Raw genomic sequence first — 57,671 nt, 5'->3', positions numbered from 1 at the left:
GCTCGAAGGATTCGAAGAAAAATACGGAATGGAATACACGCGGGCTTACAAAGACGAAACTCCAGACCAATACCTTATGGAACGCCACAGACGCGAAATCTTCCCGCTCCTGCACAAACGCTATCTCTTTGCGGGCGTAGAAGACTTCCTTTTCTACGACGTCTGGGACAACGGAACCGTAAACGAGAACATCTTCGCATATTCAAACCGCTCAGGCTCGGAATACAGCGTAGTTTTCTACAACAACAAATACGAACGCGCCCACGGATGGATAAAAGAATCCTGCCCGTATGCCGTAAAAACAGGAAGCGGCGACAACGACAAAAAACTCGTCACGCGGACAATCGCACAAGGCCTGGGACTTTCGCCAGAAAATGACTGGTACGTGATTTTTAAAGAACAACGCTCAAACCTCTGGTTCATCAGAAAAACGTCAGAAATCCACGAAAAAGGAATGTTCATCGGTCTGAACGGCTTTGAAACACAAATTCTCATGGAATTCAGACAGGAAAAAGACACTGACGGAAAATTAAAAACTCTCTGCGACTTTTTGGACGGACGAGGAATCCCTGATTTGGAGATTGCATGGCAGGAACTCAACTACAAAGAGCTTTACGCCGCATTCGCAAAAATCTTTACCGAAGAATTTGAGTCGGCTGTCCATTCGCTCACCCTGTCTACAAAGGAACTTCGCAAGCAAAAAATCAAGCGGGCCTCTGCAAAAACTATTTTTGAAGCCGTGGCGGAGCCATTGCTCGCATTCTACAAACTGGCTGAAAGCTTCGCGTTAGACGAATTGCAAAAAGAAAAATCAAAACGCAAGCCAAAAAAATTGCCGCCAGCGGAAAAACAGCTTGCCGCATTCAAGCGAAAACTCAGCGCAATCGTAAAACTTTCAAAATCTGTGCGGGTTTTAGCCGAAAAAAAAGAGCGAGTGAACAAAATCGAAGTTGTTTCTGCGGACAGATTCCTTGCAAGCGCGCTTGAGACACAGCAGGAAGGCGTTCTCTTTGCAATCATCTTCGCAATGCTCGCAACACAGGCGGAACGTGGATTTGCACGAAAATGGAGTCTTTTCCGAAAGATTTCGGAATTCCTCAAAACTGCGTCAACCGGTAGCGGAGCCACATACAACTTCTTTGAGAGAATGTTCATTCTTGCTTCCGGCGCGCAGCCTAAGTTCGTCGCAAAACCGACTACGAAGCACGCAGAAAAGGACGAATACATCATTCTCAAAAAACTTCTTGAATCCACTGACGCATGGCTTCTTGCAGGCGTAAACGAATTTAACAAAATTCGTTGGTTCAACAAGGAGGTTACGGAATCAACACTGATTATTGAGTTTGAAATTCAGTTATTCAACAATTCTTCAAAAGCAAAGCGAAAACAAATCCTTGAAGTTTACAAAAGGATTGTCTGTGCAAAAGAAGACGCTGAATACAAGTGCGAAAACTTTATAAAGCCATTCGAGCCAGAAAAAAAGAACGACAGCAAGTTAACTAGGCTACGCTAAAAATTGGTTTCGTCGTTCTTATCAGTTTTGCAGGCAAAACTGAGTAGGTCGCTTCAGGGCACTTGCGGTGGTTGAGCAGAATCGAAACTATCGCAAGTCTAGAAAGAGAAAGACTAAATAACTGGTCATTCTGAGTTCGTCTCAGAATCCCAAAACAAAGATTCCAAACGAGTTCGGAATGACGGTTGATTGTTATTAGTTGTACCAAGTTCGCGAAAATTTGTTTCGCCGTTCCGCTCACTTTTGCAGAGCAAAACTGAGCAATGGATTTCTGAAGGTTCGCAAGCGAGTACAGTCGGATTCCTGTTACCTTCGGCTTGGCGCGACAGATGCGCTTTTCTGGTAGCGGATGCATTTTGTTACATTGACTTAAAAAACTCGACATTCGACCTAACAATATTGGCAATTTATTGAAAAATTTGGAGAAAAATAATAGATGAAAAAAAATAAAAGCTTTTTCCTGAACATTTTTTTTATCATTCTTGCAGTTGCAGGACTTTTCTTTGGATTTTTCACGCTCATGAATAATTACCGGCAGAACAAAAAAAAGGCAAATACTCAGGTAATTTTTCCGGTAAACGAATACGTTACTTTTTCAGAAAAAAAAGTGCTTTTCATAAGTTCCTTCGATTCGGTTTTTCCTCCATTAATTCACGAAATCGCCGGACTTAAAAAGATTCTCTCAAAAAACAAAATTCAGCTGGACGTGCTTTTTATGGACATGCAGAACTACAAAAGCACCGAAAACCAGATGCATTTTTACACAAGCCTAAAATACAAACTCTCCAACCATAAAAAATACGACACCGTTATTTTGGGCGGCGACTCGGCATTTTTGTTCGCAGAAAAACACCGGGAGGAATTTTTTAAGGACGTTCCGCTGATTTTTATGGGGCTGAACGACATTTCGTTTGCAGAACAAGTCGAAAAAAATCCCAGAAACATGGGCATTGTAGAAAAACTTTTCATAAAAGAAACACTTGAAGTTGCCCTAAAACACAATCCTTCGGCAAAGCAAGTCGTGGCACTTTTTGACGACAGCCCAACAGGACTCGGAGAGGGAAAACAGTTTCTTGAGCAGCAAAAAAACTTTCCGAACATAAATCTGATTCCAATGTGCACTTCAAACTGCGCAAAATCTGAACTGGGAAATTTTTTGGAAACGCTCGACGAAAACACGATTCTTTTGTTCCTGAGCTTTTCCAACGACGGAGATGACAATATTTACAGTCTGTACGACGCAATAAATTTTATCGTAAAGCACACAAACAAACTTCCGATTTACAGAACTTCAATCGGCGGAATCGGAAGCGGCGTTTTTGGCGGAAAAATATTCAACCATCAAAAATTAGGCGAATTGGCCGCGCAAATGGCGGTGGACATAATTCTCCACGAAAGAATGCCTGAGCAGCGCGTAATTTACGATGTGGACGGAAAGTTCTTTTTTGATTACAAAATCCTAAAAAAACTTCATCTTTCAAAAAGAAAACTCCCAAAAGATTCGGAATTCGTAAATTGCAATTCATATTGGCAGAAAAATTCAAATGTCATTCTTACATTATTTTTCTTCCTTTCGGCACTCCTGATTCTCTTGATTCTGACAATAAAGAATTACATGAATCTCAGACGCACGCAAATGCTCATAAACATTCGGAACAGAGTTATTGAACGCAAAAACATACAGTTAAAAACGTCCGAAGAAAAAATGCGGAAGCTCAGCGAAAATGACTACCTTACGATGCTTCCGAACAGAATGTCGGCTGTTGAAGAAATCAACAAACTTATAAACAAAAAAACTAAATTCAGCGTGTACATGATTGACATTGATAATTTTAAGAACATCAACGATTTTTACAATCATGAATGCGGAGATTTTATTCTTAAGGAATTTTCAAACAGACTCAATTTTCTTGCTGAAAAAATGGACTGCTTCGTTGCCCGATACGGCGGAGACGAATTCGTGCTTCTTTACAAGAATTCTTATCTTACAGAAGGCGGAACTGCGCTCGAAACAATACAAAGAACATTGGCGCAGCCAGTCGAATACAAAAACATAAAGCTGAACATTAAGTTTACCGGCGGAATCGCGCAATACATCGAAGGAATCCAGCTTTCAGAAATGCTCGGAAATTCGGACATGGCACTGAACGAGGCCAAAAAACAGGGAAAAAACAAAACGCTTTTCTTTCATCCAGACATGAAAAAAGCCATAACCGCCAAAAACGAAATCGCAAAGATTCTAGAAAGTGCACTCAAAAACGACGGATTTTTGATTAAATATCAGCCGCAAATCGATGCAGAAACTGGCGAAATTCACAGCTACGAAGCCCTCGTGCGACTGGAAGGCAATCCGCTTTCGCCGAACGAATTTATTCCCGTTGCAGAAGAAAGCGGCTACATTATGACAATCGGGCGAATCGTAACCGAAAAAGTCATCGCCCAAATGGCGGAGTGGAGAAAACAAGGAATTGAGCTAAAAAAAGTCTCGATAAACTATTCGAGCGGACAGCTCATCGACACCGAATACGTGGGATTTTTAAAATCACTTCTCGAAAAATACGAAATTTCTTCGGCTTTGGTAGAACTCGAAGTGACGGAAAATCTTTTTATGGGAAATTCTTCGCTTGCCCGAAAACTTTTTAATGAACTTTCAAAAATCGGGGTTGCACTTGCATTGGATGATTTTGGAACAGGCTATTCAAGTTTGAGTTATCTTACTTATCTGCCAGTGAGCAAAGTCAAAATCGACAAATCGCTTGTAGACAATTATCTGATTGAAGGAAAAGACAGTTTTATAAAAAACATCGTAAAACTCGTTCACGATTTGGGAATGGAACTTACAGTCGAGGGTGTAGAGCAGCAGTGGCAATGCGAAAAACTCAAAAAAATCCGCTGCGACTACATCCAAGGCTATTATTACTCGGCACCAATCACGGGAGAAGAAATTACCGAGCTAAAAAAGAATCAAAATCAGGCGAACTGAACAAAAAAGCTTGCAAGAACTACAGTCAAAAGCCCCGCAACAGCGATTGAAAGTCCGCTCATCGCGCCCTCAACGTCGCCAATCTGAATAGCTTTTGTAGTTCCGAGCGCGTGGCTCGAAGTTCCGATTGCAACGCCCTTTGCCACAGGTTCGGTAATCTTAAAAATCCGAAGAATCACTTCACAGAAGACGTTGCCCGTAACTCCCGCAATGCAAATCATCACGACCGTAAGGCCAACAATTCCTGCGTACTGGTTCGCCACGGCAATTCCGATTGCGGTCGTAATCGATTTTGGGAGCATTGAAACGTATTCGGTGTGCGAAAACTTAAAAATCAGCACGGAAACAAAAATCAGCGCAAGGCTCGTTAAGGTTCCCGCGATGATTCCCCCAAGAATCGCCTTCCAGTTGTTCTTTAGCTTCTCAAACTGCTCGTAAAGCGGTATTGCAAGACAAACCGTTGAAGGAGTCAGAAAGTACGTAAAGATTTCGGTGCTTTCGTTGTATTTTTTTACGTCGATTTTAAAAATCGCCACGAACAGAACCGAAAGTATTATAGAAATCAAAAGCGGATTAAAAATCGCAAGTTTTAAATGCTTTTTGCAAAGCAGACCGATTCCGTAAGTTACGAGCGTAAGAATCGTTCCGAAAAACATTGTTGATTCAAAAAATTCTTTCATTTTTTTACAGAATCTCCATGACGTTCTCCGCCATTTTTTATTTTATTTTCCAAACGGATAATCCACTGAGTTACAAGCCCAGTCACGACCATAACAAGAACAGTGGAAATCACACCAACCACGAGGAATTTCCACCAGTTTGCCTTTAAAACTTCAAGGTTGTCCAAAATTGCGATTACAGGCGGAACAAACATGAGCGGCATTACGTCAAGCAAAAATCCTCCCGCATCTTTTACGGAACTAACCTTAAAAATCTTGAACTTTAACGCCAGGAACATGAGCACAAGTCCGTAAATGCTTGCAGGCACCGGCAGCGGAATAAAATAGTTCAAGATTTCGCCAATAAAAGAAATCGCCATGATAATAGCGAATTGCTTTATAAAACGCATTTTTTTGCCTCAATTGATTCATAGGTCAAATGTCGAGATTTGAAACTAGAATCGGAATCTATAATTTTCTGACACAGACGCACACGAATTTTTTGTTTCATCTGTGTTAATCTGTGTCAAAGCTTATGCATCAAACTTAACTTTTAACAGGTTAATAGAATTAGTCCTGATATTTTTTGATGATAAGACAGCCGTTGTGTCCGCCAAAACCAAGTGAAGCTGATGCGGCAGCGTCGATTTGTGTTTTTACGCCTACATTTGGAGTGTAGTTAAGGTCGCATCCACCTTCGATGTCCTGATTCTCAAGATTGATTGTTGGAGGAACAAAACCTTCGTTGATTGCTTTTACGCAGAACATCGCTTCGATTGCGCCGGCAGCACCTACAAGGTGGCCTGTCATTGATTTTGTTGAAGAGATGTGCAGATTTTTTGCATGTTCGCCGAATGCGATTTTGAGCATTGCAGTCTCGCCAGAATCATTCGCATGTGTTGAAGTTCCGTGAGCGTTGTAATACTGAATTTCTTCTGGCTTCATGCCCGCGTCCAAGAGAGCTTCTTTTACAGCAAGAGCAGCACCGCTTCCGTCTTTGAGCGGAGCAGTAATGTGATAAGCGTCGCAGCTAGAGCCGTAACCCGCGATTTCGGCATAAATTTTTGCGCCACGTTTTTTAGCGTGCTCCAATTCCTCAAGCATGAACATTGAAGAGCCTTCCGCAAGAATAAATCCGTCGCGGTCACGGTCGAACGGACGGCTGGCTTTTTGAGGAGTGTCGTTGTACTTTGAAGCAAGTGCATGAAGTTTTACGAACGAAGCGACCGCGAATTCTGTAACGGCAGCCTCAGCACCGCCAGAAAGACAAAGGTCACAGCGGCCGGAACGAATCATTTCGGCTGCAAGACCGATTGCGTCACTTCCAGAAGCACAAGCCGTGTTCAAAGCCCAGCTGATTCCCTGCAAACCAAAATAAATGCTTACGTTTGCGGCAGCCTCGTTTGTAATCATCATTGGCGTTGTGAGAGGCGGCATTCTGTCCGGGCCTGCAGACGGGTCGTCAACTTTGCCGAAAGCCTCGCCCATAACGTCCATTCCGCCCAAGCAGCATCCGACCAACACACCAGCTTTTTCACCGGCAAGAGTTTCTTTTGTGTAGCCCGCGTCGCTAACAGCCTGTGCAGAAGCCGCGAGACAGAACTGCGTAAAGCGAGCCTTCTGGCGGGCAGCTTTTTTTTCTACTCCTGATTTTTCAATATCAAAATCTTTTACTTCACCTGCAATTTTTACAGGAAGTCTTGATGTGTCAAACAAAGTGATTTTATCAATTCCGCACTTTCCGTTCTTAACGCTTTCCCAAGCATCGTTCACATTGTTTCCGACTGGAGAAATAACTCCCATTCCAGTAATTACTACGCGTCTTCGTGACATAATCTTCCTCTTAAAAAAAATCTTACGATAGGAAACTTCAAAACAATTCAGTTTTAGAAGCAACTTTGAATATTATTGCAAATTGTTGCAATTTATTGAAGAGTTTGCAAGGGACAATCATGGATTCAGCATTATAAACTTGCAAGCATAAAAATCTATGGGTCGTCCGCTGCGACATTTCAAAAAAAAGGAAGTTAGTAGAGAATGTTCTCGTACAGTTTTTCTAAAAGATTCAGGAGAGTGTTTTTTTCTGCGTCGGAAAAGTTTTTGTACGAAGTTTCCAGCAATTCACGGGAAAGTTTTTCCGTAACACAATTGTATTCTTCGCCTTTTTCGGTAAGTGAAACGAATTTTCTTCTATTATCTTTCTCGCATTTTTTGATTTCCACCAGCCCGGACTTTTCAAGTTTTTTTACCAGAACCGTAGTTGTGGATTTGTCGCGGTTGATTTTTTCGGAAATCTCGCCAAAAGTCATGCATTTGTATTTTGAAAGCACGAACAAAATAAATCCGTGGGAAGTGTCAAAATCTGGAAGTCCGCGTTCGTTCATGCGGGTGCGCAAAAAATCAGCAGAGGCAGAGTGGATTTTTGAAATCAACGAAAGAACAGAAGAAACTGAATAGGACATAGAGCGAGTATATCAAAAATGAATCGTTTTTCGAAGTCTTGACGGCAGATTCACCAGGGATTCCGCATTATAAACTTACAGGTGTAAAAAAATTGTCTGCACTACCATCGTTCCGACAATTTTTTTAGTCAGTTTGCTCCTAATGCGGTATACCTGACATATTCTCAAGTTTTTGACGCAGATGAACGCTATAGAATTTTCTGACATTCCCTAGAACTCAGTTAAAAAATCAATTAAAATCAACAGTGAAAAAACTTTTAGGGGGCTAGAATGCTTTCTGACATTGAAATCGCACAAAAAAACGTAATGATTCCTATTAAGGAAGTCGCTTCAAAAATCGGAATTACCGAGGATTCTTTGGATTCCTACGGAAAGTACAAGGCAAAAATCACGTTCGCGGAGCTTCGCGCGCTGCAAAAAAAAGCCTCCAATCCTTCCACACGCGGCAAGCTGATTCTTACCACGGCCGTAACCCCTACTCCTGCCGGCGAAGGCAAATCTACCGTCTCAATCGGATTGGGAGACGGACTCAACAAAATCGGAAAAAAAGCCGTTATCGCGCTCAGAGAGCCGTCGCTGGGGCCTTGCTTTGGCGTAAAAGGCGGTGCTTGTGGCGGCGGATACGCACAAATCGTACCGATGGAAGAAATCAACTTGCATTTTACCGGTGACATTCACGCAATCTCAATCGCGAACAATTTGATTTCGGCATTAATAGACAATCACATTCAGCAGGCAAACTTGCTCGGAATAGACCCGCGCACAATCACATGGAAACGTGTCGTGGATTTGAACGACCGCGCGCTCAGAAACATTACGATTGGTCTGGGCGGCAAAACGAACGGAGTTCCGCGAGAAGACCACTTCTGCATTTCGGTTGCTTCGGAACTCATGGCAATCGTCTGTCTTTCAACATCAATTTCTGACTTAAAAAAACGACTCGACAGCATAACGATTGCACAGACCTTCGACAAACGCCCCGTAAAATTCGGCGAGTTAAAATGCACCGGCGCAATCGCAGCTCTTTTAAAAGATGCAATCCGCCCGAACCTCGTTCAGACTCTGGAAAAAAATCCAGTTTTCGTGCACGGAGGCCCGTTCGCAAACATTGCACAGGGAACTAACTCTATCAATGCAACGATGTGCGCACTCGCAACGGCAGATTATGTTGTTACCGAAGCCGGTTTTGCAGCAGATTTGGGTGCCGAAAAATTCATGGACATAAAATGCCGGGTGGCAGGAATCTCTCCGAGTGTCGTCGTAATCGTTGCAACGGTGCGCGCACTAAAAATGCACGGAGGAATGGCAAAAGCAGACTTATCCAGCCCAAGCATCAGCGCGCTACAGGCAGGATTCGAAAATCTTTCGGTTCATCTTGAGAATATCGCCAAATTCGGCGTTCCGGCTGTCGTTGCAATCAACAAGTTCATAACAGACACGCCTGAAGAAATCAATTTGCTCATAAAACTCTGCGAAAAGAAAGGTGCCAGGGCCGTTCTGTGCGAAGGCTGGGAAAAAGGCGGAGAAGGCGTTGTGGAACTTGCAAAAGTCGTTGCGGAGGAAGCTGATTCAGGAAAGGCGAATTTTCATTACCTTTATGAGTCTAACATTTCCCTTGCCGACAAAATCAAAACCATTGCAAGGCAGATTTATCGAGCAAAGGACGTTGACATTCCGCCGGCTATTCTTAAAAAACTCCGTGATTTTGAGGAAATGGGCTACAAGGAATTTCCGGTCTGCATTGCAAAAACGCAGAATTCGATTAGCCACGACCCAAAACTCATGGGCGCGCCAAAAGATTATATTTTCCCGGTTCGGGACGTTCAGCTTTACAGCGGGGCTGGATTCGTAGTAGTTCTTGCAGGCGACATTATGACAATGCCAGGCCTTCCAAAAATGCCTGCCGCCCTGAATATTGATGTTGACGACGACGGAAATATAAGCGGACTTTTCTAATCAACTGCACGCTGATTAGCCAAACAGAAATTGGACGCGAGGCGCGGACAATAAATCTGACCTCCCGAAACGCGACTTTCCTTGCCGTCACGTTTCGGGAACACCCGCAAGTTCCCCCACCAGAGCGCGAGTTTTGCCTTGGAAAAACTCGCGGGAAACGCCAAAAACTAATCTTTAGATTAAAAACAAAACTCAGAGCGTTTATAATTTTCCCACACACAAACGGCTTAACCAAACAGAAATTGGACGCGAGGCGCGGACAATAAATCTAGCTTCCCGAAACGCGGCTTTCCTTGCCGCCGCGTTTCGGGAACACCCGCAAGTTCCCCCACCAGAGCGCGAGTTTTACCTTGGAAAAACTCGCGGGAAACGCCAAAAACTAACTTTTAGATTAAAAACAAAACTCAGGGCGTTTTCTTAGACCTTAAATTGGTCTATCTGCGCGCCGATTTTCGCGATGGAGTTTTTTACTCGTTCGGAAAGTTCGCCAAGACTCGCGCCAGTTTCGTTGATTTTTCTCGCTCCGATTCCCATCTCATTCATACTTTCTTTCATCATAGTTGTGGCATTCTGCAAGTGCTTAATTTCTTCAAGAATCGCCCTGTTGCCTTCCGTCATCTCAGCACTTGCATTTCGAACCTCAACGGTGCCGTCATTCATGGAATGAAGGGCTTCCGTAATCTGCATGGAACCTTCATTTTGCTCCTGCATAGCACTCTTAATCTGAATAACAAGTTCGTCTGTTTCTTTTACGAGCCGACCGACAGTTTCAAAAGCAGCGTTCGAGCTTGTAGAAGCCGTAACGACTTCGGCAATCGAAGCCTTGATGTTTGAAAGCTGGTCTCCAATCGTTTTTGACTGGTACGACGACGTTTCTGAAAGCTTACGGATTTCGTCAGCGACAACAGAAAATCCCTTGCCCGCCTCGCCCGCATGAGCAGCCTCAATCGCCGCATTCATCGCGAGAAGGTTCGTCTGCTCGGCAATAGCCTGAATCGCCGTGTTCGCGTCCTGCAGCATTACAGACTGAGCCTCAATCTGCTGGATTCGTTCGTTAACCGCCTGCTGCTGAATAATTCCGTTCTGCGTGTTAGAACGCAAAGTCTCAAACGAACTTGCCATTTTTTCTACGGACTGATTGACGCTCGAAATATTTCCAATCATCTCCTCAACGGCAGCACTTGCCTGAGTAACACCCGCCGCCTGATGGTCAATCATGCGCTCAAGGCTCTCGATGTTCGAAGCAATCTGATTAACGGCACCGGCAGTTTCCTCAACGGAAGAACTCTGCCCCAAAATGTGATTCTTCATGCTGTCAATATTCGCAATAATCTGAGTGATAGCAGAGGCAGTGTCATCCGTGCTGGCAGCCAAATCCTCACCCACGATTCCAAGCTCTTCTTTTGATGATTTTACGTCGCTTATAATCAAATGAAGTTTTTCAACAAACTCATTGAATCCTTTTACCACAAAACCAATCTCATTGTCTGATTTTAATTCAATTCGCTTGGTAAGGTCCGCGTCCCCACTCGCAATTCCGCTAATTGCCGACACGACAAGTTTTAGCGGCTTTAGCGAGCGAAGCAAAAGAATGCTGCTGATTAACAAAGTCGGAATCATCACAAGGAAAGAAAAAAGAATCAGATAGAATTTTAGCGTAGAAACAAGGGATTCAACCTGCTCGCCAGGAATCGAGAGTGCAAGCCCCCACGAAGTTCCGCTGATTCCGTGGTAAACAATCAAATCCTTTAAGGTGTAAAGACCGTTGACCCATGCAGCCCCGCTCTCCCCGGCCGCAATTTTAGCCGCCACAGGCCCCATGTCCTCATGCCCTGCCGAAGGATTCGTCACAAAGTTTTTCTGCATAACATAGTCAGTGACGGGATGTGCAAAAACAAGACCGTCGCTTGCAAGAAGCCATGCATAGCCGCTTTTACCGATTTTTATAGAATTTAGCACGGCAGTTACAAGCCTTACGTTAAGAATTCCAGTTACAAGCCCAAAAGTTCGCCCGTCACTCGTTCGTAATGCTCTCGTAACATGAACGACAGGCTCGCCAGTAGTCTTAGATACAACAGGATCATCTATAAAGCGGGACAGACCTTTTTTTATAATCGCATCATGGTAACTGCGCCCTGTAATGTCAGTACTTGTTCCAATATCCGTAAAAGCCTTGCCGTCAGGGCCTGCAAGCAGAATATAGTCAAAATCCTTGTTCCTGTCTTCTTTATGCTCTCGGCACCACTCAACAAGAGCGTCAAAATCACCGGCATGGGTAATATCATTGTTCACGTAAGTATCAAGACTGTTGTAATAGGCTTCCATAGTATTTTGAATCGCCAACGCATAACCTTCAGCCATGATTTTATAATCAGATTCGTTGGACTCATGAACTTCGGAAATTGTTTTGTTGATGATAAAAGTCGTCTGAAAAACATTAAGAATAACAATCACCGCCCCAATACTCAAAATCAGCATAAGAACAAGACTTGACCTCTTAATTTTTTTACTGTCATTACCCATAGATACACCCCTAATAAAAATTAACTCAATTTAATCCTAATTCAACGTTTTAACAAATTCAATTTTCTTTACGATAATTTTAAGTTATTTTTAAGCAGTAAAAATCAACATCCACAACTTTTAAAACCCTATTCCTAAAAGCATAAATATAGTAAATTGTGTACATGTTCAGATTCTTTTTGAAAAAAAATTTTTGTGACGGGTGGGACAACGCCACCTCACTTCTTTTGCAAAATGTACTTCCAATACTTCTTGGAACGATTATTTTTTTTGGCTTAAAAATCTCAATCGAAATAAATGCCTACTTGCCATACGCAGTGCTTATTTTAGGCGCAGGCGCCCTTGGGATTTTAAGTTTTATGAACGGAGCCAATTCGGCAAAAATCGCGAATTTTGACGCACCTTCATTCAGCACGTTTTTTTCTTCATTCAAATACGTCTGGAAAATCGGTCTTTCATTCGGAATTATGATTGCCGTCACACTCATCCTGATTTTTAACGGTGCACTATACTATATCAGGATGTTTTTTTCGAACGGAAATTATGTAGGGCTTTTGCTCGCCTCCGCATTGGGATGGTTCGTGCTAATCTCAGCAATCGCCTTGCAGTGGTTCGTGCCGCTTTATTTTTTGCAGAGCGACAACGGATTTTCAAAGTGTCTCAAAAAATCATTCATCGTATTTTTTGACAACGCAGGATTTTCTGTAAAAGTTTTCGTTTTGAATATTATTTTATTCATCGTAAGCATCGTTACTTTTTCAATAATCCCAGGACTGAGCGGACTTTCGCTTTCGTGCATGAACGCTTTGCGCTTAAGGCTTTACAAATATGACTGGATTGAAAAAATGAATGCCGAAGATCCTGATTTTATAAACAACCGCGACAAGCGTGCCGAAGTTCCGTGGGACGAGCTACTAAAAGAAGATTCCGAAACGCTTGGACCAAGAACGCTCACAAGTTTTATTTTTCCGTGGAAATAAGGAAGCGCGGAGAGTTGACTTTAGGATTTTAAGTTAACTTGTGCGCTTCCCGACAGTTTTGCTTTGCAAAACTGTCGCTTTGGTGGGGGAACTTGCAGGTGCTCACAAAACGCGGCGGAAAGGAAGGCCGCCTTTTGTGAAGAAAGTTCTGTTGCTCGACTCGCGCGAGCAACTTTGGAATTTTGAGTTCTCTCGCGCGGTGCGAGCAACTTTCAGAAACGCAGAAAGTTTGATTTTCGGTTTTAACTTAACTTGTGCGCTTCCCGACAGTTTTGCTTTGCAAAACTGTCGCTTTGGTGGATTAATTTGTAAGTGTTCGCAAAACGCGGCGGCAAGCAGAGCCGCATTTTGCGGAATCTATTTTTTTGTATCCTAAAGAAAATACCTAAATGTCGATTTCACTCATCAGATTCTTGCCAGAATTTCTCCGATTATTTTGTTCAAAGAAATGAAATTGATGTAACTGACAGCCCCTAAATTTCTGCTGTTTTTTCCAGGTCCCACAAAACATGATTTTACGATTCCCTCACCAGATAAATGGAGCCAGTCTAAAATCCTTTGTCCAGAATTTACCATTGCGGCAAACTCTCGACACCCTGAATTCAGCCTTCGACAAATCATCATACTGTTTACTTGTCTTTTTTATGACTTTGCACGAATCGCCCAGGCAAAAACCGACTGGCAAATGAAAAGATTCTCCGTATTCATTATCAACATACATATCTACCTGATAAGAATCAGCATACCGTATCAGGTCATCATCAATGGTGAATTCAATATAATTGCCGTCAATAGTACAAGTTAGTTTTGGAACATATTCTTCGTCAGTAACTGTACCATTCTGATATTTTAGCACTCTGAGATATCCAACTAAATCTGCATATAAAATATAGCCGTTTTCTGCAAAAACAAGATTTGCATAATGGTATTTTTCTTTGATTTTTTTATATTCCTTTAACAGCTCCTTGTTCAGATCCCTATGTTGTAACGCAAAATATATAGTTTCGGGGATGATTTTTACATACAACTCATTGCCAATTACGATTCTATTTGAAAACAAAATGGTTATAAAAATCAAAATACCCAGAATTACAGATACTTGTTTCTTTGTGATCAGTCGCATAAGAGCCTCGTTAAATCTTTGATAGTTTCTTGAATTTTGGGCGGTTGCCGTAATCATTAACTTCTCCCGGAAAGGACACTTTTTGGCGGATTTTCCGGGGGAAAATTAAGGATTACACGTTGAACCTTACCATGTCGCGCGTAATTTCTTTTAGGCACTTCGCACCGGTCATTGCCATTGCGTCGGAAAGTTCTGACTGCAATTTATCAATAAAGATTTTTACGCCCTCGGCTTCCGCGCCATAAACCATGTTCACGAACGGGCGGGCAATAATCACCGCGTCAGCACCCAGTGCAAGTGCCTTAAACACATCAACTCCAGTTCTAATTCCGCCGTCAACAATGATTTTTACTTTGTCGCCAACAGCGTCAGCAATCTCAGGAAGAACCGTTGCAGTCGCCGGGCAACCGTCAAGAACGCGTCCGCCGTGATTTGAAACAACGATTGCGCTTGCGCCAGCCTCAACAGCTTTTTTTGCACCGCGCACTGTCATAATTCCTTTTACAATGAACGGAGTTTCGGCATATTTTATGATTTCGCGAAGTTCTTCCACAGATTTGCTTCCAGCAGGTGGCTGCATGTTTTTTAGGAACGGAAGCCCAGCACCGTCAATGTCCATCGCCATTGCAAACGGATGCGCATCCTTTACGAGATTCATTTTCTGAACGATAGTCTCAAAGTTCCACGGTTTTACAGTCGGAACGCCGATTCCGCCAACATCTTTAATAATTTTGCCAGCCGCTTCCATAACTTTAATGTTCACGCCGTCGCCCGTAAAAGCCGCAATTCCGTTCTCCGCACACGCATGAACCAAAATGTCGTTGTAAACGGTATCGTCGTACTTGTCGCCGTAATGAAAATTCACGCTGCCAACAGGTCCTGCAAAAACAGGCAACTTAAAAACATGCCCAAAGAGATTCAGAGAAGTGTCAATCTCGCCATGTCCATAAATCGTATCCATATTCACAAAAATCTTCTGCCAGGCCTCAAAATTTCTGTTTGCCACAGTTCCGCTGCCCTTCGAGCCAGGACCAGGAATCATGTTCTTGCAAGCAAGACCGTTACAAACAGTGCAAGACTTGCACTTAGCCCCAATAAACTCTTTTGATTTCTGCAAAACTTCTTCGTATGTCATAAGTCACCTCACCCTTCTCTCTCAACCTTTATATCGAGATTTTACACATTCCGTCAAAAAAGAAAAACCCCGGAACAAGTCCGGGGACAAACAGAACTCATTATCAAAAGTTCATAATGTATTTAAGTTGCGCTCAAAGAACTTTCGGGAGTTTTACGACAAAGTTCCAGTGAGTTGCGGAAGCCACATCGAGAACGCCGGAACGAACGTAATCAATAGCAACGCGATTACCATTACGGTAAACATTCCGAGCATTTTTACGGAAGTTCTCTCAAGAGAAGTCTTTCCAATCGCGCAGCCCAAGAACAACGCCGTACCGACCGGAGGAGTACAAAGTCCAACCGCAAGGTTAAAAATCAGCATAACGCCAAACTGAACAGGACTCATTCCAATCACATCGCTCGTAACTACAGGCACAAGAATCGGAGTCATAATCATAATGAGCGGAGCCATGTCCATAAAACAACCCAAAACAAGAAGAAGCAGATTGATAATCAAAAGAAGAACGATTTTGTTGTGAGAAACCGAAATAAGGGCCGTCGTTATCTTCGAAGGAATCCTAAGGTCCGTCATCATAAACGCGAACGCCTTCGCACAGGCAAGCAACGTCATAACGACACAAAGAGTCTTAAGACAATTCTTCAAAACCTTTCCAATGTCACGGAGTTTTGCCGAGCGGAACACAAAATAAGTTATGATGAAAGTGTAAACGCACGCAATCGCAGCAGATTCAGTAGCCGTAAAAATACCAGCCGTAACGCCACCCAAAATGATTATAAAAGTGAACATCGGAAGAATCGCATGAACAATAACCTTTACGCACTGGCCAAGTTCCAGCGAGCAGAAAGGCAAATGAAGGATTCCCCAACTTCCAGACCCCATTCCGGTGAGCGAACTTCCGTTTGAAGGCGCAGAATTTGAAGTCCAGCCGAATTTTTTGTCAGATTTTACGAATTTTATCCAGCGCACTTTGTCATGCTCGCCAATCACGATTCCACGAGGAAAGTGCAACGGGCCAGCCATAACCGCGCTGTAAATGATTAATGCAAGTCCCAAAAGAATTCCAGGAACAACGCCCGCCATGAACATAGCCGCAACCGTGGCATCATGTCCCCTGAACGCACCAACGGCAAGGCCGCCAGCCGCAAGCGTATAAATTACCATGTTGTGGCTCGGAGGAATCAAAACACCCTGACAAGCCGTTGTTACCGTAAGGCCGACCGAAAATTCTGCCGGATAGCCCTGTTTTTTCATCATCGGAACAACAACCGTACCGAGCGAAGAAACATCTGCAACCGCAGAACCTGAAATTCCGCCAAAGAACATTGACGAAAGACAGTTAACGTAAGCAAGACCGCCCCGGAATCTACCAACAATCAGATTCGCAAGGTCAATGATTTTATCGGAAATTCCGCCCGCACCCATAATTTCACCCATAAGGATAAAAAACGGAATTGCAAGCAGCGTAAAATTGTTTACGCCGGCAATCGTCTGCGACACGAGCGCGGTAAGCTTAACGTCGCGAATCAACGCCGCGGCGATTGTAGAAATCAAAAGCGAAAAAGTAACCGGTATTCTCAGGAAGATTAAAACGGCAAATCCACCCAGAAGCACAATTGTAGCAAGTGTTGCTGAATCCATATCTTAACCTCCTAGTTTGTTGCGGCATTTTTTTCTGTTTCGTTTTGCCGCATCATCTCTGCATAATCAACTTCTTTCTCACTGTACAAAAGGTCGTCCGAAGTCAACGTTTTGGTTAAGAACAAAATTGAATCCATTACAATAATGAATCCGCCCACGCCAACAGGGAAATACTGAACGCAAGTGTTCCAGCCCGTCATTGGGAGTCGGCCCGTAAGGAACGCCTGCGAACAAGTGAATTTCGTTCCGAAATAAAGCATAAAAAGTCCGCATCCAAAGACCGCAATGTCGTAAAGCCAGTCAAGGGCTTTTTTCCCCAGTTTTGGGAAGCGGCTGTACAAAACCGTAACCGAAATGTGAAGATGGTCTCGAACGCCCATCGCGCACGCACAGAACGCAAAGAGAGTTACCAAAAGACGCGGAACTTCCTCTACCCAGCCAATTCCTGAGTGAAAGCAGTAACGGAGCACAACGTTAACAAAAACAATCACAATCATTGAGCCAAGAGCGATTTCGGCAATAACCAGCATAACTTTATGAATAGCTTTATCTATGGCTATAGCCGTTTTTTTTGAAGTGAAACACAGAATTAACATGAAGAGGTAAAAAACCGCTACTACGCTCAAAATTATATTTTGAAGCAATATCGCTTTTTCTGGTGATGACATACCTACTCCTTTTTTTTAGGATTAACAAACATTTTTAAATATTTTTTTACAGGAGAGTTCTTTCAAAATCATTAAAAAAACTTTTTTTACATAAAAAAACCACGGATGAAAAATCACCCATGGTTTTCAAGACGGAATTTAATTAGTTTGTAGCTTTAATAGCTTCAATAACATCTTTGTATTCAGCACCGAACTCATCATAGAGAGGAGCCATACGAGTCTGGAATTCTTCTTTTACAGCTGGATCAAGTTCAATAATAACGTTTCCGTTGTCGCGAACGATTTTCTCAGAAGATTCTTCCTTTTCCTTCCATTTTGCAATCTCAAATTCCTGAGTCTGTTTTGCGCACTCTTTGATGATTGCAAGGTCAGCCGGGTCAAGTTTGTCCAAGCCAACTTTAGAACCGATAAGGATTTCTGGAACGCGTGTATGCTGATCGAGAATGTAGTATTTAGCAGCCTGATAGTCACCCATGTTCTGGTATGTTGGCCAGTTGTTTTCTGCACCGTCAACAGTTCCCTGTGTGATTGCACTCATAACGTCTCCAGGACCAATGCCTGTAACGCCCTGTGCACCGAGAAGTTCGCACATGCGAACCATCATAGGATTGTTCTGCATACGGATTTTAAGACCAGCCATATCATCTACGCTGTGAACTTCTTTTGTAAGATAGAATGAGCGGGCACCGCCGTCGTAGTAGCAAAGACCGATAAGACCAGAACCAGAAGCTTCAATATCTGCGAGCAAACTCTGTCCGATGTTGCTGTTAAGAACATTCCACATGTGGTCTGAGTCGCGATACAAATAAGGAAGACAGAGAGCGTTGATTTTTGGAACGTAAGCTGCAACAGGAGAAGCAGAAACACGAGTGAATGCAAGGTCGCCCATTCCAAGAGCCTCAATTGCAGACGACTCGTCACCATAAAGAGTTCCGCCGGCATATACTTCTATTTTAATTCGTCCGTTTGTTTTTTCTTCAACAAGACGTGCAAACTCTTGGTCTGCGAGTGTGGTTGGATAACCTTCTGTATGAACTTCAGAAAGTTTAAGTGTTACTGATTTTTCATTAGATTTGGCTGCGGCATTTCCGCCTTTTTCTTTACAGCCTGTAAGAAGAGCTGCTGCTGCAAGCAAAGCTGCAGACGCACACAAAATTTTTTTCATATTGCCTCCAAAAAATAAAACATGCAAAAAACTTTTGCATAATTCAATAACAATTATTAGAGTGAATTTTTTATTTGTCAATTTTTTTGTAAAAATACCAAAAAATAGCCCAAAGTGACTTCGCCATAAAATTTGACTAGAAAAAGTTTGTCCATTAGGATTAAAAAATGCGAATTGGAATTTTGGGCGATGGCTCTATGGGCTGCCTTTTTGGAACTTATCTATCTCAAAAAAATGATGTCGTGATTTTTGGCAGAAACGAAGTAAAATCTGCCGAACTAAAACTGAACGGTATTTATATTGAAGAAACTTGCAAAAACGGTGAAACCAAGCATTTTAACACCATGACGGCGACTTATTCAGAACGGTTCGGTCAGTTTGATTTGTTGATTCTCTTTGCAAAATCTTTTGCAATTGACGACATACTCAAAAGCGTTTCCGACAAAATCGGGAGCAAAACATTTGTCTTATGCCTGCAAAATGGCGCGGGCCACGAAAAAATCATAGAAAAATACGTTGACAGGGCAAGAATCCTTTTGGGAACGACCCAGCACGGAGCAACAAAACTTTCGGACGGAAAAATCAAGCATACGGGCGAAGGAATCACTTACGTGGGCTACGCCTATCCAGAAGAGGCCATGCAAAAAAATCTGGAGGAAAGAGAGCAAAACGAAACGGCCTCCGAAAAAGGAGAGCTTTTCCTTATGGTGATGACGCTGAATTTTATACTCTGCGGAATCGAGACCAAAACATCAGACAACATCCGGGAAACAATCTGGCGAAAAATCTTTACGAATGCATCTGCAAGCACGGTAACTGCAATTCTTCAGGTGCCGCTCGACTTTATCGCAAAAAATAAAAGCGCAACCGAAATCACCGAAAAACTCATTTACGAGGCAGTAACGGTCGCGAATGCCGACGGCTGCAATTTTGAATACGCGCTGATTCGCGAAGAAGTGATGAACGTCTCAAAAAAATCTAAAGGCGGATTTACTTCTATTTATTCAGACACCAAAAACGGTTGCAAAACCGAAGTTGACGCAATCGCAGGATTCGTGCTTTCCAAAGCCAGACAATTAGGCATTGAAGTGCCTTACACGGAATTTGCGGTAGCCCAAGTGCACGCATTGGAAGCGAAGTTTCAAAACCAAGAATAGATTAAAAGCCTTTCAGGAGGAAAACATGGGAAATTCTTACGAATTAAACGGTTACAGGGTCGTTGACCTTTCAAAAATGTTAAATCCGGCAACAGAAACAAGACGATGCAAATTGTATCGATTCAACACCGGCGGAGCGATTCCTGATTATCACACGAACATGGATTTGATGAGTCACTTGGGAACACACTGCGAATGCCCTTATCACCACGACAACAAGTGGCCGAGCGTGGGCGAGCTTCCTCTAACGACTTTTATGGGGCGGGCAATTTACATTAAAATCACGGGGCAAAAAGGAAGAACATACATTGATTCAAAACTTCTTGACGAATGGGTAAAGCCTCTTATGAAAGACGGCGACATAGTTCTTTTGGACAGCGACCATCCATTGACTCCGTTCACGCCAAAAACTAACACTGACGAAGACCAGCGACTTCTAGTAAACGGCGAAACAGCAACTTGGTTCAAAGAACACAAAGCCAAATGCGTTGGATTCGGGGACGGAGTTTCAATTGAAAACAGAAACGAGGACGTAAAACCGTTCCACGACATTCTTATGGCAGAAAACGTAGTATTTCTCGAAGTTCTCCAGCATCTCGACGAATTGAAGAGCCGGGTATTCTTCATGTCATACTCGCCACTTCCAATCATGGACCTGGACTCATCTCCGGTTCGTGCCTACGCCATCGAAGGTCTTCCTGGATTCACCGAGTAATTATTAGACCTGTTCGGAAACTAAAATTTCCGAACAGTTTTACAAAGCACCCTTAATTCTCAGTTTCCATTTGCTGGATTTTTTTCAGCACATCTTCATACCCAACAGCATATTTTTCATAAATTTCTTCTTTAATTTTTTTGATTTTCAGGATATCCGACTCTTTAAACTCTATAAGTTTGCAACCAGAATCCATAAGAATCTTCTCAACGACAAATTCGTAGTTCTGCCATTTTTTCATTTCGAATTCCTGAGCTTCTTTTGCACATTCTTTTATGATTTTCAAGTCTGATTCCGAAAGCTGATTCAAATTCTGCTGTGAAGCCAAAAGAATATCTGGAATATGCTGATGATGGTCCCTTACCCAATAAGGCGTAAGTCCGCACCATTTTTGCGCGCCAAAAATAGATATGAAGTTTTCGGTACCAACGATTTTGCCTTCAATAAAGGCATCGTAAGTCTGACGCGGGTCAAAGATTTTTACAGGCTCCGCTCCAAGCATTTTTGTCATATCAAACACAATGTCGCAAAACGGCACCCGAATTTTCTTTCCGACAATATCATCAATTGAAGAAACTTCGTTTTTAAAGAAAAATGAGCGCGCGCCAACATCGTAAAAACAAAGTCCAATCATTCCCAAATCGGCAGTTTCAATGCTTTTCAAAATATTCTCACCAATTTCGCTATTAAGAACCCTTTTTAAATGGTCAGAATTTTTAAAAACATTCGGGAACATTAGGATTTTTGACTGAGGAACACTTGCACAAAAATGAAGCCCGCTGACTCGCGTAAATGCAATATCGCCTTTTTTTAACGCCCACAAACAACCAATTTCGCTTCGATACAACGAACCGTTGGAATAAATTTCGATTTTTATTCGACCATCAGTTTTTTGTTCTACAAGTTCGGCAAATTTTGCATCCGCAAGTGCAGTTGGATGCAATTCGTTATGGGTTTCTGCAAGAGAGAGAACAATTATATTTTTTTTACAACCCGTAAAAAACGAGAATATTATACAAAAAAGAACCGTAAAAATAGTTTTTAAACACGGTGACTATTTTATCTTAAATTACTATAAAATTCTAGTAATTTATTTAGAAATATCATAAAAAAGCTTTTTTTTACCTCCGCTAAGTCGCTACAAAAGCAAGTTCATAACACGGGAGGTGCATATTTTTTGCAATTGCAAGCATATAAAAAAATCAATAAAATAACGCATTGCAACAAATAACAAAGAAATATTATTGAGGACAATTGATTTATGAAGAAATTTTTTGTTTTGCTTTCAATTTTTAGCATTTTTTTTTCGCAGATAACAATCGCCCAAGAAAGCGCGACGGAAGAAACACAATCACAACTTCAAGAGAACTCGGCAGAATCTTCTAATTCCTCAGATTCTGAGGAAATCACATTTGACACAAAAAAAATCACGGAAGAAGCCAAAGATTCTTCTACCGGATGGCTGCACGAAAACGACGGCAAAAAGCACTACCTTACGGCATTGGGATTTGTCGCCTTCTGGGATATCGGGCTTTGCTCGTACAACCGCTACGTTTCTGGCTCAAGTTGGGCAAAAGTCGGTTGGGAAGAATGGGATCACTTCTGGGAGCGCAAACTCGCATGGGATCATGACTGGTACTGGACAAACTTCGTTCTGCACCCATATCAGGGAAGCATGTACTACATGGCCGCTCGCGGCTCAAATTTAAATAAAATTGAATCCTTTGGACTCACAGTTTTGGGTTCAGCCTCATGGGAATACCTTTGCGAAACGAATGCACCTTCAATCAACGACATGGTTTACACCACAGTCGGAGCATTCCCTGTTGGCGAAATGCTTTACAGACTTTCGCTCAACGCCGACGAAATCCACGACCTTTTAGGATTCGCGGTAAACCCTACAAGAGTTTGGACGCAGCTTTTTACGCGCCAAAAACCAAACGGAAGCAAACGAAACATCCACGAGTTTTCAATCAAAACATCAATCGGAAACGCGGTCGGACACACTCAAATCATCGATTATGACGGCTACTGGCCAAAAAACGAAGCTTACCCGGTATTCATCAGTCCAGAACTTTACGTAGTCTACAACGATCCTTACGGTCACGACTCAAACGACGCTTACAGCCAGTTTGAGCTTGCGTTCGGCGGAGGAATCGGAAAAGGCTCTGGAGAAGGCGCTGACTGCAGTTATGCAGAAGTCGACAAAAAAATCTTTTACAACATCAGAATCGTAAGCAACGGAATGATCTTCTCGCGCGCCCCGGATTTTGGCGAAAACAAGGACACAACTGTCGGTCTTGTTCTCGACTACGACTTCGACTGGCACTCTTACTATCTTCTCAGTTCCCTCGCCCCAGGTTTTGCAATCAAACAGAGAATAAAGTATGAGAATTCAAAGATTGAATGGCAGGCACATCTTGCAGGAATCGTTCTCGGAACGACCGACTATTATTTTTACAGACGAGATTTTGATGAAAAATACGTGAACGGCAAGAGTGGCGTTACGGCTCCGTACAACTACACAACCGGATTCCAGACAGTATTAAAAATGCGCTATCTGACAGAAAGCGGATTTTTGTTCAGCGCAGGATTCCGAGGATATGCGATGTATGACTTTTACAACCAGCTTCAATATCTTGCGGACGGAAGCCACGGAACCAGCCCAGGTTGGGATTTAATCGGAATCACAAACATTGCGGCAGAAATTCCTTTGTCTAATCACTTGAATCTTGGAATAAGCGACGAATTTTACGCAAAGCGGGCATTTTACAAATACGCAAACGATTTGTATCAATTTGTAAACACTGTTCAAGTTTACGCAAAATTTAAGCTAAAATAATAAGCACGGACGCTAAAAAGATTTTTATACCTGCAAGCTTATAAATGGGGTATACTAAGACGGACTGTAGAAAGTCAAGGTGAAACGAAAGTTTATGAAAGTAAATTCGACACGAAACATTGAACACACCGCAAATTTTGCAACGGCAATAACAAAATGTATGCCCGATGACGGAGGACTTTACGAACCGTCAGAAGCCGCAGATTTGCGTCGCTGGATTTTGTACACAAACGAAAACACGCCTTTTCCATCGATTGCAGGTGCGTTAACTTCCGCCTTCATAAAAGAGGAATTCTCGCCAATCATCTGTGAAACAATCGCAACACGGGCATTCCCGTTCACGCCGCGTCTGAACAAACTTTCGGACAATCTTTTTACGCTGGAACTTTTTCATACACCAACCGGAAGTCACAAGGATTTCGGAATTTCTTTTCTTATAAATTCCCTTGAAGTTATCCTTACAATGCAGGGAAAAGATGCAATTTTTCTTGACGTGACGATGGGCGAACTCGGCGCAAGCGTCGCAAAAATGATTCAGGGCAAAAAGCACGTAAAATCCGTTCTGATTTATCCGAAAGGGCGCGTGCGAGGCTTAAAAGAAAGCGATTATATTTGGAACGGCGGAAATATTCTTCCGGTCGAAGTTGACGGAAACGAAAAAGACTGTCACAAACTTATCCGAAAAATCTTTTTTAACCACGAATTTGTTGAAAAATACGGACTTACGACGGCAAATACCGCGAACATCGGTCGGCTCATGCCACAAATGTTTTTTTATCCGTTCGCATTCAGCAGGCTCAAAAACCAGGTGAACGGCGATATTTATTATTCTATGGCGACGGGAAATTTCAGTAATCTCGTGGCAGGACTTTACAGCTGGCGGGTCGCGCTTCCAGTAAACGGATTCATCTGTCCGGCAACGAACGAAATCACTACGGACTTGAAGGGAAACTGTATGATTATGGACAGTCTCGTGGAACTTAAAAACCGCGAAAAAGCTGACCCGGCAAACCCGTCAAATATCGAGCGACTCGAAAGTATGTTCAACTCAAATTCGCTCCTTTTAAAGCATTTTATTTTTCCGGCAACCGTAACAGAAGAGCTTGAAAAACAGGCTTGTCAGGAGCTTTTTATGAAATACAACGTATACGCGGACAAGCTTACCAGCAGAGCGTATGCCGCAACCCTGGCACAAAAAGAGCGATTGCAGGAAGATGATGCGTCTGTCGTCCTGATTATGAGAGACCATCCTTCCCTCTCCAGCGAATACATAAAACACAACGTAGGCGAAACTCCGGAAATGCCAGAAAATATGAAACAATTCTGGAAGTCGGTGCAGATTAACCGCCCGGTTGTTTCAACTGCCGAAGAAATAATGGAACTTATAAAAAAAGTAAAGCAGAATTCATTTTAAAATTTTAGTTCAGACAAAAAAATAGCCTTCCAAACGATTCGAATGGAAGGCTATTTTTTTCATAAAATGTCATTCTGAGCGCTGCGCCACGACTGCATGATTGTTTTCATTCAGAATGACAGTTTTCAAATGCATTTAGCACAGATTTTAATTTTCAAAGTTACCTCTAAAAAGTTCAGTTTTTAGAGATTCTCTTAGAACGTATCTATGAGCTGATTGTTCGCCATAGCCTGCTCAATTGACTGACGTTCCCATTCTTCACCGCCACGGCGGTCAAATTCCTCAAGCCAGTCTGTCCACGACTCCCACGTAAGGGAGCGCTTTCCTGTAACAAAATCCTGAACGCCCTGACGCATGAATTTCTTTAACTCTGCATCCGGTGACGGAATTCCAACAGACTGTGTCCAAGGCTTTTTCTGCATTTCGCGAAGAACCGTGAGTGCGCTCATTTTGCGTCCATTAATTGTCGTCCACGAAGGATAGCGAGCCGAAAGTTCCTCGTCACCGCCATAGAAAACTATATTGCGAAGCTGCAAGTATGGTGCGGCCGCTGTTTTTGTGTACGCCTGTTCTGGATCTTCAAGCCCGTCTGTAGTTACATTACCTTCGGCATCAAGCAAAAAGTTAACTCCCTCACGTCCATAGGCAACCATATTGTAACCATCAGTTGTCATCCATTCCAAAAGTCTTGCGATAGCAGGAAGTTTTCCAAGTTCGCCGGCACGTCGTGAAACAGCATAAGTTCTGTAACTAGATGTATAGCAACCTACCGAGCTTTCTGCATTCGGGCCAACAGGAGGATCAATCAAAATCCACTCGCCGTCCGGGAAGTTTTCGTCGAATTTTTTATAGTTCGCCTCCAGCGCGTAAGCCGCATTCTGCTCACGCATAATTCCAAAACGGCCCTCCTTCCAAGCATTTCTAAAATCGTCTTTTGAGTATCCGAGCCAGTTCGGATCGATGATTTTTGCGGCAACAATCGACTGAATGTACTGCAAGGCATTAAAATATGCCGGTTTTCGAATGTTCAATCCTGGGTCATTTTTTGAGGCATTAAAAGTTCCCGCAACGCCAAACGCACCAAAGAACGGAGCAAAACGAGTTCCAAGCCCTTCCTCACGATTGTTGATTTCAAGGTAAGCTCCGAATCCGTAAGTATCGTTCTTTCCGTTTTTATCCGGGTCGTTGAACGTAAATTTCATCATAACGTCAAAAAAATCTTCTGTCGTAACAGGAATTGGAAGCGCAAGATTGTCGAGCCAGTCTTTGCGAATCAAAATGCCCTCGTTGCGGTCAATCGCACCGCTCTGAGAAAGTCCATAAGCCAAACCGTCAAATTTAGAAGCATTCTGTGCCGCAGTATCGTACATTTTTGCAGTACGTTCAGGCATAACATTATACATTTTTTCAACGCGCGCAACCTGATTCGCTTTTACAAGCTGAACAAGAATATCACGGTTAGTCATAAAAAAATCTGGAAGAGAATTTGCCTTTGCAGCTTTTATGATTTTCTCATTCTGCTCATCCTTCTTGACAGGAAGAGGCACTGTTTTCAATTTGATTCCAAGCTGAGTTTCGACAGCCTTATAAATCGGACTGTCATCTGGCAAAGGAGCAACGTCGCTAGTATACGGGCTGTACCAAATTTCAATTTCGGTAAGGGTATTTTTTGAACCTGAAGAATTTTTATCATTGCACGAAGTGAACAAAGCCGCAATCAACGAAGGGATTGCGAGCAAAAACAATTTCTTTTTCATTATCGGACTCCACACGGACTTAAATATTGTAGAACAAACTCCCTAAAAGTCATTTTACATTAAAAGCCCAGTGGGTAACAAGTAAGGGCGACGGCAAAAGAAACTTGAAAAATTTGAGTCAACCTTGCCGTCGCCCGACAGTTTTGGGAAACCTGTCGCTTCATCGTGCTTTAAAGTGCTCCCAATCCGCGGCAATCGTTCCTGCCACGGATTGAGAAATCGATTTCATTGTCCGCGCGGCGCGTCCGATTATAGAGTTTCCGCTACTAAACGGTGAAGAGGTCGATTTGATTTCCTATGCCATCTACAGTTTCGTGCACGGAACCAGAAATCTCGTTCAAAGCATTACTTGAACCTTTGATTTTTTCCGCACTATCAGAAATCATATTCATACTAGTTTTGATTTCTGTAGTAGTTTCCCGAAGATGGTCAACCTCAGCAAGAATAGCCTTGTTTCCAACAGCCATCTCGTGAGAAGCAGAGCGAACTTCGGACGTATTATCGTTCATCAAGTGGAGAGCTTCAGTTATCTGATGTGAACCTTCCTGCTGTTCCTCCATTGCGGACTTAATCTGCAAAACAAGTTGCTGAGTTCCAACAATGCTGCTGTTTACTTCCGCAAAGGAATCACTAGAAGCTTTTGAAGCATTTACAACTTCATCAATTGAGCCTTGAATCTTTTTAAGCTCGTCCCGGATTTTCTTTGACTGTGCGGAAGACGTAATAGAAAGTTTTCGAATTTCGTCAGCAACAACAGAGAATCCTCGGCCTGCACTGCCGGCATGAGCAGCCTCAATTGCGGCATTCATCGCAAGCAGATTGGTTTCGCTTGCAATCGTAGAAATAGTTTTGTTCGCCTCATGCAGAGTCTTTGACTGCTCTTCAATCTGCCTGATTTTAAGGTTTACGTCATTCTGGCGGGAAATTCCGTCTTTTGCATTGTCTGCAAGTTTGTCGAACGACTCGGCCATGTAACCAACGGAAGCGTTAACGCTCTTGATATTTCCAATCATCTCTTCAACAGCAGCACTTGCCTGAGTTACACCGCTCGCCTGAGTTTCAATCATTTTTTCAAGAGACTCAATGTTCTTAGAAATTTCTTCTACGGCCGAGGCAGTTTGAGAAACACTTGAAGCCTGATTCTGAACCTGAGCGTCAATAGAATTCAAATCTTTGATAATGTCAAAAATTGACCGGCCGTTATCGTCGATTCTTTCTTGCAAACCAACATTTACTTGCTTCAAAGTTTCTTTAGAATCTTTCAAGCCGCTCATAATCGTGCGGAGTTTTTCCATAAACATGTTAAATCCGTCACCCAGCGCACCGATTTCATTGTTGCTCTTTACGACCAGCTTTTGAGTAAGATCCGCGTTTCCAGTAGCAATCGTTCGAATGCTGTTGCGGATTTCGCGAAGTGGCTTAATTGACCTGAACAAAAGCATGATACAAGTGATGACAAGAACGACACCGATAAATCCGCTGATTGTAAAAATCGTAGTCCTCAAAGAGTTACCCGCTGAATTAATTTGTGCCACAGGAACTGTAAGGATTGCAGACCACGGAGTGCCTTCTACAGGAGAATAAGAAGCGAAAGTTCGTGTGCCCGAAGCGTCGGTGTAGTAGCCTTCACCGGTTTTTCCAGCCGCAGCCTCTTTTGCAACGTCGATAAGTCCGCTGTAACCAGCCTTATCGCTGTAAAAAAGGTCGATATAATTTTTTTCGCCGTGCATGTGAGAAATCAGAACACCATCGTCACCGATAAGAATCGCCCGACCGCTCGCGCCAAGAGAAAGCTCACCAATCATCTTGTCAATTTCGTCAAGTTTTACAGCACCCGCAAAAACGCCAATCAATTTTCCAGAAGAATCAAAAGCAGGACGCGCAATAAAATAGCTTACAGAACCATCCGCCTGAAAGTCGATATTAGAAACGTAACGTTCCTTTCGGTCATTCATAATCGAGCGGAAAAAAGGCATAGAAATTACAGTGATGCTAGATCCGTCACTAGTATGACCTACACCGTCAGGCGTACAAAACATGATGTAATTGAAATAAGGATTCTGAATGCTTTTATGTCTTTCAAGCCAGGAAATAATCTCATCAGCATCTCCGGCTTTAGTAACATCGTTGTCGGAATATATTCGCAAGTCATTGACGAGAACCTCATTCCAGTAACTGATTTTTCCGGCATCCTCTTTTATAATCTTTTCACTAAAATTCGAATAATCGTCCTTCGAGAATTTTTTTACGAGCCGAACAATAAGAATATTTTGAATTACAAAAAATACGAGAAGAACAATAAATATCGCAAGAGAGAACTGGATGGCAAAATGTCCGTAAGGCTTTCCTTTCTGATTCAAGTAAACAGCCTTTTCTTCAGAATTAAGTTTTTCTTCCATAAATAATATTCCTATTTCGAAGTGTGTTTATAAATTCTGTTGATTGCAACCGCATGGAATGCGATTCCCCTTACATTAGTTTTTATCAAATCTGCATTGCATTTTTGGTATACTGGAGAGATAACAACATCATCCATAACCATTTTTTCACCATCTTTCATAGCCTTCCATCGTTCGGCAGGTTTTGTACAAAGTTCTCCGTCAGAACAACTGGCAATAATCGCATTGTATTTTGGATTTACATAATTTCCCATATTATTGTCATTTCCCGTTACCCACATAGAAAGATATGTCATAGGATCCGCATAGTCAGGTCCCCAGTTCGTAAGACCAACTTCAAACTTATGAGCAACCATAAGTTTTCGACGCTCTTTTTTTGAAACAACATTGAGTTCAATATGAATTTCAGGCAAAAGCGTCTCAATCTGCTCCTTAATGGTCTTTGCCGTCGTAAGCTGAGCCTCAATTTCGGCTACAAGCAAACTGAATGAAAATTCACGCTGTCCAAGTTCACTCTGCGCCATTCTAAAATATTCTCGCGCCCTTTCAGGGTCATAATCACAAGTTTCCGGAAATTCCACACCATCAGGAGTAAAATCCTGCCCATTAGAATCAAACGCATAACCACGAGGAACAGCAGAATAAGCAGCCTGGGAACCATCGCCAAGATTGTCCACAACTTCATTTCTGTCTATTGCAAGGGACAAAGCCAATCTGAGATTTTTGCTCTTAAAGTAAGGATTATCAAGGTTGAACGTAAGATAATAAAGGAATCCAGATGCGACAGATTTGAATTCAGGAGAATCTTTTACCTGCGAAATCTGACTTCCAGCAACTTCCGCCAAATCAACTTCGCCATTCTTAAATTTTTGAAGGGCTTCGGCACCGTCTGCAACAATCTTATAATTCAGTCCGGCAAGGCTTACCTTATCAGCATCATAATAAGCTGTATTTTTTATGAACGTAATTCCTTTTCCTTGCGGTTCATATTCGGTTAAAATAAATGCTCCGTTACAAAGGAAATTTTCTGGGGTGGTGGCATAATTCTCGCCAACTTTTTCAATGAATTTTTGATTTGCAGGATAGAAAGTACAGAAATACAAAAGCTGATTGAAGAATGAAACAGGGACTCTAAGCTGAACTTCAAAAGTGTAGTCATCAACGGCCCGAACGCCAAGCTGATTTTTATCCATCTGCCCGGCCATGATTGCCCCCGCATTTTTTACCTGAGCAATGTCGCGCATCATAAACGCATACTCAGATTGCGTTGCCGGGTCAACCGCACGCTCCCAGCCATAAACAAAATCGTGCGCAGTTACAAGTTCACCGTTTGACCAAAAAACGTCGTCCCGCAACTTAAAAGTATGCTTTAATCCATCCGATGAAACAATTTCTTCTTTACAAATCGCCTTCTGAACAGAACCGTCATCAGCCATTTGCATGAGTCCGTCAATACAATTTCCAATCATTTCAAACGAACTTGCATTAACAGCTTTTTGAGGATCAAGCGAATCAATCGTAGAATCAAAAGCAATGTTCAAAACGCTACCAGAAACGCTTTTTTCTGGCAACTTTCTTTTTTTTGAGGTTTTTTTCACCACAAGAAACAAGTCCCAATAAAATGAGAACCGATGGAATTAATAAAATTGAAATAAATTTAAAATCTTTCATAAGCTAGCTTAAAGGTTAAATCTATTAAATGATTTTTTCAATAGAACTTTTTGATTTTTTTAACAGTATTTTACAACTGTTAAAAACGTGAGAATTATACGACAGAAATTAAGAAAAGTAAAATCCAAATCACAAAATAATCACAAAATTTTGATATTTTTATAAAAATGATAAGATTTTACTACATAAAATTACTATTTTAATTGGCTCAACTTCAAGACTGTTTATTTTGCAAAGACTAAAATGCCTGTCATTACCAGCTTTTCGAGGAAACACACAAGCCCCCACAACACAAAATTGCCCGCGCCGCGCGGGCAATAAAGTCACACCTTCGAGTTGCCGCACTCCTTCTCGCGGCAACTCGAAAGCACCTGCAAATTCCTCCACCAGAGCGACAGTTTTGCTCTAGCAAAACTGTCGGGAAGTGCACAAAGTCAACCGCACTCCCAAAATTGCTCGCGACTCGCGAGCGATAAAGCCATACCCACAAAAGGCGGCTCTCCTTGCCGCCGACTTTTGTGGACACCTGCAAGCCCGCTAACCAACGCGCGAGTTTTGCTTTAGCAAAACTTGCGGGGAACGCACAAAATCAACTTAAACTCCAAAAGTCAACTTGCAGCGTTCCCTTATTTTCCTACGCAGAAACGAGCGAATATTGAACCTAAAACGTCGTCCGGAGTTACGCTGCCGGTAACTTCGCCAAGGAAATCGAGAGAGTCTTCCAAATCTTGGACTACGGCATCAAGGGCGTAATCTTCCGAAAGAGAAAGGGCGTGACGCACACATTCCAAAGCCTGCTCAACGGCGACTTTTTGCCGTTCGCTTCCCAATCCGGCCTGATTTCTGTCTGACTTTTCGCCCTTCGAAAGCAATTTTTTTACAAGTGAACTTAACGAGGCAAGACCTTCACCAGTTTTTGAAGATATAGAAACCAAATTCTGCACCGTAAGACCAGATACTTGAGGTGGTGCGCTCTTATCGGCTTTTGTGAGGACAAGAATTAAAGGCGTGTTCGGCAAGTTTTTGCTGACGGAAGTTAAAAAATCCTTATCATCATCATCAATTCCACTCACTGAATCCACGAGGTACAAAATCAAATCGGCATCCTCGCTCAAATCCCGCGTGCGCTCAACTCCGCGCTGCTCGATTACGTCGCTCGTTTCGCGAAGCCCCGCAGTGTCAAAAAGTCGGGCAGGAATTCCATCAAAATCAACCCAGCTTTCAATAAAATCCCGCGTGGTGCCTTCAATGTCGCTCACAATCGCGCGGTCTTCTTTTAGGAGCGCGTTAAAAAGGCTTGATTTTCCGGCATTCGTGCGACCGCAAAGAACCACCCGCGCTCCGTCCTGATAGATTTTTTCACTTTTCCAAGACGAGGCAAGGGCGTCAAGTTTTTTTTCGGCAAGGCGCAAATCCGAAGAATCAAACGAATCAGCTATAGTTTCCTCATCTTCAGGATACTCAATGTCAACTTCAATGCTCGCAAGAGTGTCAACAATCAGTTTTTTTACGGAATCGATTGAATCGTAAAGATTTCCTGCAAGACGCCCCGCGGCACGGGAACGAGACGCGTCGGTCTTTGAGTCGATAATTTCGCGGATAGCCTCCGCGCGCGTAAGGTCAGTTTTTCCGTTAATGTAAGCCCGGAAGGTGAACTCACCGCGTTCAGCAGGTCTAAATCCGTTCAAAAGAAGCAAGTTATAAATAGCAGTGACTACAGAAACTCCGCCGTGGCAGCTTATCTCAACCATGTCTTCGCCAGTGAAACTTTTTGGCGACTTAAAAACAGAAAGCAAAACCTCATCAACACGAACGCTTCCAACAGGATTCACAATCCAGCCGTAAACAATTGAGTTAGGAGCGGCAGAAAGAAGTGCTTTTGGTCGAGAAAAAAGTTTGGAAACTTTCTCAATGCACCCTTTTCCTGACGCTCGGATTATGCCCAACGCGGCAGGTGCAAGAGCTGTCGCAATCGCCGCAATCGGTTCTTCGGGAGTGTAGCCAGTATTATCCATAATTAAAGTTCCTCGTTACCAGAAAGGAGCTTTTCAAAATCACTCAGTTTTGGTAAAGACGCACCTTCCTTTGTTTTTTGCGCCCGAACAGAATTCCAGAGGGAAATTCCTTCGGATGCACTCAAGCCGGAATCAATCGGAGTCTCGTCTCTTGGATGTTCAGAAGAAGCATTGTCAAATCCACGGCTTCCGCCAGAAAGAGCAGGCTTTCTGAATTTTGACGAGGCTTCCAAAGAAGGGCCAGTGTACGGAGCATCCCCCGGATCCTTAAAAATCGCGTAGTAGTCGCAGACGCCGTTCCAGTACATGTAACCGCGGTTAACGCTGTCCCGAACGCCAAAGACTTCCTGCTTAACGTATTTGTAACCGTTGGTATCGGTGTAATATCCACGGTCGTAAGGAGACGAACCAAGATAGAATGCCTGAACCCACGGACGAATAATCAACTTGTTCCTTCCGATTACTGTATTTCGGTAAGTTCCGTAATAATAAATTCTGTACGGGCGCTCAGTTTTTGGCTCGTAATTCAAAAAACTGTTCTCAAAATGGCTCGGATAGAACATCGGGCAGATTACATCAACATATTCAGCAAGCTGCTCAACGTCCTGACCAGTGCGCGTTCCGCTTCTGTACCAACCGTTCGCGCCGTAAATGTCGATTCCAATCGGGGCGTCGATATTTTTTCGGACGTAAGACAAGAACGAAAGCAAGGCACTTTCTTTGTCCATTCCTGGATTCTTCCAGCGGAAAGTCGCATTGCCCATGTTCCGACCGTCTGTCGGAAAGCGAATGTAGTCAAACTGAATTTCATCAAAACCGCGCTCAACAAGCTCGCGGGCAATTCGCATGTTGTATTCCCAAACTTCGTGCGAGTAAGGGTCAACCCAGTGCTCATCATATCGCACTGCACGTGAACCGGTCACTTTGCCCGCAGAATCCTTCACTTCCTCGTAATACTGAATTCCCTGCCACGGACGCTTTGTAGAACTGTCCCAAACAGCATACTCGTTCTTTCCATAAGACCAGAGATTTTTGTCCTTAAAAGTTACGATTCTGGCAACAAGATAAATTCCGGCTTCCTTCATTGCAGGAACAAACGTGTCGATGTCTATTTTATAAGTACTTACGAACGCAAGTTTTTTTAGGAGCGGGTCTTTCGGGTCAAAACGGATTCCGCCGTAATCGTCCTTCATGTCGATTACCATTGCATCAAGATTGTTGTTCTTGATTATTCTCTTGTACTTGTCGATTCCGTTTTTCGTCATAAGTTTGTGAGCCTGAACGTAAACGGCCTTTCTGTCAGTCGCCTTTTCAGCATATTTGTTATTGCAAGAATCAGGATACAGAAGCCAAAGTTCGCCCAAAGAAATTCCGGATTTTTCTCCAGATTTCGCAGAATACGGAACCCATGCGGAATAAAGCACGTCGTCTTCTTTTACGAGACTAAAATATTGTTTCCATTTTTCAATTTCAGACGGCACTGTGTCCTTCGTTTTTGTGGCAATATTGAACGAAGCGATTTCGCCAGGCTGAGAATAAATTAAATTCGCACCGTCAAAGAAAAGTGCGTCAATCGTGTCAACAGGCTCTTTTCCGGTAAAAATCTTCTCGCCTTTTTTTGCAGCCCAGTTGAATCTGTAGATTTTTGGCATAAAAGTCTGCGAAACATAAACTTCCGTTGTGTCAAAACCATTGGCGTCTTTTTTTACGACAGGAAGAATGTCAGAAATTTCGTCTGAATAAGTCTGGGTTTTCTGAACGTCAAAACCAGAACCAACATTCTTCCATGAGATTTTGCTTTCCCTCGGATAGCAATACGCAAAACCAAAAATCGAGTGAGCCATAAACACCACAAGATCAGTTTTTGGCGCAACAGCAGGCGTTACAGTTCCGTCGGCATTCGTAACGGCAGCCTTTCCCGTATTGGCACGGGCCATGTCGGCAACGGCAACCGCCTTGATTCCAGAAGTCGGGTCGCCAGAAGAACCTATGGATTTCCAGCTTGCACCGCCATCATAAGTTATGTAAACAGCATCTTTTGTAGCCGTAACAAGAATTTTTGGATTCGTAGGATGAACAGCAAGATCTTTGAGCTGTGCAATTTGCTTTACAAAACTAATATTTTTTCCATCGTATTGCTTAATCGTAAGGAACGGAAGTCCCTCGTTTCTATATTCAAAGTTTTTCAAATCTCTGGACGTAAGAATTCCTGCGGAAGTGAGAAAATACCAGACTTTTGATTTTGAGCCATCTTCCAGAGTTTCTGTGCACTCAAAAATTTCAGAAACAGTTCCCTCGTCCCAAAGAACGGAAGATGATTTTCTGTCAGTGTATTTAAAAAGTCCTTTTTTCGTTCCTGCCAGCATAAAATTTGAAGAAACTGATGAATTCAGTTTTGAACTGTCAATTGCGCTAGCAGAATTTTTTGCGGAGTCCGAATTTTTAGAAGTCTTTGCAACTGAACTTTTTGAATTAACTTTGCCGGTCAAATTTTCTGGAAGACTGTAAATCGTCCTGTCTGATTTTGCCGCAAAAACAGAAAAACTTATTGAAATAAAAAGTACGATAGAGGATAAAATACGCATACCCATAAATATCGGTTATTCATCTGATATTCATCAGAGATTTTTCAGGCTTTATTTACATCGATTGCTCGAAAGCCTTATAATCAACACTATGACTAAACGAACTAAAATCTTTTCTATTATTTGCGGTGCATTTATCTTAATCGCAGCAACCACAATTTTTTTATTTCTTACAAAAGTCAGGAAAACCGTTCCTGCAATCAGTTTTTACGGGCTTCCAAAAGTACAAGTTGATGCAATAAAAACTCAGCTCGAAGAAATCTCTAAAAAAGAGAATATTTCTTTTGAGTATCTTGAACTTGATCAGGCAAAGCCCCTTGAACAGCAAATCAGCTTTGTAAACAAGCCGTCACTTCTCTTCGTGGACGGCGGAGAGAATCTTAGGCAGGCTTTTGACAAGGCCGATTCAAAATCAGGAAAAATCGGTTTTGTGTCTTCGATAACCAATGAAATGACGTCCTCAATACGACAAAAAGCACATTTTGCGGCGAACGCAAACAAAAAAAACGACGAAGTGCCTAAAAATGACGGTGCGCAAAAATCAGATTCAGATTCTGAATTTGCCCCGGAAACACTCGTAACAGCACTTCCGATTCTTTCAAGCCACTTTGAAATCGACATTGATTTTTCTGCGTTCAAATCGTCAGGATTATCTGCAATCGCAACTTGGGACGACCTTGAAACATTCGCCAGAATCGAAAAAAGAACGAAAGATTTTCCTATTATTTTTGCAGGCAAAGATGCTGAGCTTTTTGCAGACCTTCTCGGCGCAATTACGGAAGCTTTCTACGGACTTGAAGACTACAACAAAGCGGCGGAACTTCTGTGCGTAAAAGATGGCGAAAAATTCAACGCCACGAGAATTGCAAAACGACTTACGGAAGATTCCAACGCACCTTTTTCAAAGCCAATTTCTTTTTTGAACGACTGGTACAAAAAAGGTCTGATTCATAAAGATGTTTTTGCACTCAGCAAAAATGACGTCCGGGCATTTTTAAAAGCTCGACTCGCTTCAGTCGCTTTTATGAGCCTTGACGACCATCGGGAATACGACACAAAAGTAATTTCACGATATGCCTCTATTTATTTTCCGTCTCCGAGAAATGCCGGCGAAAGGAATTTTGTGGCTCCTGTAACCTACGCAGTGCCTTTTGAAAGCCGAGAGGAAATTTCTCAACTGTGCAGTGAGTTGGTTTCGGCAGAAAGCGAGGAGATTTTGGCACGCCAGACAGGACTTGCCCCAGTTTTAAATCACTGCCGAACGCCAGACAAGCAGGCCTCCGACGCAAGATATTGGGTTGCAGCTTCCGGTGTACCGCTTGAAGGGCTTTCAAAAGAAGCTAAACTCACACACGAAGAGCTTGCCCAAGTTATGGCAGAACTTGCCGAAATGGTAAAAGCAAAATAAAGATATAAATCAACTTACCCGTGCAAAACTCTGCACTTGCGTTCGCTACCGCCAGCCAGTGCAGAGTTTTAGACCAAAAAATCACCTTAAAAAAATCAATCTTTTTTCACTGAAAATGTAAAAAGTTAAGTATTTTTTTAATGAATAAGAAAAGATTTTAGAGATTTTTTGAGATTTTTTTTCTCAATTGGAGATTCTCTGATTTCTTTTTAAAAAACATACTTTTTTTCCGCAAGAAAAATCAAATATAATCCAATTTCGAGTATCACAGATGCATCTACAAAAACTTTGGTATCGAGGAGAATTTTATGTTTGATTTTTATGTCAGAAAACAGGTTAAAATTCTGACGACTTTATCTTGCTTGCTTATGATTGGTTTCGTGTCATTCGCAAAGCCAGAGCCTAAAGCCGTAAAAGAAGAAGAAGGATTTTATTACGGTTACGGAAAAGGTTCTTCAAAAGAAGAAGCAGCTTTTGCAGGAAAAGTTGACTTAATCGAAACTGCGCTTACGGCAAAAGTGCGCGCTGAAAACCCAAAAAAGCCGCGCGTAAAAATAAGCGATGAATCTGCAAACAATCGCCTTAAAAATTTAAAACCTTATACACAGGACAAAAAAGGTCTCAACGTTGTTTACAGAATCAAGCTTGCAGACTGGGACAAGGCCGAAAAATCATTCGCCGATGACCTTAGAACTTCGCTCACCCCACGCTATGAAGCTTTTCTGTCAAAAAGCCCTGCTGAAAAAATCAACGAGGCAATGTCAATTCTGACAATTCTTGCAGAAAATGGCGAAACAGAATTGCTCACAGTTCAGGAAAACAGCCCAGAACTTTTTTCTCGAAAAATCGAGGGAGAATGTGAGGCGCTCGTAAAAAATCTTCACATTGAAATTCTTGAGAAAGACGGATTCATTCCGTCAGAGAAAAAGATTTCTGTAAGCGTAACTGACCAAGCCGGAAAAGCGATTTCTGGTCTGAATTTAAAAATCTGTTGGGAAATTAGCGAACTTCTCGCTTCTGCAAAGGAAATTGAAGAAGTCGTTTCAAGCGTAAAAACAGACGCAAAAGGAAAAGCTTCAATTGAATATCCGAGCGAAGAAGCTTACAAGAACAAGCCTGTAACTCTCACGGTTTCAACAGCGTTCACGCTTTCAGCACAAGCATCTAAGGCAATGAAAAAGTTTGATGAAATCTCTGCCGTAGACGCACATTTCGTTCACAACGAGAGTTTTGCAGAAAATCATCAGTTCGTTGACGTTGAAGCCGGTGATTTCAATGCAGGTGCCGTTCCGCAGGATTCAAGAGCCGGAAAAAAAGAAGCTTCCCACAAAGTTTCAACAGGAGCATATTCAATTGCAGTACTTCCTGTTACGAACGCGGACTTTGCGGCATTCCTTCATGCAACACGCGCAGAAAACATTCCTGAATACTTTGACAATTCTGCCTATAATCAGGACGCACAGCCAGTCGTAGGCGTTTCTTTTGCAGATGCAGAAGCGTATGCGGCATGGCTTTCTGAGCAGACAGGCGAAACTTACAGGCTCCCAACAGAAGAAGAATGGGAAAAAGCCGCACGTGCAGGAAAAGCCAGCATTTATCCGTGGGGCGATGAAGCTCCGAACAAGGCAAAATGCGCAAACTTCAAGGGAAACAAATTATTCAAATCAACTTCACCAGTAGGTTCTTTTGAAAACGGCAAAAATGCCTGGGGAATCGCAGATATGGCAGGAAACGTTTGGGAATGGACAACGTCAACACGCGAGGAAGAACCAAAAGAAGATTCGACTATGCGCGTTGTAAAAGGCGGTTCTTGGATGGACGGTCCAACAGACTTGCGCATTTCAAATTTCAGAATCGTTGACGGTGAGAAAAACGGAGTAGACATCGGATTCAGACTTGTAAGGGAGGTTTCAAAATGAAAAAAATAGGATTTATCTTTATAGCAGTTATCACTGCCATGGTAGTGCTTTCTTGCGCCTCAACAAAAATGAGCGCAGACGAAAAAGCTGTCACAGCCGGAGTCAACGCATGGAACAAAAGAGAACCAGAGGCGGCCCGCGCTTATTGGACAGACATCAAAAATGCCGACTTGAACAAAAAATATATCGGTTATATTGACAAGTACAACGAAGGCATAAAAGCCCTCGACAGTACTGATTCCACAAAAAATGAGAAAAAACTTCTTACAGCCTGCAATACGGCACTCACAAACTTTTCGGCACTCGACGACGCATTGGATTTGCCAGCAGACGTTTGCGAAAAAGGTGCGGTAGTAAGTGCGGCATGTGGTAAACGACTCGTAGAAAACGGTCGTCCAGGGGAAGCAAAAAAATTGGTTACGACCGCAAAAAAAGTTTATGGCGACCACCCAGACCTTGCAAAAGTCGTAAAACTCGCGGACGTAGTTTCAAATATTTCAGCAAAACGCAGCGCTTTGTCTGCACAGGGAAAAGAAGCATCTGCCGTAACAGGATTTGATGAAAAACTTCTTGCAATGGAAAAAGTAATAAACAATTACTCAGTTGCAGAAAGCGAAGCAAACGCGACTGCAAAAAAATCTGGTGTTGAATCAGAAGCAGCCGTAACTTCAAGCATCAGACAGCTCAAAAAAGATCGACAGGATTTTGCAATTCAGAGAGAAGGTCTTGTACGAGACAAAGTTTACGAATTCAAAAACAGATTCGGTGAAGAATTTGCCCGCCAACCAGCAAAAGGCTCAGGAAGCGGAAAAGGCGGCGCGCTCACTTCGTACGACATCCTTGCGCATTACAAGTCTGTTCGCACGAACCTTGATTCGATTTACGCCGAGCTTATGGCATTCGCAGGAAAATATCCTAAAGAAATCAGCCAGGATGTTCTTGACGACGTAAAATACATGAGAAACGACCTTAACGCAAAAATCACGCAGATTAGCCGTGAAATTGCAAACGCAGAGGAAGTTGCAAGCCGAGGAAAAACAGTTATGCCGCTTATGATTGGTCTCTTCAACCCGGCACCAGGCTCAACTGCAGAAAGCAAAAAATCACGCCCAGCAAAATTCAGCGCAACAGGCGCAAAGAAAAACGAATACTGGTGGGGAATGGTTTCTATTCCAGCAGGTCAGATGAACGACTTGGTAATCACCATGCGCGACAACAGAACCGTAAGAGTTTTTAACGCAAACACAAAAAGCGGAAAACTCATCGAAAAGAACGACATGAAGGATTTGGTCAGCAAGGCAAACAAAGTTGGCAACTCATGGCCTGTAATGAACGCAGGAAGACAGTTCAACGGAACAAACTATTATTTTGAAGTTCAAAAAGGAAAAACGGATTCGTATTCAGGCGAAGTCGTTGTTTACAATTCATTTATTACGAGGGTACGCTAATTATGAAATTAAATAAAAAAGCTCTAGCAGTCGGAATTATCGGCGTTGCACTTGCGGCAGCAATCACCGCAATCATGATCGTAAAGCAACCGCCAAAAGGAATTACTATTGCGGTGTCGGATCTGCCGGATTCATTAAATCCAGTTCTCGCGCAGAACACTTCTGGTCTTAATGCAGACGAACTTTTGTTCGACGGACTCACAAACTTTGAAGTTGATGAGACAAGCGGAAAACTCTACACAGAATTGGCACTTGCATCAAGCATTGAGCAGGATCCAATCACAAAAAAAACTTACACGGCAACGCTTCTTGACGGACTTACGTGGCATGACGGAACCCCAGTAACAGCTCACGACGTTGAATATTCGTTCAACGCATATATATTGGAAGCCAATCATTCTCCAAAACGAGAATATCTTGATTCATTCATCGAGTATGTTGAGGCAATTGACGACCAGACTGTAAAAATCGAATTCAGAAATCCGATACCAGAAATGCGTGCCTATCCTGTACTCACTTTTAAAATCATTCCGTCAAAATACAACGGAGTTCAGATGAACATCAACTTGCGAGAGGGGCAGAATGAGCGCGATTTTGCGACAGCACCAATCGGCACAGGACCTTTCAAGCTAGCTTCTTGGGAAATCGGAAAATGGCTCACTTTTGAGGGCAACGGACTTTACTTTAAGAACGTTCCTCAGGCGGAAACTCTTGTAATCAAACGAACGATCGACCCGCTCCAGAGATTGAACGAACTTAAAAAAGGCAAAATCAACATGATTCTTGAGACAAATCCAATGGAACGCTCAACGGTCGAAAAGATTCCTAATGTTGACATAAGTTCATTCGTTCCGTATGCGTTCTACGATGTTGCAATCAACACAAAACTCTTCCCGAACGCAGAAGGACGCCAGGCAATGGCAATGGCACTCGACAAGCAGAATCTTATTCCGTCGGTTACAGACCAGGAAGAGAGCGTTGTAATCAACAATGGTCCTTATCCATCAAATTTGTTTTCTTCAAACATTCCAGAATACGTGCAGGATCCAATGCCGAACAATCTCCCGTACGACCTTGAAAAAGCAAAAGCCCTCGCCGAAGCAAGCGGAATTTCTGGACAGAACGCAAACTTGCTTTATCCAGAATCAATGGGCGAATTTGGAAAACGCCTTGCAGAAGGAATTGCAAAACAGCTTAAAGAAATCGGTTTGAACGTAGAAGTTAAACGCACTGGTGAACAGGTTTTCAAACGAGTCGTTTTCAAAGAAAAATCTTACGACCTTGCGCTGATTTACCGCGATGGTTTTGACAACGTTTATTCAAGCCTTTGTTCATACTACAACTCAAAATCGCCGGACAACATTACAGGAATTGCGGACAGTGCTTTGAATTCGCTTTTCGACCAAGTCGTAAGCGAAAATGAAACAAAAAAATGGGCTAATTTGATCGTAGAAATTGATAAACGAGCAACAGAACTTTCTCCTGCGCTCTATCTTTTTACACTCAAAAAGAACATTTATTCACGCGGTTTGGAAAACATCGTAATCGGTTCGGACAATCCGTTCCTTTCAGTTGAAAACTGGAAATTCAAAAATTAATGGTTAGCTCTAAAAGCTTCAGTTTTTTTGAGCCTCCATTGAAAATACGAGTTTAATTCCTGCTATTTTCTGGATTAAAACTCGCAGGCAATTCTAAAACCTCTGATTTTTAGTTTTAGAACTGCCATAATCTGCCTGGGGTTGTCAAGGAAATTTGTTCTGGCAACCCCTTTTTAGGAGTTTTTAATGCGTTTTTTGCGCTTTTTGGTTAAAGAACTGATTTTTCATGGTATTTTTTTTGCCGTTATCGGAACAGTCGCATTAACCAGCCTTTATTTATTGGCAACAGGAGCAGACCTGCAAGGATTTATTGATGCAGGACTTTCTTTTCTTTATTTGATTTCGGGGCAAGTTAACACGAACAACGTAGGCTTTACATCAAGCCAAATTATTGCGGCCGGAGCTGCAGTAACATTGCCACTCACATTAATCTCCCTGATTTTTTTGATTTTTATTTCGCTCGTACTTTCATCGTATGCAGTAAGCGGAAGATACATGTCTCTTCACTTCGGTTCAAAAAGAAGTGAATATTTTGAATCATTTTTGAGCCTGATTGCGTCCATGCTTGCAGCAGTGCCACTTTTCGTTGGATTTTGGTTCGTTTATGCAGTTTTTGCGGTAGACGGCTCTTTTATAATCATCACGTTGATGACGGTTGTTTTGGGCGGACTTTCCTGGGATGCCACGAATTTCTTAAAAACCGACATGCTGAGTCAGGTAAATCAAACTCACGCAATCGTGTTCTCAACACTCGGTCGCCCGCTCGGAAAATTCTTTCCGATGCCTGGAACATATTCCGGCTATCTTTTTCAGTCAAGCTTACCGCGGTACATTCCGTATCTGGCAGGAAAAGTCCCTGCAATCATCGGTTCCATTACGATTGCCGAAGTTGCATTCAACTTTCCGGGGCTTGGAAAAAACCTCATTGACGCACTTGTAGGCACAAATACCGACTTGCTCGTAACATCAGTATTCATTCTTCTTTGTATTAACGCAGTCGTTTCATTCATCGTAAAAACAATTTTGTTCCTTATTTATCCGAGGTGGTATGAAAAAGCAATTTAAGATTTTAAGATTTCTGGTGGTCGCACTTCTTCTTCTGCCACTTTTTATAGTTTGGCTTCCGCCGGCATTTTTTGAAGGAAAAGTAAACGAAACTCTCCTCGAAGGAGATTATTTTTCATCATTGATTTTGTCGTTCAGAGAACTCGGAATCACGCTTTTAACAACGATGATTTTTGCGATGATTCTGAGCTATGCAATCGGATATTTGAGCGTTCTTTCAATGACAGTCGGACGCACATTTTCGAACATTCTGAATGCAATTGAATCAATTCCTTCTATATTGATAGCATTATTTTGTTATGCTCCTGTTTCTGGTGCTCTCGTAAAAACTTCGGGAAGCACGTCAACATTGATTTCACTTGCGGTTTTTATGGCAGCGGCAACAGCCACAGTCCTTCCAGAAGCGGTGCGAAGCATTTCGATTCCGCTTTCGGACTTGTATAACAGAAAATACAGCGTTTCATTCCGCTCGTATGGTTTTCCTAAACACAGGATTCTTTCGGTCCTGATGAAAACGGCACTCATGCGGGACACGTTAAAACGCGTGGCGGCGGGCATTCTCTTAAAAACGCTCGTCCTCGACACTTCATTCGGTTTCGTAATCCAAGTCGGCTTGGGTTCAACAGGAACTCCTCAGCACACAAGCCCGGGAGCTTTAATCGCTGCAAACCGAAAAGCCTTGCTGGATTTGTTCGGAGACGGAAATCCGGCAATGTTCTGGATTCCTTCGTTGCTGCTCATCGCAATAAGCGTAGCGTTCCTCATCATTTTGAACGAAAAAAAGGAGAATGACTAATGACACCGATTGAACTCAACGATTTTTGTATTCATTTGAACGAACGAATTACGCTAAAAAAATGCAGCCTAAAAATCGAAAAAGGTACATCCACCGTAATCATGGGACCTACAGGAACTGGAAAATCTGTTTTTCTAAAATCTGTGGCCGGAATTCTCCCGATGAACATTTTCAGATTTGAAGGAAATTTAAAAATCAACGGACTTGACGGATACATAGACGGAAAAAAACTCGATTTTTCGCAATGGGGAAAAATCGAAAAGTCAGGATTGATGTTCATTCCTGCGGAAACAGCAATGGTGATGAATCCAGCCTTGACTCTTGACCAAAATCTTGCCCTTCTTGCCCCGGATTCCAGAAGCGAGATTGTAAGACGACTCAAAGAATTTTTCTCGCTCGATTTTGAAGCCTTCGCGCGCCTTTATCCAGACGAAGTTTCTGGCGGAGAAATGCAGCGAATCACGCTCATGATTTTGCTTTCAAGAAAAGGAAATTTGATTCTTCTTGACGAGCCAACCGTAAATCTTGACCGCAACCTTAGAAAAAACTTTGTTGAATTTTTGAACAAAGAAATTCTTTGCGACAAAACAAAAACTTTTCTTATGGTAAGCCACGACGTTGATTTTATACGCCGGCTCACGCTTACACAGGCATTCAACTTAAAAGACGGCGAACTTGAAAAGCTCGAAGAACTTCCAGAACTCGAAGGTTACGAAAAACAAGAGGCAAAAAAAGGTGCCAGCGGTTCAGCAATTGAACTAAAAGATGTTTCGCAGTCGTACAAAAAGCGAGGACTTTTCGGCGAACGAAATTTTACGGCATTCAAAGCTCTAAATCTTTCGTTCGAGCGTTCAACGGTTTACGGAATTACAGGTCCGTCCGGTTGCGGAAAATCCAGCATGATAAAAGCAATACTTCGGTTGCTCGACGAGACCGGCGGCGAGATTTTGATGGAAGGCAACAATCTTGTTGAATTAAAGCCAATTGAACGAGGACACGATCCAAAAGCATTCAAACCGTTCAGAAAACGAATGGCAATCGTTCAGCAGGATTCAAGATTCTCATTCTTCCCGGATTTGACGATTCGCGATTCATTCAAGCAGATTTCTGCGGCAGGCGTTGAAGGAACGCTGGAAGATTTTACGAAAAACCTACTTAAAGTTGGTCTTACGGAAGGTCATTTGGACAGCAAACCGCAAATGCTTTCTTCAGGAGAAATGAAGCGCACCGACATTGCACGCGCACTCACTGCAAAACCAGACATCCTGCTTTTGGACGAGCCGTTCGCGCACATCGACTTTGACACACGTTTGCATGTAATGAAAGTAATTTCTGATTACCTTGCAGAACATGCCACAATTCTAGTAGTCGTTACTCACGAAGACTTCGACTTGCGTTACTTCGTCGAAAAGAATTACGACTTCCCGACTTTGGTTAAACGAGATTAGATATGGCGTGTCAATAATTTTTGATGCAGATGAACGCTGCCACAGACGGGAGGAACTAGATTCAAAAACTATCTTCGATGAATTTGTGAATATCCGTGTTTATCTGCGTTAAAAATCTAAAAACTGCTTCGCATAAAGGCAAAACAGCTCTGTTTGGGGATAGCAGAGCTGTTTTTTATTCACTTCTCACAATTTGATTTTTTTTAACATTCATTTTATAACTGAAAGTGTGAAAAAAATTTCAGTTCTTTTTAGTTTGCCAATTTTAATTTTTCTGTTCGGTTGCGCCAGCGGTGCATACGTAATTACAGGCGAAGCCCGAAAGCCAGTTCTGCAAGAAGACGTAAAAATCTATCCGAAATTTCCGCCAGAAGATGAATACGAAATAATCGGGCTTGTAACAGCAGAAAGCAATTCCAGGCTCACGGCTCAGTGGGACATGGACGCGGCTGTAAATGAAGCAAAAAAGCGGGCCGGGCTCATGGGCGCAAACGGTATTGTTTTTACGGAATTAGGTTCATCTCAAAAATCCTTTTTACTCAGCAGTTTTCTTTTTAGCCGCTCAGGACGAACGATTTCTGGCACGGCAATTTATGTTGAAAAAAAAGCCCCACCGTATACTGGTGTTTTTGTAAAAAAAACAAATGAATAGATTTTTAATATAAAATTAAACACAAATTAAGAGTTATTCAACCTTTAAAAAATTTGAGACAAAAAAGTTGTTATGTCTAATTTTTCCGCGATAACAAAAGATTATTTAAAACAAGTCGTTATAAAATAACAAATTATAAAACTTAGTGTCTCAAAATTGCAGATTTTATATATAAAGGACTGTACTGGGCATTCTGCCCGCTGTTAGTTGTTTTTGTACTATAAATCTGTTAGGGGTTATTTAATGTTAAGCATAATTAAAAAGCTTTTTGCTACACTTTTACTTACTTTTGCTTCACTTTTATCTTTTACTTCCTGCGAGGTAGGACTAGGAGAGTCTGTTGATACATCGGCTCCAAACATTGAAATTTCTTACCCGCCTGCATCTGCGGTAATAAAAGGTACATTTACACTTTCGGGTTCATGGACAGATGACAAGACAATTTCATCTGTAAAAATCTCAGTCATGGACACAAGTTCTCAAGAAACAGTTCTGAGCGGACTTTCGGCTACAATCAACACGAACGGAAGTTGGTCTATCAACATGAACGAATACAATTCTGAAAACGAAGCCTACTACAATGGATGGCAAATTGCAGACGGAACTTATCAAATCAGCGCGACTGCATACGACAGTGCCGGTCATAAATCAAGCACGGTTTCGCGCACATTCGACATAGACAACACAGCCCCAATTTTCGTAATATCATCTCCGGGTGTAACGCTTTCTTCAGGGAACTTTAAGCAATACGGCTCAACACTGAAAGTTTCTGGAACAATCGCAGACTCGCACAGCATTGCGGCTGCCAATTTGCAAGTTTATGACGAAGACGGAAATACATACCTAGCAGACGGCAACAGTTTTACGATTGATGATGTAGAAACAACCGGCGGCGCAAACATTACGTTCGCAAGATACATTAAAAACGGAACAAGCCAGCTTACGGCAAATTACAATTCAATTTACGCTGACTCTATCGATAAAGATTCTGGAACAAAAAAATTCTCAGGCTCAATAACCATTCGGGACAACGCAAAACTCTACACAAATCCTGATGAGCAAACAAACTCAACCGAAGGAAACTCGACTTCGGTCGTATATTTATACGACGACGTTTACTCTTCGCTTATGAGCGCGACTGGTTCTGGTCTCGGTCTTGAAGTAGCACAATTCATAAACGTTTTAAACGGAACTTCAACGCTGGACAGCGTAGTTCAGGAAACTGTTCGCAATACCTTATCCGAAAAAGGAAAGGACACGGCATCCTCTAAAGAAAACTATCTTGCATTCTCATTAAATCCAAATGCAGTACCGACTTACGCTATTGCTTCAATGAATGTCAATGGTCTTACGACAGACGGATTTGGAAGCCAGACTGCAGCAAAAGGAACTTCGGTTACAGCGACCGTAAGTCTGAGCACAAACAACACAAACCTTGCCCCAAGTACATTCAAGGCATGGATTTATCCATTAGGTGACAAACCTGAAAATATTACGGAAACTTCACTGAATTCAAAAATCGCTGAACTCAACAATGCGGTTTCTGATTCTTCTTTAAGCAGCAAGCAGATTAAAACGAATACGGGCTGGACTATCATCGCAGACAATTCTGAGTACAGTTCTGGTTCTGTAAATGAACAGTATTCGTATAGCTTCACGATTTCCGAAGCTGTAACGGCAAGTTATTACTATATAATTGCACTCACCGGCGAAGATGTTGACGGAGCTAACCTTACCGCAAGCAGCGGATATTACGGATTTATCGGTGGAGCAGGACTTCCTCCAACAATCAGAGAATTTAAAATCACGGATTCGACTACTAATGCTTCAATTTCCAGCAACGGATTCGTTTCTTCTTCTGATAATGTAAGCTATTCTCTTGACGCTTCGGGAAGTTCAGAACTTTCTAAAGCAACTTTTGAGCTTACGGTTTCTGACACTGCAAATTCCAATGCCCAAGTGGGAACAGCTTCAAAAACAGTAGACTTTACTGAATTCGAAACTGACGAAGACGGCGAAACTGACAAAACATCAGGTTCAATCAGCCTTACATTAAACGACATTATTGATTCAAATGCAGAATTAAAGGCTATTGCTTCAAGCGGAAAATATTATTCTTACGCCGTAAAAGTTACCGTTTACGATATTGCAGGAAACAATGCAAATTCAACTCAGACAGTTTACGTTGACGCGGCAAAACCTAGCATTACGATTTCTTCCGTTTCGCCGACTGTAATTGACTACAGTGAATCAGGTGCCGTTTCTAAGGTTTCCCTGAACGGTTTGGTAAGCATTTCCGGAACGGTAATCGAAGACAACTTGAATTCGGTAAAATTGACATTGCAGTATTCAACTGACGGCGGCTCAACATTTACCGATGTTCCAGGTTCTGAGACAAGTCTTGGAACTGGACGTTCAATTTCAACAAAAATAAGCACTCTCGGATACTACCAGAACAGTTCGTACACAGAATTTGCTTCGGACACAAAACTCCGCATAAAGATTGTTGCAAAGGACGTGGTAGGAAATTCTGCAGAATATCTTTCAACGACCTACAACATTGATTCTGACAACGCAAACGGACTTGATTTTGTAATTGACCAATCTACCGACAAACCGGTGATTACACTTTCTCAGGGCGATGTTAGTGCAACTTCTTTAAGCGCTCTGCCGGATGAAAACTACTTTACGACATCTTCAGTATTAAAGCCGACTATCACCGACGACGACGGACTTAGCGAAATCTCGGTTACAATAACCGACACAAAGGGCAATGAACTCGCAAACTTCTCGACAAGCGGAAACACTAAGACTTCAAGAACAATAAGCTATCCTTTGAGCAATATTACTGAAGGCGAAGGAATCTACGGAGTCACAATCAACGCAAAGGATTCTCAATATGACAGTGCAGAAGACAGCCTTTCTATTTCTGACAGCGCAAAGGCTACGCTTGGTACGGCAAGAGTTACCGAACTCACACAAAAAGTTCAGGGCTACCGCACAGCATCAAGCGGAACATTCTACATTGCAATTGACGACGCAGCTCCAAAAGTTACGGAAACAGCCTCTAACAGCGGAAAGAACACCATTGAGATTTCTGGCGGTGCCGTAACTTTGAGCGGAACCGTTGTTGAAACAAACAAAATAGAATCGTTCGTTATTGGCGAAGCCCCACTTTCTTTGACAACAGTCGACGCTACTGACAAAGACGGAAAATACTGGCTTACCGACAGTTCAACAGGAACTTACGCTTGGAGCAAAACTTACAATATTACAGCCGATGATTTTGCTGAAAACAGCGGAACAAAAACTTACAGCATCGTTGTAACTGACTTGGTTGGAAAAACTGGCTCACTTTCTGTAACAATTGGCGACACAAAACAGCCGGTCATTACGGAAGAAGGCGTAGGCGCAAACGGTACAACCGTAAATACTTCAAGCCCAACCTTTACGCTTAGCGGAACAATAACCGAAATTAACGGACTTTCAGCCGTTACGATTAGTGCGGACAATCTATCTGCAACACTTACCAAAAGCGAGACTGAAGCAGACGGTTCTTACTGGCCTACTTCTACAGCAACCGGAACAGCCGGAACTTACAGCTGGAAAAAGACATTTGTAGCAGGCTCTGCAAACAGCAGCGATGCAAACTTCATAAATGACGGTTCATATTCGATTACAATAACTGCAAAAGACACTGTAGGAAACGCAGGAAGCGTTACACGTGCAGTTCTCGTGGACACAGTTGCACCAACACTCAGCCCAAAATCAGGCGAAACGTACATTACAACTGCTAGCTCAACAACGGACGACGAAACTTGGTTCAACACAAATTCCCTCACTTTTGAAGGAACTGCAAGCGACACGCAAAGCTATTCTTCGGCAGGAATCTCAAAAGTTGAATATTCACTCTCAACAGTTGACTCTTCAACAAAAAAAGTAACTTGGTCTGAATGGGCTGTTATGACGGGAACAACATCTTGGAGCAAGACGATTTCTAGTCTCGTCTCAGAAACAGTCAAAACAACAGACGAAACAATTTCGTGCGGAAGCACAATAAAAATCCGAGTGACAGACAACGCAGGAAACACGACAGAATCAGGCGAACTCGGACCATGGAAATTTGACCTTGACTCTCCGACAGTTGACACAACTTCAGTCTACACAAAATTCGGCTCGGCGGACGAAAGTTCATTCGCAATCTCAACGGAAGTTCAGTCAAACAAAAAAGATTCAATCGTGGCAAAATTCCCGGTAACCGACCCAATCACCACAGAAGGAAGCGGTTCTAGCGGAATTAAAAAAGTCTACGTTTCAACATCAAAAACTCTCGCAACGTCATTGAACAATGGATTTGAGGCGACAAAACTTTCTGACAATTATTATTCAGTAGAAATTCCAAAAGACTCAATTACTGCCGGAACGGTTTACGCGCATGTTTACGATAACGTGGACAACTACGGACGCGAGCAACTCTTTACGATTTCGGTGGACGAAACAGCTCCGACAGTCGTCCTGAACACACCGACCGACGCGGATTCTACAACTTCGGAAACTACTGACGTGAACAAAAAGATTTCGTTCAGCGGAACGGCAACGGACAACGTAAAGCTCGACAAAGTAACGAAAATTTACTACTCAGCTACAAAGCCAAGCTCTGCAGACAAAATCGACACGGCAAATTCGCTCGAAATTACATCGGCAGACTCATACTATTCATGGACAGCCGAAGAATTTGACACGACAACGCTCACCGACAAAACGACTTACTATTTTGTGGCAGTCGCACAGGATGATGCGGGAAACACAGGATATTCAGACATCGTTTCGCTTTACGTGAACCAGGATTCAGACAGACCGCAGGTCAAAATCAACAACCTGACGGCAAACGGTTCTTCTTACATTTTGAAATACGGAACGAAAGCCCAGGTAACCGGTACAATCACCGACGATGACTCTGCAAGTACAGCCGTAATTTCAAAACTCATCATCTCAGAAACTGAATACACTGGAACTGGCGATGAACCGACAAATCTCGTTTCGTTCACGGCTTCGACAGGCGACTTTACGTTCACGCCATCGAACACAGAAGACGGAACGAAGACTTTCTACATTTATATAGAAGACAATGCTGGAGGAAAGTTCTACACGACTGCAACAGCGGAAAACAATCTTGAAAATCCGAAGATTTCCGTTAAGGGAACTGCCGCCGCAGAAAGCGTGAACTCTTCTACATTCACTTACAGCTCGGACGGAACGAACCCTGTCGTGAACCTTGGCGAAGGACTTCCGTACGCTTCGACTACAGGCTCTGTCGCAAAAGACGACAGCGGAAACGACTTTGCCCTCACGACAGCCGACAAGCAGACAACAAACGCCACGCTGAACTCAAGCTTCAAGGTGGGCGGAACAAGCAGACGCTACGTCAAGTTCTACTTCACTGCCAGCGACGCAAGCGGTGTTGCGGGAATGACTGTAGTATTCAAGAACGAAAGCGGAGATGTACTCAAACGGCTTGCTACAGCGCTTACAATCGGCGACGTAACTTTGTCTGGAGACGACTACTCTGTAAGCGGTTCATTCACTGCTACTACAGATTCTACTGCGGCAGCATGGACAACTGGCTTCATCGACTTGTCTACATTTGGAACCGGACAGATTTCTGTTGCCGTAACTCCATACGACAACGCAGGACTTTCAGGAAACGGCGCATTCTCATTCAATGTGGACAACACGGCTCCTACAATTGAAGTAAGAAGCCCTTCTTCGGGAACCGAAGTTACAGGCTCTGTTTCAATCTCAGGTACAGCAAACGATACAGGGGCTGCAGGAACTTCAAACATCCAGTGGATTGTTCCTACGACAACCCAGACCACAACATTCAACGCAAAAACAAGTGACGCTGACAAACTTGCATACCTCCAGGGTCTTTCTTGGAACGGCGGAGAAAAATCTCTTGCCGACGGTGCAACTTTGATTTCATGGCAGTTCGACTTTGACGGCCAGTATGATACGGCAACATCAGACAGTGACAATTTCGTATTCTCAGCCGGAAATCCTCTTTTCAATGTTTACGATAAGACTGATTTCGCTACGAACAGTGATTACTCATCAACAGGATTGTACTATCTGCCGGTTTACTTCCTTGCGACCGACGCTTTGGGCAACGCTTCTTACAGCACAGGATTCTACATTAAGCACAACCCTGATGCGGACAGGCCGAAACTGGAATTCACTTATCCGACAAAAGACAACTACAAGAGCGACACAGAGCAGTACGCGGTTCTCGGAGGCACAATCCGCGCGACAGGTTCTGCGGAGATTCCTTCTGGAACAACGACTGTAGGCGCGATTTACTATCAGATTGCAGATGAAGACGGTGCATTTGATTCTGACGACATGGCACAGGCTACAACATACGGCTACACAGTCGTAAGGGCTTGGGACGCAATCAACGCAGTAAAAGGAACGTCTTTCACTTCTTCAACAACTCTTACTGACGCACAGCTGAACGATTTCGGATTTGCCTCAAACGAAGCCTTCCAGGCATGGTGGGGCGTAAAGGCAAACGGTACCGCTTCATGGAACCTGGTTCTCAATTCAAGCGGAGAATTGAATCCTTCAGACGATTCGTCAACGACAAACATCACTTTGAGAGCCTGCGGTATCAACGCCGACGGAAAAGTGGGCGCATGGACGAGCGGCGACAATGTAATCGCAATCCATGTTGACAACACGGCTCCTGTAATTTCTGGCGTGGTAAACCAGTACTCAAACGGAACTGCCGCCCTTACAGCCGTTCCGACAACCGAATACACGTCAAGCCAGACTTACGAGGCCGACATGTACCTCCGCGGTTACTGGACTTTGGTTGCAACCGTTGTTGATGAAACAGAAGTAAAAACTTACTCGGTACTCAAAGGCTCCACAGCCCTTACGGCAGGAAGCGGTTACTTTGTTGAAAGCGGCATAACGGATTCTTCAACAGGCAAGAACGGCTACCGACTTTACATTCCGATTCCAAAGGATTCAGGCAGCGTTGAAATTACAATAAACGCCAGCGACAACGAGCATGATTCTTCTCTGACATACTCATTCAACATTGATGAAACCGCTCCAACTTTGGAAAAGCTTACAGGAAACGGAACATCGTTCGACAGTGCTGATTTTGAATCAATTGAAGACGATAACTATCAGTTCATATTGGCAGGTTCTTCAACCGACGAAGGTTCTGGAGTGGAGAACATCCTCTTCTACTACATGAGAAAGAACGAACCTACTAGAACTATTACAGATGAAGTTGTAATGGATCCGATGATTACAAGCTCAACGGATGACGCTAAAGTCGCAATGTCTGACCTTACCGAGCGAACGTTCGCTCAGGAAAGCGATAAATTCACTCTCTACGCAAAAGCCTACACGGGAACTGCAACGACAGAGACATTCACCTCGGATTCTGCATACGACGCACACGTCCGCATTGGCGGAGTCGTTGAAATCGACGGCATTCTCCATACAATTTCTGCAATCAGCGGAAACACGGTAACATTCTCTCCGTCACTTTCCGCAGCAAAAACTTCATTCACGGCGTACTTCCCAATTGCGCAGGTAATCGACAACAGCGCGACAGAAAAAGTAAAAAGCTATTCGGCAAATCCGTTCACCTTTGAAAAGGGCGATGACGGCGACAAAATGCCTGAATCGTTCTCAAAGAGCGGAAAGACATGGACGTGGGATGCCACAATCCATTCGACAAACATGCCGGACGGTCCTGCGAGCCTTGTAATCCTCGCATTCGACAGCGCAGGAAACGTTGCAGGAAAAACTATCAACACGAAAATCACGAACAACGCTCCTCGGCTTGCAAAAGTCTTCCTCGGAACAGATCTTTCTGGCGACGGAAAATATGTAAACTCTTCAAGCCTCACGGAAATCGTTGAGTACGACATTCTCGGCGCGGAAGGAGCAACTCAGAAAGCATATACTCTGGACTTTACTGAAAAGCAGAACGACGGCACGACAGCCAAGTATTCTGCAGGTACATTCAAAATCAAGAACGGGCTTGCCGTAATCCCTGAACTCACAGGCGGAAACGGCGACATCGGCATGGTATTGAAAACCGGTGCTACAAGCGCAACTGCCGTAACTGGAACTGTTACGAATGCAACTTCTTCAAGCTCTGAATCCGCGGATTCTGACGGAAACATCAGCGCAAGCTTTACCGGAACTGTTGCGGGAGAATTCAAAGGCTCGAACGCAAGCTACAAGATGCACGCATTCACAGTGGCTAAAGATGGACTCGGTTCTGACGGAACAAACAAGGGAATGAGCTTCACGTTCTGGGATTCAACCGAAGAAACAACTCAGGGAACTGATTCTCAGTACTCTGTCCTCTATGTGAAGAATTTCACTGTAGCCCAGTCGGATTCAACAAAACCGACAGTAGTTGTAAATCCGTTCTATTGGAACGCTTCTGACGACAACTCTCTCTATGGAAACTCAAGTGACAACGGACACATTGAGTTGGAAGGAGATTTGACGGATTCAATCAAGACTGCTTACGGAAGTGACCCGAAAGTTTCCGGAAAAATCACGTTCACAGGAACGGCTTACGACGAGCACAAACTCTCTTCTCTTGAGGTACAGTTCGGCACATTCCTGGACACGGCAACATCTGTGGCAACATACGACTCTGCAAACAGTTCTTGGACTGTTGCAAGCAAAACGATGGATTCCGACGGATACGAGTTCACCGTTAAAGACGCGACAAGCTCAGACGTGGGCAACTACAGCGACTCAGTATACTTTGACCAGAAAGGACACAAGGTCTGCTGGACACTGAGCATCGACACTTCAAAGATAACAACAGTGGCCGCAACAGATGTAAAAGTCACTGTTACAGCGACTGACGCCAGCAGCAACGCCACAGACACAAGCTCAATCACGGCTCCTGTCACCACGAGCGGCTATGTTGTTACCGACGGAACTACGAACTATCCGGTTTACCAGATGGATGTTGTACCGTATGTAAATGGAATTAAAACAAGCCTTTCATCTTTGAAGAAGACAAACTCTTCTATATACGACAGAACTGCTCTTGGACATTATGCTGTTGATTCAACAGAGACAATTTATGTATACGGATTTAACTTAACTGGTGGAAGTCTATATGACAGTGCAAGCACTCCAAATACAGCCGCTTTGACGAAAGTCAGCGACATAACAAGCCTCAAGTGGTATAGTGCAAATGCAATTCCGGCTGGAAGTGTTTACTCAGTAGCTTCAATATCAGCCTTTACATCAGGCAAGGTAAGCGTAAAGGTAAATAGCATTGAATCATTGAATAACTTAAACTCAAATGACTCAAAGGGTTCTTACACAGGAACAACAACATCAACAACAGGTTCTTCATCAGTATTTGCAAATTACTACAACCGTCAGCCTAACGGAGACAGTAATAATCTCTTGACGGACGACGTGATGCTGGATGTGTGGGAGTTCAACAGCGAGGCGGCTGTGCCAAAAGGTACCGGACGCCTAAATGAGCCGGTAATGAAAATCAGTCCTAAAAACGGAATGATTCACTTTGCATTTGCAGATGGACCACTCTTCTTTGCAATGGGAGGTGGATATTATGGTTCAAACTCAACATCTGACCATACTTCATATGACTACTGGGTTGGAGGATTTGACTTCTTCAGTTCGGTAGGATTTGCTGTAGATGACATCGGACATACTTACGGAGTAACGGCTGGAGGTGATATAAATTCTACGACTGCCGATTCATTCTCACTGTATACAAGCCGATGGGGAATCGGTGGTAGAAATGACAACGGTTCGCGCTCTTATGGCCATAGACTACCTGTTGAAGTAGTTGCACAAAAGGATTCTAACAATCAGATTGTTTTTGACAAATACAGATTTAACAATTCTCCTTCTTTGGCAACTGTAGCACATGGTACAGAATTAAATTCATCAACTTCTGTTTACCTAGCTTACTATGATAACATCAACGATGAAATCCGCTTTAGATGTGGAACAACTTCTGATGTATCAGATGGTACTGCAGGTGCAAACAATAGCTCTCAAACTGCATTTGGAACTTTTGCCAATGTTGGCAGCTCAACTCCACAGACTTACAACGCTACCTCTACTCTAATCGCTGGTCGTACAACAGGGTATGATACAGGTTACAATGCAGGTTCTTATGTAAGCATTGCCCCTGTAAAGACAACGACATCCGCTTATACAGATGATGTTCTCGTCATTGTGTGGTATGACCAGACAAACAGCCGAATGATGTATGCTTATTCAGCAAACCCGATTGGAAATTGTGCTGCCGGTGAATATACGCCAGGAGCAAGCAACAATGGCTGGGACGGCTACGAAGAAGTGTTCAGTGATGGAATCGGGCAATACTGTAAAGTTGCTGTAGATGCCAATGGTGGAATTCATGTAGCTGCGTATGACGCTTCAAACGGAGATTTGTGGTACGCCTATAAATCAAGTTACAACGGCGGTTCATGGCAAAAATACATCGTAGACTCTAGCGGAATTGTAGGAAGTGAAATCACGCTTGATGTTGCATTGGATTCAGATGGTAATGCCATTCCTTATATTGGATATTATGCTACATCTATTGTAAGACCAAAGTATGCATGGCTTGCAAAACCTGCGTCTCTTGCAGCTGGTGCCGAAGATGATGTTTACACAGGTGTTTGGGAAACAACAATTGTACCGACATCAAGCACAGTTCCTGCTGACAATATAAACGTTGGTGTATGGAAAACTTCTGCAGGTGTAAGGACTACAAGTATTTCTGAAACTTGGGTAAAAAATAATACGAATTACAATGACTCAAACGCTACTAACCCAGATGGAAAGGCTACAAATGGTGGTAATTCTTGGGGATATGCATGGGCAAATGCAACTGACAACCCGATGATGGCTTATCAGGTTGGTGCAGGCTCATCAGGAACTCTCGAAACCGCCCAGATGAAATAACGCGAGCAGGCATTTCGCTTGCTTCCGCACACGCCCGCGCGCCGCATTCCGTGGTTGCGCGGGCGTTTTTTGTTTATTCATTCTGACTTTTTTTTTATTAAAGCAATACTCGCCCCGTAATCCATGAGGAGTACACAATTTCAGAAATTAATAGTAATATAAAATCATGAAAGCACACCACTTCATCAGCGAAGAAGAATACGTCTCACAAATGGAAACGGGCGCGCTGCTCAATCCGCGAGTGGATTCCACGTTCAAGGCGTTGTTCACGCAGCCCACAAAAGAATCAAAGGCGGCACTGCATTCATTTTTGGAAGCGGCAACAGAACGTAAAATCAGGAAATATGAGTTGAAGGCGAATGATTCGCCGGTCGGTTTTGACGGTCAGCGTGGCGTGAGCTACGACATTCTGTGCCAGTTCGAGGACGGCCTTACCGCAGACATCGAGATGCAGGCTTCTGACCAAGAATATGACTACGGGAAGCGCGCGGAATACCAGGTGGCAAGGCTTGAAACTACGTACCTTCAAAAAGGCGACAACTGGGAGAAAGCGCCTGTCGTTTACCAGATTTCGGTGCTGAATTTCAATTACAAAGGTCCGACCGAAAAAAACAGGCCCAATTCAAAAAAATCAAAGAATCCGGTGAGTCGCTATGCCATGCGGACAGAGAGCGGCAGGGAACTTTCAAACACCCTGAACATAATTTTTATCGAGCTACCAAAGGCTAAAGTCTTTGAAGCGTCCCTTGAAACAAACACCGCATTGGAGAACTGGGCGATTTTCCTAAAGGAAGCCGACAACCCGCAAAAACAGGATTTAATCCAAAAACTCACAAACAAGGAGGCAGGGCTTATGAACGCACAGAAGTCACTCTCGAACATCAGCGCGAACAAGGATTACTGGATTGCCCAGTACAGGCAGGAAATGCGCGACAGAGATTACCGCTCAGGCCTCAGCGCCGCCGAACGC

Annotated in this window: 34 protein-coding genes (1 of these 34 running past the window's edge); 18 read left to right on the top strand and 16 right to left on the bottom strand. The window is 43.0% G+C overall.

Going from position 1 to position 57,671, the window contains the following annotated elements; genetic code table 11:
- Positions 1–1,513 carry the 3' end of an alpha-amylase family glycosyl hydrolase gene (locus JI65_RS02905; protein WP_191013879.1) on the top strand. The gene continues 2,090 nt to the left of window position 1, outside the view, so only the last 1,513 of its 3,603 coding nucleotides appear in the window; its start codon lies beyond the left edge, outside the window; the stop codon is at positions 1,511–1,513.
- 436 nt (positions 1,514–1,949) lie between these two features.
- Positions 1,950–4,496: a GGDEF and EAL domain-containing protein gene (locus tag JI65_RS02900; RefSeq protein ID WP_191013878.1), complete on the top strand. Its 2,547-nt coding sequence runs from the start codon at positions 1,950–1,952 to the stop codon at positions 4,494–4,496.
- Here JI65_RS02900 and JI65_RS02895 read toward each other — a convergent pair.
- The 4 genes from JI65_RS02895 to JI65_RS02880 form a co-directional block, all read right to left on the bottom strand.
- Positions 4,484–5,176: an LrgB family protein gene (locus tag JI65_RS02895; protein WP_191013877.1), complete on the bottom strand. Its 693-nt coding sequence runs from the start codon at positions 5,174–5,176 to the stop codon at positions 4,484–4,486. The genes JI65_RS02900 and JI65_RS02895 overlap by 13 nt on opposite strands.
- Positions 5,173–5,565: a CidA/LrgA family protein gene (locus JI65_RS02890; protein WP_191013876.1), complete on the bottom strand. Its 393-nt coding sequence runs from the start codon at positions 5,563–5,565 to the stop codon at positions 5,173–5,175. Before JI65_RS02890 ends, JI65_RS02895 begins: the two co-directional genes overlap by 4 nt.
- Before the next feature lie 160 nt (positions 5,566–5,725).
- A complete protein-coding gene (gene fabF / locus JI65_RS02885) occupies positions 5,726–6,988 on the bottom strand; it encodes a beta-ketoacyl-ACP synthase II (protein WP_191013875.1) in 1,263 nt (420 codons plus the stop codon).
- 194 nt (positions 6,989–7,182) lie between these two features.
- On the bottom strand, positions 7,183–7,617 hold the full coding sequence (locus JI65_RS02880) for a MarR family winged helix-turn-helix transcriptional regulator (protein WP_191013874.1): 435 nt from the start codon (positions 7,615–7,617) through the stop codon (positions 7,183–7,185).
- 270 nt (positions 7,618–7,887) lie between these two features.
- Here JI65_RS02880 and JI65_RS02875 point away from each other — a divergent pair, with 270 nt between their 5' ends.
- Positions 7,888–9,573 (top strand): formate--tetrahydrofolate ligase, encoded by a 1,686-nt coding sequence (locus tag JI65_RS02875; protein WP_191013873.1) that lies wholly within the window; start codon positions 7,888–7,890, stop codon positions 9,571–9,573.
- Between the two features lie 417 nt (positions 9,574–9,990).
- On the opposite strand, the gene JI65_RS02870 is transcribed toward JI65_RS02875, so the two are convergent.
- Positions 9,991–12,096 (bottom strand): methyl-accepting chemotaxis protein, encoded by a 2,106-nt coding sequence (locus JI65_RS02870; RefSeq protein WP_191013872.1) that lies wholly within the window; start codon positions 12,094–12,096, stop codon positions 9,991–9,993.
- Between the two features lie 179 nt (positions 12,097–12,275).
- On the opposite strand from JI65_RS02870, the gene JI65_RS02865 reads away from it, so the two are divergent.
- The gene (locus JI65_RS02865) at positions 12,276–13,076 is read left to right on the top strand and encodes a hypothetical protein (protein ID WP_191013871.1); all 801 of its coding nucleotides are present in this window, start codon (positions 12,276–12,278) and stop codon (positions 13,074–13,076) included.
- 526 nt (positions 13,077–13,602) lie between these two features.
- Here the strand turns inward: JI65_RS02865 and JI65_RS02860 are convergent.
- The 5 genes from JI65_RS02860 to JI65_RS02840 form a co-directional block, all read right to left on the bottom strand.
- Complete coding sequence (locus tag JI65_RS02860; protein WP_191013870.1) at positions 13,603–14,199, bottom strand: hypothetical protein; 597 nt, start codon at positions 14,197–14,199, stop codon at positions 13,603–13,605.
- 112 nt (positions 14,200–14,311) lie between these two features.
- The gene (locus JI65_RS02855; RefSeq protein ID WP_191013869.1) at positions 14,312–15,334 is read right to left on the bottom strand and encodes an alpha-hydroxy-acid oxidizing protein; all 1,023 of its coding nucleotides are present in this window, start codon (positions 15,332–15,334) and stop codon (positions 14,312–14,314) included.
- A 153-nt stretch (positions 15,335–15,487) separates the two neighbouring features.
- Positions 15,488–16,975, bottom strand: a complete 1,488-nt coding sequence (locus JI65_RS02850; protein WP_191013868.1) for a TRAP transporter large permease — start codon at positions 16,973–16,975, stop codon at positions 15,488–15,490.
- Between the two features lie 11 nt (positions 16,976–16,986).
- The gene (locus tag JI65_RS02845; protein WP_191013867.1) at positions 16,987–17,643 is read right to left on the bottom strand and encodes a TRAP transporter small permease; all 657 of its coding nucleotides are present in this window, start codon (positions 17,641–17,643) and stop codon (positions 16,987–16,989) included.
- Positions 17,644–17,785: 142 nt separating this feature from the next.
- Entirely contained in the window at positions 17,786–18,808 is a 1,023-nt protein-coding gene (locus tag JI65_RS02840; RefSeq protein WP_191013866.1) for a TRAP transporter substrate-binding protein, read from the bottom strand.
- 167 nt (positions 18,809–18,975) lie between these two features.
- Here JI65_RS02840 and JI65_RS02835 point away from each other — a divergent pair, with 167 nt between their 5' ends.
- Both JI65_RS02835 and JI65_RS02830 read left to right on the top strand, forming a co-directional pair.
- Positions 18,976–19,965, top strand: coding sequence for a ketopantoate reductase family protein (locus JI65_RS02835; RefSeq protein ID WP_191013865.1), 990 nt, complete (start codon positions 18,976–18,978; stop codon positions 19,963–19,965).
- 25 nt (positions 19,966–19,990) lie between these two features.
- A complete protein-coding gene (locus JI65_RS02830; RefSeq protein ID WP_191013864.1) occupies positions 19,991–20,680 on the top strand; it encodes a cyclase family protein in 690 nt (229 codons plus the stop codon).
- Between the two features lie 52 nt (positions 20,681–20,732).
- Here the strand turns inward: JI65_RS02830 and dctP are convergent, their stop codons facing one another.
- Entirely contained in the window at positions 20,733–21,656 is a 924-nt protein-coding gene (gene dctP, locus JI65_RS02825) for a TRAP transporter substrate-binding protein DctP (protein ID WP_277950577.1), read from the bottom strand.
- A 285-nt stretch (positions 21,657–21,941) separates the two neighbouring features.
- Between dctP and JI65_RS02820 the strand changes: the two genes are divergently transcribed.
- Complete coding sequence (locus JI65_RS02820) at positions 21,942–23,522, top strand: DUF3943 domain-containing protein (RefSeq protein WP_191013862.1); 1,581 nt, start codon at positions 21,942–21,944, stop codon at positions 23,520–23,522.
- A 94-nt stretch (positions 23,523–23,616) separates the two neighbouring features.
- Positions 23,617–24,936, top strand: a complete 1,320-nt coding sequence (locus JI65_RS02815) for a pyridoxal-phosphate dependent enzyme (RefSeq protein WP_191013861.1) — start codon at positions 23,617–23,619, stop codon at positions 24,934–24,936.
- Between the two features lie 194 nt (positions 24,937–25,130).
- Here JI65_RS02815 and JI65_RS02810 read toward each other — a convergent pair whose 3' ends face one another.
- The 5 genes from JI65_RS02810 to JI65_RS02790 all read right to left on the bottom strand — a co-directional run bounded on the left by JI65_RS02810 (position 25,131) and on the right by JI65_RS02790 (position 35,363).
- Positions 25,131–26,693, bottom strand: a complete 1,563-nt coding sequence (locus JI65_RS02810) for a type 2 periplasmic-binding domain-containing protein (protein ID WP_191013860.1) — start codon at positions 26,691–26,693, stop codon at positions 25,131–25,133.
- 266 nt (positions 26,694–26,959) lie between these two features.
- Entirely contained in the window at positions 26,960–29,092 is a 2,133-nt protein-coding gene (locus JI65_RS02805; protein WP_191013859.1) for a methyl-accepting chemotaxis protein, read from the bottom strand.
- Between the two features lie 11 nt (positions 29,093–29,103).
- A complete protein-coding gene (locus JI65_RS02800) occupies positions 29,104–30,693 on the bottom strand; it encodes a peptide ABC transporter substrate-binding protein (RefSeq protein ID WP_191013858.1) in 1,590 nt (529 codons plus the stop codon).
- A gap of 696 nt (positions 30,694–31,389) precedes the next feature.
- Positions 31,390–32,778, bottom strand: coding sequence for a tRNA uridine-5-carboxymethylaminomethyl(34) synthesis GTPase MnmE (gene mnmE, locus JI65_RS02795; RefSeq protein ID WP_191013857.1), 1,389 nt, complete (start codon positions 32,776–32,778; stop codon positions 31,390–31,392).
- A gap of 2 nt (positions 32,779–32,780) precedes the next feature.
- On the bottom strand, positions 32,781–35,363 hold the full coding sequence (locus tag JI65_RS02790; protein WP_242457143.1) for a putative glycoside hydrolase: 2,583 nt from the start codon (positions 35,361–35,363) through the stop codon (positions 32,781–32,783).
- Positions 35,364–35,454: 91 nt separating this feature from the next.
- Between JI65_RS02790 and JI65_RS02785 the strand changes: the two genes are divergently transcribed.
- The 10 genes from JI65_RS02785 to JI65_RS02740 form a co-directional block, all read left to right on the top strand.
- Positions 35,455–36,771, top strand: coding sequence for a hypothetical protein (locus JI65_RS02785; protein ID WP_191013856.1), 1,317 nt, complete (start codon positions 35,455–35,457; stop codon positions 36,769–36,771).
- 308 nt (positions 36,772–37,079) lie between these two features.
- Entirely contained in the window at positions 37,080–38,690 is a 1,611-nt protein-coding gene (locus JI65_RS02780) for a formylglycine-generating enzyme family protein (RefSeq protein ID WP_191013855.1), read from the top strand.
- Positions 38,687–40,138, top strand: a complete 1,452-nt coding sequence (locus tag JI65_RS02775; RefSeq protein WP_191013854.1) for a hypothetical protein — start codon at positions 38,687–38,689, stop codon at positions 40,136–40,138. The genes JI65_RS02780 and JI65_RS02775 overlap by 4 nt, the downstream gene beginning before the upstream one ends.
- Positions 40,139–40,140: 2 nt before the next feature.
- The gene (locus JI65_RS02770) at positions 40,141–41,736 is read left to right on the top strand and encodes an ABC transporter substrate-binding protein (protein ID WP_191013853.1); all 1,596 of its coding nucleotides are present in this window, start codon (positions 40,141–40,143) and stop codon (positions 41,734–41,736) included.
- A 186-nt stretch (positions 41,737–41,922) separates the two neighbouring features.
- On the top strand, positions 41,923–42,801 hold the full coding sequence (locus JI65_RS02765) for an ABC transporter permease subunit (RefSeq protein WP_191013852.1): 879 nt from the start codon (positions 41,923–41,925) through the stop codon (positions 42,799–42,801).
- Positions 42,785–43,597 carry a hypothetical protein gene (locus JI65_RS02760; protein WP_191013851.1) on the top strand — a complete coding sequence of 271 codons (813 nt, stop codon included), beginning with the start codon at positions 42,785–42,787 and terminating at the stop codon, positions 43,595–43,597. The genes JI65_RS02765 and JI65_RS02760 overlap by 17 nt, the downstream gene beginning before the upstream one ends.
- Positions 43,597–45,045, top strand: a complete 1,449-nt coding sequence (locus tag JI65_RS02755; RefSeq protein WP_191013850.1) for an ATP-binding cassette domain-containing protein — start codon at positions 43,597–43,599, stop codon at positions 45,043–45,045. Before JI65_RS02760 ends, JI65_RS02755 begins: the two co-directional genes overlap by 1 nt.
- 229 nt (positions 45,046–45,274) lie before the next feature.
- Complete coding sequence (locus tag JI65_RS02750) at positions 45,275–45,697, top strand: hypothetical protein (RefSeq protein WP_191013849.1); 423 nt, start codon at positions 45,275–45,277, stop codon at positions 45,695–45,697.
- Positions 45,698–45,940: 243 nt separating this feature from the next.
- Complete coding sequence (locus tag JI65_RS02745) at positions 45,941–56,701, top strand: beta strand repeat-containing protein (RefSeq protein ID WP_191013848.1); 10,761 nt, start codon at positions 45,941–45,943, stop codon at positions 56,699–56,701.
- Between the two features lie 166 nt (positions 56,702–56,867).
- Positions 56,868–57,671 (top strand): PD-(D/E)XK nuclease family transposase (locus JI65_RS02740; protein WP_191013847.1); only part of this gene is annotated, 804 nt, incomplete at its 3' end.

The organism is Treponema zioleckii (assembly GCF_014737315.1).
Lineage (GTDB): Bacteria > Spirochaetota > Spirochaetia > Treponematales > Treponemataceae > Treponema_D > Treponema_D zioleckii.
This window is presented reverse-complemented; position numbering and strand designations above follow the sequence as displayed.

Bases quoted from the DNA above. Each gene is read 5' to 3' on its own strand.
- JI65_RS02815 (WP_191013861.1), top strand. From the start codon at position 23,617: ATGAAAGTAAATTCGACACGAAACATTGAACACACCGCAAATTTTGCA.
- JI65_RS02780 (WP_191013855.1), top strand. From the start codon at position 37,080: ATGTTTGATTTTTATGTCAGAAAACAGGTTAAAATTCTGACGACTTTA.
- JI65_RS02870 (WP_191013872.1), bottom strand. From the start codon at position 12,096: ATGGGTAATGACAGTAAAAAAATTAAGAGGTCAAGTCTTGTTCTTATG.
- JI65_RS02760 (WP_191013851.1), top strand. From the start codon at position 42,785: ATGAAAAAGCAATTTAAGATTTTAAGATTTCTGGTGGTCGCACTTCTT.
- JI65_RS02765 (WP_191013852.1), top strand. From the start codon at position 41,923: ATGCGTTTTTTGCGCTTTTTGGTTAAAGAACTGATTTTTCATGGTATT.
- JI65_RS02845 (WP_191013867.1), bottom strand. From the start codon at position 17,643: ATGTCATCACCAGAAAAAGCGATATTGCTTCAAAATATAATTTTGAGC.
- JI65_RS02875 (WP_191013873.1), top strand. From the start codon at position 7,888: ATGCTTTCTGACATTGAAATCGCACAAAAAAACGTAATGATTCCTATT.
- JI65_RS02755 (WP_191013850.1), top strand. From the start codon at position 43,597: ATGACACCGATTGAACTCAACGATTTTTGTATTCATTTGAACGAACGA.
- JI65_RS02900 (WP_191013878.1), top strand. From the start codon at position 1,950: ATGAAAAAAAATAAAAGCTTTTTCCTGAACATTTTTTTTATCATTCTT.
- JI65_RS02840 (WP_191013866.1), bottom strand. From the start codon at position 18,808: ATGAAAAAAATTTTGTGTGCGTCTGCAGCTTTGCTTGCAGCAGCAGCT.
- JI65_RS02880 (WP_191013874.1), bottom strand. From the start codon at position 7,617: ATGTCCTATTCAGTTTCTTCTGTTCTTTCGTTGATTTCAAAAATCCAC.
- mnmE (WP_191013857.1), bottom strand. From the start codon at position 32,778: ATGGATAATACTGGCTACACTCCCGAAGAACCGATTGCGGCGATTGCG.
- JI65_RS02830 (WP_191013864.1), top strand. From the start codon at position 19,991: ATGGGAAATTCTTACGAATTAAACGGTTACAGGGTCGTTGACCTTTCA.
- JI65_RS02775 (WP_191013854.1), top strand. From the start codon at position 38,687: ATGAAAAAAATAGGATTTATCTTTATAGCAGTTATCACTGCCATGGTA.
- JI65_RS02855 (WP_191013869.1), bottom strand. From the start codon at position 15,334: ATGACATACGAAGAAGTTTTGCAGAAATCAAAAGAGTTTATTGGGGCT.
- JI65_RS02790 (WP_242457143.1), bottom strand. From the start codon at position 35,363: ATGCGTATTTTATCCTCTATCGTACTTTTTATTTCAATAAGTTTTTCT.
- JI65_RS02860 (WP_191013870.1), bottom strand. From the start codon at position 14,199: ATGCGACTGATCACAAAGAAACAAGTATCTGTAATTCTGGGTATTTTG.
- JI65_RS02805 (WP_191013859.1), bottom strand. From the start codon at position 29,092: ATGGAAGAAAAACTTAATTCTGAAGAAAAGGCTGTTTACTTGAATCAG.
- JI65_RS02890 (WP_191013876.1), bottom strand. From the start codon at position 5,565: ATGCGTTTTATAAAGCAATTCGCTATTATCATGGCGATTTCTTTTATT.
- JI65_RS02895 (WP_191013877.1), bottom strand. From the start codon at position 5,176: ATGAAAGAATTTTTTGAATCAACAATGTTTTTCGGAACGATTCTTACG.
- JI65_RS02810 (WP_191013860.1), bottom strand. From the start codon at position 26,693: ATGAAAAAGAAATTGTTTTTGCTCGCAATCCCTTCGTTGATTGCGGCT.
- JI65_RS02770 (WP_191013853.1), top strand. From the start codon at position 40,141: ATGAAATTAAATAAAAAAGCTCTAGCAGTCGGAATTATCGGCGTTGCA.
- JI65_RS02820 (WP_191013862.1), top strand. From the start codon at position 21,942: ATGAAGAAATTTTTTGTTTTGCTTTCAATTTTTAGCATTTTTTTTTCG.
- fabF (WP_191013875.1), bottom strand. From the start codon at position 6,988: ATGTCACGAAGACGCGTAGTAATTACTGGAATGGGAGTTATTTCTCCA.
- JI65_RS02835 (WP_191013865.1), top strand. From the start codon at position 18,976: ATGCGAATTGGAATTTTGGGCGATGGCTCTATGGGCTGCCTTTTTGGA.
- JI65_RS02785 (WP_191013856.1), top strand. From the start codon at position 35,455: ATGACTAAACGAACTAAAATCTTTTCTATTATTTGCGGTGCATTTATC.
- JI65_RS02745 (WP_191013848.1), top strand. From the start codon at position 45,941: ATGTTAAGCATAATTAAAAAGCTTTTTGCTACACTTTTACTTACTTTT.
- JI65_RS02850 (WP_191013868.1), bottom strand. From the start codon at position 16,975: ATGGATTCAGCAACACTTGCTACAATTGTGCTTCTGGGTGGATTTGCC.